This window comes from Flavobacterium sp. ST-158 (genome assembly GCF_058309975.1).
In genome coordinates this window covers 1,038,087-1,095,757 of the sequence record NZ_JBZEEN010000001.1, presented here as the reverse complement: position 1 = coordinate 1,095,757, position 57,671 = coordinate 1,038,087, and the positions used below count along the sequence as shown (strand labels likewise).

The following is a 57,671-nucleotide window of genomic DNA, read 5'->3' as shown; positions in this document are numbered from 1 at the left end:
TGGAAACATCTACATTAACACCATTACTTGCTGCAGCATCTTTTACTGTAATATATTTTAGATATGTATTTACAACATCGGATGGTTTTATATTTTCAAAATATATACTAGCATCCGTTGAATTTAAATCTATTGTTGAATTAATTAATGGACTATAAACATTCTTTAAACGTAAAGAACCTGATCCATTTAAAACGACTTTTGATTTTGCTAATGCAGCAAAACTTTTATTATCTGAAATTTCTAAAATGGTAGTTGAGGGAGCAACAATTTTTTCTGGTGCATAAGCCTTATCATCAAAAGTGATTGAATTAACAATCATATCAACTGCTCCGTTAACATAATTTTTCCCAACAACTATTTGTGCCATTATAGCTTCTTTAACTCCTAATCTTCCAATTGCAAATGATGCGGCATTTCCTGTTAGAGTAATGTAATACGTTCCATCACTGTCAGGTTTAAATAAAAACTCACCTAATCTTAGTTTATTTATATCCCCCGTTGTAAAGGATTTAGTTGCTATTGGAGAGCTTCCATCTTGATTAGCCGAAACCCCTACGGTCATAGTAGCACCTGAAGTTCCAGCTAATAATTCATAAATCCAGGAAAAATTATAATTTACATTTGCTTTAAGTGTAGCTGGAAAGGCATAGACAGAATTTTGATATGCTGTATTGTCCCAATCCAAATATAATAGACGTCCATTGAAAGTGGAACCATCAGATTCATAAGAATGTCCTGAAGTAACATCCATATAACGAACACCAGAAGTTGCGTTTAAAGTTGTCCAAGGCAGAGCATTATAAGTATTTGTCCAGCCATATGTTGAAGGAGTTGCTGAATTATCGTTTTCAAAACCATCCCAGGTATTCATTAAATTGGATGATTTTAATTTTAATTCTCCAATTCCAAAAAGAGCAGCATCACCAGTAATAGTTAAATAGTAAGTTCCTTGTACCTGAGAAACAAAAGATAAATCTCCTTTTCGCAATTTAGTAGCATTTCCGGTAACAAAAGTCTTAGAAGCTATAACACCAGAACCATCAGGAGACGATGCTATTGCAACATTCATTTTGGCTCCAGGAGCTGCATTTGAAACATATTCATATATCCAGGAAAACTCATATTGAAATCCCGATTCTAATTGTATTGGATAACTATAGGTTGACGAAGAATAAGCTCCGTTATCCCAACGGATATACATAATTCTTCCGTTATAGGCAGTTCCATCAGATTCAAAAGTATGTCCCGAAGTCACATCTAAATATCGTACTCCACTACCTGAATTTGATGTATTCCAAGGAATACTCGTTGAAGTATTGGACCAGCCATAATCATTTGGTTTTCCCGAATTGTTTCCAACAGTACCTGCCCATTTACCTAAAAAATTATCACTTCCGTATACCAGAGTATTATTCATAGCATTATTATTTAGAAAGACTAAACTCTTTGTCGCTAAATAATAACCATCCTGATACATACTTACAGCTCCATCTTTTACAGCATATCGATACGTTTGTTCCTGACTATTATCAACTGACATACTTAAATTTTCAAAAGCTGTCAATGAAGACGAATTATTGAAACTCGTTTTATCTAAAGAAGTCCTTGATCCAAGTCCTAAAGAATTTTGAAATTCAACATCCAATCCTCTACCCTGCGCTGCATTTATTATCGCTTTTAACTCTAACGTAAATTCATTTTGGGTAGTTAACGGGAATGTTAACACATCCAAATTTGAACCATTATTATAAGTCTTGGTACCACTCAATATCGAACTTAGACTGCCTTTGACAGGAAAATTTGGAGCCTGAGCATGAATTTTAAATGCTAAAACTAATAAGTTGAATAATAAAAATGTGTATTTTTTTTTCATACAAAATTTATTTAGATTAATATTTTTACCAAATTACAATTACCTACTTTTAGATATTTAGCAACAAAAATCAACAGTAACGCTCACTAATTGACAAGTATATTAATACAAATCTAGGCTATCGCATTAGGCTAAAAGGGGGGTATTCTAATATTTTAAAAGGGGATTATTAGTATGTAAATGAATTATTCGCCTTCTTATTACACTTTAAATTTATTGCGATTGTAAATATTTCATTTCTCAAAAAAAGATAATACATTAAAGGTTATAACAAACTATAAAAGTATAGTCATCTACAAAATTCTAAATAGTGACTCAATATATTCTTGTAAAAAACATAGAATTTACACCAATATTTATTGAGGGTAAATATTTACACTGATATAGTAAAGAAAGAGAATGAAGAGGCAGTATAGTATCGTAAAATACTATACTACCTCTATATTTTTTAGACTTTTATTATGTAAATTAAAAATTTGTAATTAATTATAACTTAGCCTGTAAAAGTTTAACGTTGTCTACAAAAAGAATTGGACTACTGCCTCCACCTGTATTAGCAGTTTTCTTATATCCCATTCTAATTTTCACAGTCTTAGGTGTTGTAACCTTAAATACTAAACTATGATTTTTCCATGTATCTGTAGTTGAAGGAAAACCATCATAAATACCCAAACCATCCATCTCATACCCCATCATACTAGATGCACTAGATGTAGTTTGCTTTACAAATGACTCCCAAGTAATTGTATATGTTCCAACAGGAAGAGTTAAAGTTTGTTCTACATAAGTATCAGCCGGTCCCCAATGCTTCTTAACCCCCAAAAGAGCCATACCTCCTGTTGCTGTTGCTTTGGGAGCTGTATCTAAACCAGCTGTAACACTTCCATAGAGTACAGTAGCCACCTTCTGAAAATCATTTGTGGTACCTGCAACAGGAACCTCAGTCCATCCTGGTACATCATAAATCATAGTACCTATATCGGCACCAGTAGGATTTGTCTCAAAATCAGCATTAACTAAATAGGTATTGGTCACATCAATCTGAGTAGAAAAAGATTTTTCAGGTGTAAAGAAAACATCTATGGCGCCTTCTTCTGGTTTATAAGCAGTCTTATAGTGAATATCAGTACCTGATTTAAAATCAGTTATAGTAAAAACACTCTGGGTTGACGGAATAATTAATTGCTTTTGCGTATCATTAGTAGCTGTATAAGTAAGAATAGAATATGATGCTTTTTCAGTATAATCATTTAAACTTTCAAGACTTCCATTAAGCGTTGTACCTGTGCTAATCCCTGTGCTAATATTTCTATTCATTATGTCTGCCAATAAAGTAGCTTCATAGCGTTCACCATATGCACTACCAACCATAAACACAGGAATTGATTTATTCCCTAATTTATCATAGGTACGAACTTCAAAATTATAAATATTCTCATCCAAACCATTAATAGTAACATCCAGAACATCTATACCTGATGTTCTGTTAACAAGCTCTACTATAGAATCTTTTCCCGTATTCCAAAAAATGCGTGCTTCAGTCACTTTTGGATCAGAAATAATTAATCCTTTTACATTTACTCTATTTTTCCCACCATAGATGTGCAAGGAATCTATTTTTCCTGTATAAGAGACTTCACCATCTTTAATAAAATCTTTATACCCATCGTCCATACTCGAACAAGACCACAAACCAGCTAATAAAATTACTAGCATTATGGTTTGTAAACCATATTTTTTTATTTTGTTCATAACAATTGTTTTTTCGAATTAAACATTAATTAGCACCATAAACCTGAATTTCACCAATAGCCATAGTTCCAATTCCTCCCCAGTTTTTAAGAGAAATAATTCTCAAATATCTAATAGGTGGCGCTGTTGGATCAAAATCCCAACTGAATCCAGCTACAGCAGTATTATAATCCTCTGCTGTCTGTTCACCGAAAGGAAGACCAGAAGGTTTAACTGCATTATAGTTCCCTAATTTAACCCAAGTTTCATCCAGACTACCGTCTGGATTTGGATTTGCTGAACCCCAAATTTCAAATTCTTTCAAATCTCCTGTATAATAATAAGTTCTACCATTGAAATATTCTGGATAATCCCAAATTACGATACGACTCATTCTTTTCAATGCTCCTGTATCAAAAGTTACCACATGTTGTCCTGGTACGGCACCATCTGTTAGAAATACTTTTGGCCAGTCCATAATATTTCCATCCCACATACCTGAAGGAATAGCTGTTGGATGTGTTTTTGTATCACCAGGTAAAGGAAAGTGCTTATAACCTGATTTAGGCAAGGCAAATTCTTCTAAAGGTGTTATACTTGTAAATATGGTATCAGTAGTATTTAACCATCTGTCTCTAACTGTAATTGCAAACTCCTGATCTACAGGCTGAAATCCTCTCACTGTTTTATTAATTACATCAGTTGACGTATAAATACTTTTGGGATTAACAACCCAATCTCCCTGTACATCTTTTTGCATCACCAAGATAGAAAGATTCTCACGCGTAACATTATTCCCTGTAACATAAATACCTCCGAAAGCAGCACCAGTTTGAATACTTCTATAAACATTCCAAATTGGGGCTTCCAATGGTTTAATTTTTACTACAACCGGTTTTGAGGCTGTTTCACTTCTATTTACAGCATATACTTTAACATCATGTTCCTCTGTATCTGCAAAACCTTCAACGGTAAGTGTATTATTATAATAAGAAGATTTTACTTCCATTTTTCGCCCGGTGGCAAGAGTATATTCTGCTTTCACATACAATAAATCTTGGTCTGAAGGTAATGAGTAAGTTAATTTAGCCTTACCCTGCAAATTTTCAACAGTAACATTCTCAACCTGTCCAGGAGGCGTTGAGTTATATTCTAAAGGCTCTAAATTATTTTGTTCGCAACCAATAACTAACAGCGTTATCATTATTGCAAAAATGCTTCTATGTACTATTTTCCAATTCATAACTATATATTTTTAAATTACCACCCTAAATTTTGAACCAAGTTTGGATTTTGAATCATTGCACTTTCAGGGATTGGCCAGAAATAATCTCTAGGTGCAACGAACTGTTGTTGAGAAACCGTTAATTCTTGATAATATGAAGTCTGATCAGTACCTTTTATATTCCAACCTGTAATAGGTGCATTTAAATTTTGAGTAGCTAATTTCCATCTTTTCAAATCCCAGAAACGATGCCCTTCAAATGCCAATTCAATTAATCGTTCTTGATGAATAATATCTCTAAGACCTGCTTGAGTAGTAGGTTTAGATGGATTTGAAGAAAAATTCGTCCAAGATTCAACTACTCCTGCTAACCCAGCTCTTGTTCTAACGCGATCTAAATATTGATAGACAATTGCAGAAGGTCCTTCAGATTCATTCAATGCCTCAGCGTACATCAAATACAAATCAGCCAAACGAATTTCTGGCCAAGCATACCCTTTATAAAACGAACCACCAGTTGTATACGTAATCTGATTCCAATCCACTAATTTCTTTATAAAATAACCTGTTACGTTCATATGAAAAGAATGTGTAGCTCCGGCTGGATCACCAAACTTAGCTTTTAATCCCCAAACTGTTCCATCATCTGATTTTGAAGGACTATCATATTTATACCATACTCCTCCATCAAAACCTAAATCAGCATAAAAACGTGGCTCTCTATCAAAATTAATTCTTGCGGTAACAAAATCCTCTTTTATATTAAATCTTTCTGCATTTGTTGCAACACGTAATTTTGTGTCATTTGAAAAATCTAATGTTTTATCTTCACTAATTGGTACACCATTTTTAGAATAAAACATTCTGGCAATTTTAAGTGGAGGAGAAAGAATTTTTCTGGCATCGTTATGATTATGTGCAGGGTCCAAAGGAGGCATCGCTAATCTCTGTATATCGGAAGTCTGACTATTAGAATTACCCCAAATGATTTCAGAATTCCATCTTTCACACACTGCCTGACGAATACTCATTTGGGTCATAGTACCCGCTGAAAGAGTAAATGGTGATTGAGGAAAAACATATAAACTTTTTCCATTCTCTTCGGCCGATTCAATTGCAGCTAAAGCAGCATCAGCAGCTAATTTCCATTTATTTGCATCATATGTTACATTAAATAATGGTGTCTCATCATTATTGACTAAAGTAGCGTAATCATTGTTCCCATTAAACAATGGACTGGCAGCCATCAGCAATAATTTGGCTTTAACACTTAAAGCAATTGTTTTTGTTATTCTTCCTGCTTCTGTTGTTGGTACAAGCGCATTATCTTCTGGCAGCTTTGCAGTAGCAGCATCTAATAAATCAGCTATATAAGAAACACATTCATCTATTGATTCTCTTTTTACATTAATTTGATCTTCAGGAGCATCAATAGGAATATTGGTTCTCATAAGAGGAATAGGCCCATACATTCTTAACAAATAAAAATGATAATACGCCTTCAAAAACTCTACTTCTCCAATCCATCGTTTTCTCTCAACAGCATTCAAATCAGGTATTTTAGACTCATCACTTACATTTTCTAAAAAAATATTACAATTACGTATCCCTGTAAACAATCGATAATTATCACCAGGACCTCCTCCTGAATAATTCCCATCCCATACATTAAAATAAGGATTTGCTCTTCTTTGACTTCCTCTAGCAATTTCAAAAACATCACTTGTAATAGACGTTTTATATGGAATCCAAATTTCATCCCCACCTAAAAATCCGGGATTATTATAAATACTTCCATCTTTAGGCAAGTAAGAATAACAGGTAAACAAATATTTCTCTGCTTCATTTCTTAGCTTAAAAGCATTATCAATTGTAGGTACATTATCAGGAATAACATCCAAGAAATCACTTGAACATGCACCTATAGTAAATAAAGTAATAAGTGATAATACTATTGGCGTAATAGATTTTCTTGATCTATTTTTTATGGTTTTATTTTCTTTCATGATTAATTTTTTTTATGCCTTTATCATATTCTCTCATTACAAATCAAGTAATATCCCAAAATTGTAGGTTACCTGAATAGGGTACCCTAAACCATTTCCCCCCATTTCAGGATCCCATAACTTAAATTTACTAAACACGACAGGGTTCGTTGTATTTGCGTATAATCTCAAACTGGAAATTTTAAATTTATCTAAAATTTCTTTTGACACATTATAACCTAACTCAATGCTTTTAAGTCTTAAGAAAGCCCCATTTCTCATCCACCAGGTAGAAGTTTGATTATTATTCTCAATAAAAGTATCACTCAATCTTGGCCAAAACGCATATAAGTTTCTATTATCTTCAGACCAGTGACTATCAGCAATAACCTTTAATAATCCGTTTTGAGCACCTCCATTAACAACATAAGGTGAGATATTTTGTGGATTGATAAAAAAAGACGAAAGAGCAGAACCTTGAAAGAAAACACTAAAATCAAATTTTTTATAACCTAATGTACCTCCAAAACCATAAATAATTTCAGGAGAAGTTGGATATCCGATAGGTACTCTGTCTAATGAGGAAATCACCCCGTCACCATTTACATCTCTATATTTGATATCTCCTCCTCCATAAACCCCAAATTGTTTTGGCGAATTAGCTGCTTCCTGATCATCAACAAATAGTCTTTCGGCAATATATCCATAATTTTGAGCAATCGAATTTCCTTTTCGGTACAAATAACTTAATTCTGGCGGATAATAATTTTCATCATACTTTAATATTTTACTGGTTGAATACGTTAGATTTCCTCTTAAATTTGTAAACCAATTTTCCCCAAAGTGTTTGTTATAATTGATAGACATATCTAAACCTTTACTTTCTGCAGCCCCAAAATTGGTCGCAGGTGTTACAGCAAGCCCTAAAGTAGAACCAATATTAGAACGATTTTGTAAAATATTAGAACGGGTTTGTTTGAATGCATCTATAACAATATTAATGGAATTAAATAATGTCAAATCCATTCCGATATTGATTTGTTTGGAACGTTCCCAACTAATTTTATCATTTGCATATCTTGAAATAGAAACACCATTACGGTAATAACCATTTAGATCCCCAAAACTGGCTCCATAAGTACCATCATTCAAATTAACATTTGATAAATAAAAGAATCTATCACCTGCATTTCCTATTTGATCATTACCAACCCATCCATAACTAGCTCTGAATTTTAAATTACTCACTACATCAAGTAAGGGTTCGAAAAATTTCTCTTCAGAAACTACATATCCCAATGCTATTGAAGGAAAGAAACCATATCTATTATTTTTAGCAAAACGTTCTGATCCATTATAACCAAAATTAAACTCGGCTAAATATTTCCTATCATAACCATAAGTAAAACGTCCGGAAAGACCAAAGTTTCTGGAAGGCAATGAAGCTTGAAGGCTTCCTGGATTACCTGATTCAACATTTTGCAGAATATTAATTAACATTCCCGAAACATCGTGTTTCTCATTAAAGGTTCTATTATAATTAATAGCCGTTTGAAGATAAATTTCTGACTTAAGAGTTTTATTCCCTTCACTATAATTTAGATATTCTGTTCCTGGAATTCCTATTGAACCTTCACCTCCCGGATTTAGTAAGTTTAAAAATATCTCATCGGTATCAGGATTAATTGTTGCATTATAGAAAAAAGGATTGTACTGTCTGGAAACATTATAGGAAGAATATCTTCTCACATAAGCCATCGCTCTTGCACTTAATCCCTGAGTAATCCCCTTAAGATCTTGTTTCAATTCCAACTGGGTTTGAATAGTGGACGCTTTAGTAACCATATATCCTCTTACCATTTCAGCATAAGGATTAGTCAATAAAGTAGTACTTCCATTTCCTGTAACCGCACCTCCAAATAACGGATGTTCAATATATGGAAGCAATTCTCTTGGGTATTTAGCTGGAAAAGCTACAGGATTAGACCAAACAGCTTTATTAAAAATATTGGCACCTCCGCCAACCCAATTTCCATTATTATCAATACCTCCTAATGGTCCAGTATAATCATCAAACTGACCATAGAATCTAATAATTCCTTCTGTAGTAGGCGTTAACTTAAGATTAACATTAGATCTAAAAGAATAATTACGAAGCTTAATATTAGAATTAAAATTATTCAAATTGTCTACTTTCAACACTCCATTATCAATATTATAGGTACTCGCTACAAAATATTGCACCTTATCAGATCCACCACTTAGATTTATATTAAACCCCTGATTGTATGTATAATCTTTTATTAATTGATCAATCCAATTATTATTTGGATATAAAATAGGATCAGCTCCTGCAGCCGTTCTGTCTATCTTAATCTGTGAATATGGCAAAATACCAATTGGATCACGAGTCAATACAGCCTCATTAGCTAAATTCATGTACGTAATATTGTCTGCAAACTTAAAATTTCGGGTATTACTGGAAATTTTATTCTCTTGACGAAACCTAACTTTTAATTTACCGGACTTACCTGATTTAGTAGTAATCAAAACTACCCCATTAGCACCACGAGCACCATAAATAGCTGCAGCTGAAGCATCTTTCAAAACAGAAAAAGTCTCTATATCATCTGGTTGCAAACGAGCCATATCTGTAGTAGTAGATTCAATCCCATCTATCAAAATCAATGGATTTACTTTTCCGGCACCAAAGGATCCTAAACCACGAATAAAGAAATCTGAATTATCTGATCCCGGCTCACCACTTCTTTGATAAGCTATCATACCAGAAACCCTTCCAGCCATCATTGTTGTAAGATTACTTGAAGGACCTTTAATCTCACCTACTGGAATAGTAGTTATGGCACTTACTAAGCTAGTTTTCTTTTGTGTACCATAACCTACCACAACTACCTCATCTAATCCCTCCGAACTAGGTTTCAACTGTACTTTAAATTCAGTTTTATTTCCTATTTGCAATTCAACAGTTTGATATCCAATGGAACTAACCACTAACCACTTTGAATCAGCATCTAGCTTCAAAGTGAATTTCCCGTCAAAATCAGTTATTGTTCCTAATTTTGTATCTCTGATAGAAACTGTAGCTCCTGGAAGCGGCATTCCATTTTCATCATTTACTTGCCCTGAAATACTTTTTTGCTGTTGTACATTTTCAAGCCCTGAAATACTTGTATAACTAATACTGTACGCATGTACTTGAGACAAAGAAACCAAGACACAAAATAGTGTGAGTTTCTTTTTCAAATCAAATCCAGATACATAATCAGGAGCTTTTTTCATCCTAATAAAGTTTGTCATGTTTGGTTGTAATTTTGGTTAATTAATAATTAGTTAGTTTGAAAACAATATGTTCATTAGATGTTTCAATTGTATTGATTAAAATCAAAACAAAAAATTAACATAATATTCACATTACAAATCTAAGTGAAGACATATAGTTTAAAGGGGGGAATTACAATATTAAAGAAGGGGCAAATCCGTATTTACAAGCAAAAACACATTAATTTTATTAGTTTTATAAAAAAAGCTACTTAAAAAAAAACACTAAATAATTAAATACCCAAAACATTAAAAAAAAACAAACACACAAAACCGTAACTCTTTTATAACTTTAGCAAAATCAACAATTATTTCAACTTAAACTAAGCCGTTTTTGAGACTAAAAACACAAGCTAATTTACATTTACAATACTGGCATCTTCAAAATCCTTAATCAAAATTTCAGACCTTATTCATTAACATTTTTTTATAAAAAACGGAACTCATATACAACTAAAAAGGGGCGTAAAATAAATTTACGCCCCTTTTTTTCCTATTTAATAAACAAACTAAAAACATTATTCAATTTTATCCTCGTCTGCAACAGCATCTTCCCAGTTTTCCCAAACTTTAACATTCGCATCATAACCATCGTATCCATAATTCTGACTTAACTGTCCCTTAATATTTGCTGTTATAGCGCTATTAGGAATAGGCCAGAAAGCATTACGTTTGTCCATTGTATATTTTTTTGTACCATTAGGTACCACAATCCCATTAGGATATTTGTTATAAAGTGTATAATGCACTATTCGTTGCCACCAGTAACTACCTCCTGTATTATCAGTCCCCGCTTGTTTATCCCAATTACTTAAACTATAAGTATTCCCCCATTCATCAAGTTTCCCACTTATAGCTAAACAGTGAGAAATTCGCTTTAACTCCACATTTCTCCATTCTTCCAGATAGAGTTCTCTCCCTCTTTCAGCACAAATATCACCAATAGTCACAGTACTATACATTTGAGAAGCACCAGCTCTTTGACGAATCACATTTACATCCTGAGTTGCCCCTACAACATTCCCTTGATAAAAACGTGCTTCAGCACGTAATAAATACGTTTCAGCCAAACGGTACAAATACATATGAGCTACACTTCCGGTAGTAGCACCCTGAAAATCAGTCGAACTTGGATTCGCTTCCTGTACAACATCATGCAGATAAATTTTATACAAAGGAAAATCAAAATAATCGCGAATGGTGTCTTTTGCTAACAAGGTTGTTCCTTCTTTTATTCTAAAATTTTGACCAAAATAAGTAGACGACTTATCATTATATTTTAAATTTTCCATATTTACCCAATTCCCCATGGTACTGTTATGTCTCAAATCCTGCTTATCTTCAACACCATTTACTACCCACATAGGAACTTGTGAATAATAAGAAGCACTAATGGTCGCAATACCGCGTCCAAATGCCTTATTATAATCATACAACGGATTGTAATTAGCATTATTAGAAGCAATACGCAAACCTGCCTGTTTACCGTCCGGAGTTCTTAGATTTCCTGAAGCCCAAAGCGGTCCAAAAATACGCATTGAAGCAAACCCTAAAAACGACTGCGCTCCGCTATTAGGCATAATCATAATAGCCTCTTTATTAGCCGCAATAACTTTATTTTGAGGTCTATGTAAATCCCAAATTACATTTCTGGTAATAGGCCATGTCTCAGGTTTACCTCCCGGATCAAAAGTTCCAAAAGAACTCTGCATCAATGAATAACCTGATTGATTAATTAAAATATCCGCTTGCGCCTCGGCTTCTGCAAATCTACCAGATGCTAAATAGCATTTGATTAACAACTGACGACATGCCCCCTTATTAACCAATCCATAATATGGTAATGCTGATTGTTCCGGAACCCATTCTACCGCCTTTTCCATGTCGGCTGTTATCATTTCAATGATAGCCTCCTTTTTAGTAGAATAATAATTTTGCTTTGGAACTGATAAAATTTTAGTAATTAAAGGAATATCTCCAAATTGATATACCAGATTTAAATAACGGTAAGCCCTATGAAAATAAGCTTGTCCTATATACTTATTCTTAACTGCTTCTGACAAGTTCTGAACTTTATCTATATATGTTAATACAGTATTAGCATATTTAATTCCATTATAACCTTCATCCCAATAATAACCTAAATAAATTCCATCATTGGTTCCTGTAGCAAAAGAACCAGTAGGAACAATAATATTCGCATAATCAGCAGCCGTTGTACTGGCATCCGTTTTTCCATATTTAGCCATATCAGAAAAAACATACTCTGTACCAATTGGAACACTATTATTAGCATAATTATAGTGAATATAATTCCCTCTCAAAGCTCTGTCTGCAATGGCTAAAGTAGCTTGTAAACCAGACTCTGTAGAAAAAGTGGTTCCTGGTTCATAAAAAGAAAGTGGATCCGGTTCCAAAAAATCTTTGGAACAAGAAGTTAACAAAGTTCCCAAAACAACCAAAGGAACTAGTTTCGTTATTTTATTTTTTATATATTGATTCATGACGATAAATTATTAAAGCGTTAAGTTAAAACCTAAATTAAACATTCGCGTAGCTAAACCTCCTGTTTCGGGATCTCCAAAATACTTCCAGTTCTTATCAGCTGACCAAGTAGCTACATTACGAATAGAACCATAAATTTTTACAGTTTTCATTTTTAAACGATTTGTAAACTCTTTAGGAAATGTATAGGCTATAGAAATTTGATCTAAACGAATAAAACTTCGGTTATACAATTTGTTAGTTCCAGCCCCAGCTGGCCCTCTGGCATCCAAACGCGCCCAATCATTAGTTGGATTATCAATTGTCCAATAAGGATTTACAAACGGATTATAATTATTGGTATATAAACTTCCTGAATTATAATTATTCATATAATTCCCATCCAATGATTTGTGTCCCATGTAAGAATACATATTAATAGCTACATCCCAATTTTTATAAATCTTGAATTCATTTCTTAATGACCAGTTAATAGGAGGAGCAGTCTGACCTAAGAAAACTTTATCTTTATCATTATAAGTAGGTTTGCCATTCACATCATCAGCTGTATAATTATTAGCTACTTTCGGGTCACCCGGACGTTGCCCATAAACTGCAGCTTCTGCAGCTTCATCTTTTTGCCAAATTCCTATAACCTGATAATCCCAAATTTCAGAAATAGATTTACCTATAAACCACCCGTTGCTTTTATCATCTGATTCTTTTTGTCCAATAACATTCCCTCCTTCATCCAATATAGCTTCCATATTTCCGTACAATTTTTTTATTTTATTTTTATTGTATGAAAACGCAGCTGATGTACGCCATTCAAAATTTGGTTGATTAATATTAGTTGAACTAATGCTCAACTCCAAACCTTTATTCTCAACTTCTCCAAGATTGGTAGCTATAGATCCAAAACCTGAAAAACCAGGTAAACGTTGACTCATAATCATATCATGAGTCGCTGACTTATATATGTCAATAGCTCCTGTTATTCTATCATTTAAGAATCCAAAATCTAATCCAATATTATTCGATGTTGTTTTCTCCCATTGTAAATTAGGATTTGCTAATCTATCTATTGCTAAATATTTAACATCAACTATATTCCCTGAAGAATCAACATATCCCATTGTTGCTCCTGTTCCTGAGCCTAAATTAGCCAAAGAAATATAAGGATCAGCTAATGATCTGTTTCCATTTTTACCCCATGACAAACGTAATTTACCACTACTCATTGCACCCCATTTGAACCAATTTTCTTTAGTAAAATTCCAAGCTACGGCCACAGAAGGAAAAGTAGCATAGGGATTAGAAGCCCCAAAAGCTGAATATCCATCACGACGAACTGTACCGGTAATCATATAACGATTATCAAAAGAATAAAACAATCTTGCCATTAAAGCATCTGCTGTTTGATGGGTATCAGAAGTTGAAAACGAACTATTAGCAAGAGTTGCATTAGATGTATTATGGAATCCCAATGCATCTGAAGGTTGAATATTTCGAGCATTTATTTCATCAAACCAGGAACGACGTTCCTCAACCTCCTGCACAAAAGTAGCTATAACATGATGTTTTTTATTAAATGTATAATCCCAAGTAATGTTATTATTCATGTTCCAATCAAAATTTTTACCATTATCCCTATCTACTCCAATATTAGCTGGATTCAAACCAACATTTCCGGCTGATTGAAAAAAACGATTATGATAAAACTGATAACGTGGCGAAATGTTGAAGGAATAGGTTATCCCCAATGGCAAACTTACTTTAGCATTAAAAATGGTATTGAAAATAGTATAACCACGTTCTAATTCCTGAAATTGACGATCATAATAATAATTATAACCTCCAATTGTGGAACCCATTGGCTGTCTTTCATAATTACCGTTTTCATCTTTAAAAACTGAATAAGGACTATTACGCATCATATTTGCGTCCCAATAATTCGTACCGGTACCTACGCTAATGTCACCATCAGTACGATCCTGAAAATTGACATTTCCACCAAATTCAAGCCAATCAGTAACTTTACCATTAAGTTTCATATTAGCACGAACTGCCGAATAATCATTCCCTTTTATAGCCCCTTCTGCATCTAAATATCCTAAAGACATATAGTAATTTACCTTATCACTTGCCCCAGAAATATTTACATTATAATCACGATTAATACCGGTTCTAAACGTACTATCATACCAATCATGAGTTTTTCCTGCAACAAAATTATTCAATAACAGCCCATTTTGAATACCTAAACGAAGTCCCCAAACTTCAGCTAAACTTTTACCCTGAGTTTGAGATGTTGGCTGATAAGCTAACCATTGTTCCTGAGTAATTCCATATTTACTCAAATCATTCGGATTAGAAAAATACCCCACTTGACCTGCCTGAGCAGCAACATAAGCTTCATATTGACCTGTTGCAGAATTAACACCATAAGTTTTAGCAGTCTCCCAATCTTCACGGTATTTATTATAGCCTTCTGGTGAATACACATCCCGATAAGCACTTTTAGTGTTTGCCGTAACATTAGAAGTAACACTAATAAGAGTCTTACCTGATTTTCCTTTTTTAGTTGTAATAATGATAACTCCTGCCGCAGCCTTAGATCCATAAACAGCCGTAGCTGAAGCATCTTTTAAAATATCGATTTGACCAATATCCTGAGGATTAATTTCAGAAAGTTCTCCATAAAACTGCATCCCATCCAAAATAATCAAGGGGGAATTATGTCCTCCACCTGTATACACCGATGTTTGACCACGAACCTGTAAAGATCCTCCTCCTTTCGCATCAGAAGAATATCCTACTTGTAGTCCAGGAACTCCTCTCAGGACATCTTGAACTGTTTGCGGATTTTGATTGGCCAAATTATCCGGTTTCACCTGAACTACCGAGCCTGTTAAATCAGTTTTCTTCATTTTTCCGTAACCCACTACCACAACCTCTTCTAATGAAGCGGCATCATTTTGTAATTTAACATTAATTGTACTTTTATCTTTTACAGCTACTTCCATTGTCTGATAACCTATAAAAGAAATGGACAAAACAGAATTTGATTCTACCTGCAAAGTAAACCTACCATCAAAATCGGTCACTGTACTTATCTTAGTTCCTTTTACCAATACTGTAGCTCCGGGAAGAGGCATCCCGTTTTCGTCATTAACCTGACCGCTAATACTTTTTTGTTGTTGTACATTTTCAAGCCCTGAAATACTTATATAACTAATACTGTACGCATGTACTTGAGACAAAGAAACCAAGGCACAAAATAGTGTGAGTTTCTTTTTCAAATCAAATCCAGATACATAATCAGGAGCTTTTTTCATCCTCATAAAGTTTGTCATGTTTGGTTGTAATTTTAATTAATTAATAATTTGTTAGTTAGCAAATAAAATGTTTAGCAGATGCTCTTTATTTTGGAAAAAACAAAGCAACAAAAAATTAACATAATATTCACATTACAAATCTAGCCAAAGCATGATATTCCATAGGGGAGATTATGGTATTTATAAAGGGGTAAAATCGCATTTACAGTAAATAAAAGCTTGTATTTTTACATCCTATTAAAAAAAATAAGAATAATTATATATAATATACAATTAATTAAGAATTGAAAAACATCAACAAAAATCCTGAACATTCTCTATATCTTAAACATAAGTTAAAAAAAAGCTAGTGCTTTTTTTTAAAAAACACTAGCTTTTTATAACTTTATAAAATCTATTATTCAAATCATTTCACAAAACGATACATCTCTGAAGCAGCTAATAAAAATGCTCCTACTCCAAAATCAGCTGTGAAATTTTTATCAAAAAATCACTTTTTCATCAATTAAGTTACTAATTAATTACACTAAATATTCTTATTTTTTTATTAATTCAATCCCTTTAAGAATATATTGATCCTCAGTGAAATTTGAAGTGGTTTCTTTAACATAGTGATCTATTTTCAATCCTTTTCTTTGAACTCCTGTTCCATCTGGATAAAATCCACCCAGAACAGTGAATCGAAACTCTGTCCCATCAGGTAGTTTAAAAATGGCAATATTCATTACAGAACCAGCTGTGTTTTCACCTACAGTTATACAAGTAGGAGATGCTTGAATAGCCATTCCAATATACTCAGCCTTACTTTGAGTGGTATGATCTACTAATAAAACAATCTTTTTATTATAGTATTTTGAGTTTTTACCACCACTTTTAAAAGGATCTATGATAATACTAATTGAAGGCTTACCAAAGCTTGCCAATGAAGGTCTATTTCCTAATGGCGATAGAACCTTAATAAATTCTTCCCTATCTGGATAAGTGTATTTTGTAATATCATCTCCTGAAATATTTTTAGGATAATTTCTTAAATCTATTATAATTCCATTTGTGTTAGAAAATGCTTCAAAAGCTTTTTTAATATCCTCTTTAGAAATTGTTTTTAAATTTATATAACCAATATTATCATCAATAAGTTGCCATTCTTTTTTATAAAAAAATAAAGGAAGCGAAGAATGATCCTTGTCGTCAAAAGTCTTATAGAGATGAATATATTTTGTAGTAACAGAATCTTTTCTTTTTATTTTCACCTTAATACTATCTTTGGTATTTCGCATTAGCCATCTGTTGGCCCACTTTTTTAAATAAGAATCATTTGATGAAGAAAACTTTGCCCCTATCTTTTGCTTCTGAAATGATTTAATGTCCATATCATTAACTTCCACTATCAAATCCCCTAATTTCAAATTATCTTTTTTTCCTAATTTATTTAATATGCCAGTAATTACTAAAGTGTCATTGACAATCTTGATTTCAAATGGCGGCTTAAATTTTAATAGAGAATCTGAAACCGGTTTGGCAAAATAATAGGAATGAGAATCATTTAGAGATACAATTAATTTAGTTTTTGCCAGCTCGTACTCAAGATTTGTCTTGGCGTTTGAAAAATCATCCACAAAATATTCTAACTGACTAAACCAGTTTTTGTCCATCAAATATTTATTTACATAATAATATTGGATGACGTTCCAAAAACTGAATAACTCTAATAGCCTATGGCTTTTTATTTTATAGTCAAATGCTTTAAATCCTTTCTCATTTTCGAAAGTCAGGATTCCACTTTTTGAAGTGTAATAGCTACCTATACTTGTATTGTTTTCTAATTTTTTTAACTTGGTATAAAGTTCTTTATTGCCCGAATACTGTTCTATCCACTTATAATCAAAATTTTTGGCGAATACATTATCCATATTAGTATCGGTCTTTATTTTACTTTCTTTGACTGATACAACAAAATTTAATAAAAAAGAATCAAGATTTGTTTGTGTCTGTACTCCTTCTAGCTTGTCAATATTTTCAACGAAAATGTCGTCCCAATTGTAATTTCCTTTACTTACTTCAGAATGATGGTACTTTATAAGTCCCCATACCAAACCAAATTGTTTGTATTTTTCGACGTTACTAAGCACCGTTTTCTCCTGAGATATCATTTGAAGAATACCACAAAAACAAATTATAATTACTAAGATGAATTTTCTATTCATAAAAATATTTTTTAAAAAATTTAAAACAATCTAAACTCAATAGAGTTGATTATTAAAAACAGTAGATAAAATGACAATTTTCAAATCATAAACTTTATTTCACAAAACGATACATCTCTGAAGCAGCTAATAAAAATGCTCCTACTCCAAAATCAGCTGTGGAATTTTTATCGACTACTTGTCCTGGAATGGCTTTTTCACCAATAGGTTGAACATAAGCTACAGTACCATCTGCTTGAAGTGCAAAATGAGTCAAGTAATTCCATGATTTCTCCACTACTGGCAAATAAGCTGCTTTATCTAAAATACCATTATTAATTCCCCATAAAAATCCATAGGTAAAAAATGCTGTTCCACTGGTTTCCGGTCCTGGAGCATGTTCCGGATCTAAAATACTTCTAGTCCAATAACCCTCTTTCTGTTGGGCGCTAGCCAAGGCTGTTGCCATGTCTTTAAATCTATTGATGTATTCTTTTTTATGTTTAGCACTATCAGGTAAGTCTTGAATAATTTTAGCATAACCTGCAAAAATCCATCCGTCTCCTCTGGCCCAAAAATCTTTTTTGCCATTCACACTTTTATGTTTTGGATAAATATACTTTGCATCTCTAAAATATAGCTTCGCCTCATCATCATACATAATAGAATTTGCATAACTTAAATATTCATGCAATTTTTCCAAATACAATTCATTTCCCGTAACTTTATACAACTTAGTCATTACGGGCATAACCATATACAAACCATCAACCCACCACCAATAATCATTAGCAGCAGTACTCATTTCATATTCCATAACTTCTCTAGCGCGGGCAATCTTATAAGCATCTTTTCCCCCCATAAAATTGTATAAATCAATATAGGTTTGAAAACATATTTGCCAATCGCCAAACAATACATGTTTGTCATTTTCCCCATAATTGTATTTCCACTCCGATTTATTAGTTGATTTGGCTCCCATCCACTGATTTTTTTCGGCCCAAGCCAAAGAATAATCCAAGTACTTTTTGTTTTTAGTAACCTTATACGCTTCCATATTCCCCGTATGATAAGCCGCAACATTCCAAAAAGCATTACCCAATTCAGGATGTGTATCTTGCCAACGACTGTTTACTTTATCAATAATAGCAAGAACTTCTTTTTTAGATTCTTTTATAGCATTTTCTTTCTTAACAGCGCTGCTTTTACAACTAACAAACATCAAAGAAAGAGATATGATTAGGATAAAAATTGAGTTTTTAAAATTCATAATTATAATAGTTAATTTGGTTTTTTAATTATTTTGAAGCATGATCAATTGGAATAACCTGTCCTGACCATATTTTCTTTTGGGTCCAAGGCTCATATTTGTCACTCCAGAATGCATCTGTAGCTGGTAAACCAAGTACTAAAAAGGCTTCTGAACACAAGTACAAACTTCCGGTTGAAATATAACCTTCACCAATGTTAGGTTGATGACCATACAATCCAATCTGAAGCCAGCCATTTTTATCAAAAGTTCCCGGCGCTTTCAATTGATTCTGAATCATGGTATATAGAGCCGAACGCACTTGAGCAGGAGCGACTTCCTTAGGTAATTCTTTCCAAAGTGCAATTTGAGACAGCAATTGAAAAGCACCAAAACGATAGGCTAATGAACGTCCAATAGGAGGATAAGTACCATCAGGAGATATTAATCGTTCTTGAATAGCCGCATAACGCCTGGCTCTATCCAATTCAGTTTTAAAATCGGCTTTAAAATTAGCCTCTTTTTCGTTGAGTGTTTTTAAAATATCCAATTGCATAGGATGAATCACAAAACTATTGTAATAATCCCAATGAAAATCGGGACCATCACCATACATTCCATCACCTAAATACCATTTTTTATGTTCATCTAAGGCATACATTAATCGTTTTTGGTCTTCATCTTTATCAAACTTAAGTATTGCAGCTTCTATCATACTGGCAAAAAGAAGCCAATTACTATGATACGGCTCTATTTTTCTAGACGACTTAAAAGCTTTTATCACATTTTCTTTAGTGGTAACGTCCAGTGGTTCCCACAATTGTTTTGGCGCCCTAAGTAAGGCTTGCGCCAAAAAAGCAGCATCTACCAATGGCTGCCGGTCTACTACAAAATTCATGAAGTCCGGAGAAGCAGGATCAGTTGCATTGTGAATGGATTTTTGCGCTAAATCAATATACTTAGCTCTTAATTTTCCTTCAGCTGTTGTATCAGGACCTAATTCTAACCAAGGTGCCATTCCTGATAACAATCGACCAAATGCTTCTAAATAAGTCACATGTTTTCTATCATCCCAGGCGCCAGGTGATCTTTCTACAGGCATGTTCTTTTTTAATTCATTTTTACTCAGCGCTTCTAAAACAGGATCACCAATAGTAATTAATGAGGACACAAAGAATTCACGAACTTTTTCTGGCGAATCTTTCTCTATTTTTTTGTGCTGCGCTTGCACCATATTAACTCCTAAAAGCAACAACAGCAATAGAACTGTTTTTCTGGTATTAAAATTCATAGTTTTTTAATTTTTAAAGTTTGAAAAACACAATTAAGTGGATTTCCAAAAACTCTCGTTCAAAATATATTTATTGTCTTTTACGTTTTGATATTTCTTTTTAAAATCAGAAGGATTCATTTCATAGAATTGCTGAAACTGTTTTCTAAAATACTTAATATCACCAAAACCGGCCATCGAAGCAGCCTGACTAATTTGCAAATCGGTTGTTATTAACAAAGTTGCCACTTTTCGCAAACGCACATTTCTGGTAAATTCAGAAACCGATTTACCCGTGATTTTTTTAATTTTTTTATAAACTAAGGAATGACTCATTCCTAATTCAATTGCCAAATCTTTGACATTAAAACTTTCGACATCCAGATTAGCGTCAATTATTTCTACTATTTTATCAATTAGTTTTTTATCCTCATCAGACAATTTAGGACTTGCTACATTTTTAGTAACGGAATTCAGCAAGTAATTCTGGACACTATCGCGTCGGGTAAGAATTCCATTAATTCGCGCTAACAAATAGTCGTTATCAAATGGTTTGGTTATGTAATCATCGGCGCCAACTTCAGCACCTTTAAGCTTTACATCTTCCGAAGTACCTCCTGTTAACAATATTACAGGAATATGTTTTAACTCATCATCTGATTTGATTTGCTTACAAAAAGCAACTCCATTCATATCACCCATTACCACATCCGAAATAATTAAATCGGGTTGTAGTTTTCTAATTATTGTCAATGCATTTTCAGCACTTTCAGCAGTAGTAACTTTATATTTTGATGCTAATATACGCTTCAAATAATTTCTTATTTGAGGATTATCATCTACAACCAAAATACTTTTAGCGTCTTTAACTAAATCCGCATCAATATTGTTTTCTTCTATGGCTTCTAATACATTTTCCTGTATTACTTTATCTTCTAAAGCTTCTTCTAAAAACAAGGTTCTATCACTTAAATCTTCTCTTATTTCTATATCACCAAAGTGTTCTTTTCCTAAAGGCAATTTAATTTCAAAAGTTGCGCCACCGTTTTCATTATCATAACAATATACTTCGCCATGATGTTGATTGACAAATTGTTTTACCAAATACAAACCAATTCCAAATCCTTTTCGGTTGTTTTTAATATTCTTATTAGATTGATAAAACAAATTGAATATTTTTTCTTTATCGGCATTTGAAACACCTTCACCATTATCAACCACATTAATAATTACTTCATTACCTATACAACGCAGGTTGACAGCTACAGTTCCATTTTCTTTTTCGGTAAATTTTAAAGCATTTGAAATCAAATTAAACAAAGCCATTTCAATCTTTTCACGATCAACATAGACCAATAATTTTTCTTCGGAAATACTAAAAGTGTAATCTATCTTTTTGGTTTTAGCATGATGAACAAAACAGCTAAAAACCTCTTTAGCTAATTCAACAATATCAATGTGTGCAATTTTTAATTTACCTGTTTCTGTCTCTGTCTTTCTAAAAAGTAGTAATTGGTCTACTAAGCTTAACAATCTTCTGGAATTACTATATACCATTTCTATAGCACTTGGTTCTATTTGTTGCTTATCACCATAAATAATATCCTTGAGAGGATTAATAATCATCGTTAAAGGCGATCTAAACTCATGAGAAATATTAGTAAAAAAAGTTAATTTTTTCTCATTCAGCTCTTTTTCCTGTTTGGCTAAATCTTGCGAAAGCTGTACTTCATATTTAAGTTGTGCTTGTTTACGTTGGTATTTATCAACAATAAAAATTCCAAAAGCAATGGCTAAAACATAAATAAAATAAGCAAATCCACTTCGATACCAAGGAGGTAAAATAGTAATAGGCAACGAAATAGTTTTTGAATTCCAGACACCTTCTGCATTAGTCGATTTAATTTTTAAAACATAATTCCCTTCTGTCAATCTAGAATAATTAGCCGTTCTTATATGATCAACATAATGCCATTGCGAATCCCAACCTTCTAAAAAATAAGCATAGGATATTTTTTCAGGCAAACTATACTCTAAAGCAGCAAATTCAATATTTAACATTGATTCGTCATAGGGTAATTTTAATTTCTCAATACCAAAACTAGTTAAACCCGATTCACTGTACACCTTATTATTAACTTTAATACTACTAATAATCAGTTTAGGAAAAGCATGAACAGCATTGTTTATTTTAGTATCAATAATATTAAAACCCTTAATCCCACCAAATACTATTTCTCCTGTAGAAAGTTTGAGTCCGGCATTGTAATTAAATTGATTACTCTGAAGCCCATCTGCATCATAATAAGTGGTAATTTTTTCACTAGTTTGATTGTACACAAAAATACCATTGTAAGTACTGCACCAATAAAGCCCTTGATTATCTCTAACAATATTCAAAACTGAATTATTTGGAAGTCCGTTTGTCTGAGTCAAAAAACGCATTTGTAGCGTTTGAGGATTAAAAACCATCAAGCCGGCTCCTTCTGTCCCTATTAGCATTTTAGAACCCGAAATAGCAACAATGGAACGTACCGGATATTTAACTTCAATGCTTTGACTTTGTAATGTCTTTGGGTTAAGTTTAATTAACTTAGTAAAAGTTCCTAACCAAATATTGCCCTGAGCATCTTCGGCCATAGAAATAATCCCACTAATTTTAGCATCCACAAAGTCAAATTGATCAAGCACTTCATTATAACGATACAAGCCCTCTTCGTCAGGAGACGCAGCCCATAAAACCCCTTCTTTACTCTTAAAAAGCACCCAGATATTTTTTTGAACAATATTATAAGTAAGATTAAAAAGTCCATACCTCTTAAAACTATTTGTTTGTTGATTAAAAACACAAACTCCGCCTCCATAAGACCCAAACCAAGTTCCGTGACTGTCCTTTATAATTGATGTAACAAAATTATTTGACAAGGAATTAGGATTAGTAGCATTATAGGAATAATTAGTAAACTGATTATTTTTTCTGTCCCACAAACTGGCTCCTCCTCCATCGGTACCAATCCAAAGATGATTAGCATCTTGCTCACATAAGGAAAGAATAAAATCACTTGGTAAGGTGTTACTAATTTTTTCATTTCTAGAAATGGTGGTAAAAGGGCTTTTCCTATTTTCCACTTTATTAACACCTCCTCTTAAGGTTCCAATCCAAACTCTATTATCACTATCTAAGCATAAAGAGGAAATAGCATTGCTATTGAGTTTTTCTTCCCCTAGATAATTACTTAATAAAGAAAATGAATCTGAAGTAAAATTATACTTCACAACTCCATTCCCATTTGTAGCAATCCAAATTTCTTTTGTATCCGGCTTATAAATTAAATCAGCAATAGGATATTGAATTTGCTGATTATTATAAACACGATACGATTTATCTACAATATTGTATTTTAACAAGCCTAATTCGGTAGCTACCCAAACATTTGAAAATCCGTCATAAAAGACAGTCGTTCCAGTCAAAATATCTGATAAAACTACCGATAGTTTATTGGTTTTGGTATCCATACTCACAATTCCAACCCCCTGAACAAAACCCCATAATCTGCCCGATTTGTCAAAATCGATTCCCTGCATATGATAATCCCATTGCAATTTTCCGTTTACATAAAGAGGTATCTCAGTAATATCACCTCCTTTATTGGAACCATATAGCAATCCCGTACCTGCCGTAGCAATATAAATTCCTTTTTTTCCCTCTTTTAAATCATTGATTGCATAAGCAATCAACTCTTTTTTAGACGTTATAGGATTTACATAATTCCTGGTACTAAACTGATTTGTCAAATAACTATAAACGCTTATTCCTGATTTTGTACCAATCCAAATTTCATTTTGAGTTCCACAAATAGCTACAACTCTATTATTAATTAATGAATTTGCATCATTAGGCTGATTTCTATAATTGGAAAAATTATATCCATCGTACCTACTAATTCCATCATAAGTACCGAACCACATTAAACCTCGCTTATCTTTATAAACTGAAGTAACAGCATTATTTGCTAATCCGTTTTCAATTCCTATATAACCTATTGTATATTTTTCTTGATTAGAATTTGGCACAAGCAATCCTTTTACAACTTGTGGATTAGTCGTAAAACAGATTAGAAACATAAAAAACAAAAAAGATATATTTCTCAAAATACAATGTATTTTTGGTTAGCTAAAAACTACTTCAATCAAATATAATTCATTTATCAAATACCATTAAAAATCAAAAAACAATTAAAAAAAGAACTGAAATCTTTAAAATTAGAAAAACCTATGAATAAACATCATAGGTTTTCTCCTAATAACACAAAAAAACCACTAAATTAATTAACCAATGAGATTAAATAAGAATAACTGTATCTTTTATCCAACAAACGATAAGCCTCATGCGGCAAAGCACCCCAGCTATCATCTCCACCAAGTCCTCTTTGTTTGTAATCCAAATGCAAATACACTGCTTCTTTAGAATCTAAATCCAAATCGGAAGGATGACGTTGATCTTTATGTTTTCCTGGATCTAAATCTTCTGTTGAAACATTCAACGCACTAAAACCAAGACTTTGCTTTCCTTCAATTTTCAAACCTTGCCCTTTATCATTTTTTAGAGTCAACCAGCGAACATCTGTTTTATAACCCGATTCTTGTGGACGAATGTATGTTCGGGTAAATTGATTGATTACTTTATCTGAATATTCACCGATGAAAGATGCTGATTTTCTATCAGAATAATTTTCCCATGGTCCTCTTCCGTAATAATTCAAATTATCATAAGATCCATTCAATTTCAATCGCATTCCAAAACGAGGTAATTCAGGCAAATCTTTACCTTCCATATCAATGGCAGCAGTTACTTGAATCGCTCCATTATTTTGAATCAAATAATTTACAGTATAAGGAACTTTTACTTCTGCTAATTGATAAATCACTTTAATTAACAAACCTTGAGAAGATTTTTTATCCAAATCGACACTGATTACTGTTGGATTTTGAGAAGCCTCTTTCCAAACCTCTGATTTATTTTGCATTCCATTTCCAAAATCATTATCGGTTGGTGCACGCCAAAAATAAGGCGTTGGGAAATTTGTAATCATAGTATCAGCAGCGTTTTTCAATGCATATTTTACAATTTCGCCTTTTTTCAAATCAAATACTCCTGCTACACTTTCCGTTTCAAAAGAAAGCAACTCATTTTTTACTTTGTATTTTAATTTTTTAGCCGTTTTATCAAGCGTATTATTATCAAAATAACTTCCTTTTCCAATTGCAAATTGTGCTCTCGCAAATTCATGCCCTTTAGCAACCAAAGGCTCGGCGTATTTTGAAACGGCGTAAACATTCAAGAAATATTCTGAATTAGCCTCTATAGTTCCTAAGTCTAAAACAATAGATTTACTTTCTTCCGGATTTACTTCAACATTAAATTCGCCTGATTTAGCAATCTTTCCATTTTTTACTAACTCCCATTTGAAATTATATTTAGAAAGATTGGTAAAATTATAATTATTAGTCACTACTAAATCCTTATCATTTTTTAACTGAAACTGAATGTTTTGATAACTCTTTTTCACTTCAAATAAACCTGGATGCGGAATTCTATTAGCCGAAACTAATCCATTAGCACAGAAATTCTCATCATTTTGTAAATTTTTCCCACCTAAATCACCTCCATAAGCCCAAAAAATAATTCCTTTTTCATTTTTAGTTTTCAAACCTTGGTCTACCCAATCCCAGATAAACCCACCCTGCATGTGTTTACTACTGTTGATAATATCCCAATATTCTTGAAAATTCCCGTTACTATTCCCCATTGCATGTGAATATTCACACATAATATAAGGACGCTTTTTATCGGCACTAGCATAGGCTTTCATACTTTTAATTCCGGGATACATTGGACACACAATATCTGTATCAGGATTTTCTCCCGCCTGTTCAAACTGAACCATACGGCTGGTATCATTTTTCTTCAACCAATTGTAAGCTTCATAAAAAACAGGACCATTTCCACACTCATTACCCATAGACCAAATAATAATCGAAGGATGATTTTTATCTACAGCAAACATTCTTTTAATTCTATCCAAATGTGCTGCTGCCCATTCCGACAAATAAGCGGGATGTTTTGATTTATCAAATGAGCCTTGCCATTCAGCTCCCATAGCATGCGTTTCTATATTAGCTTCGTCTACCACATAAAATCCGTACTCATCGCATAATTCATAAAAATGCGTATCATGAGGATAATGACTCATTCTAATTGCATTAATATTATTTTCCTTCATTAACTGAAGGTCTTTCAACATCAATTCAGTATCAGGAGTATGACCTTTTGTATCACTGTGTTCATGAATATTAACCCCTTTTACCAAAATGGCTTTTCCATTAACCAATAACTGCGCATCTTTAATTTCTACTTTTCTGAAACCTGTTTTTTTAGAAATTATTTCCAAAGTATTCCCTTTAGCATCAACTAATGTAATAGTATAGCGATATAAATTTGGCGTTTCGGCACTCCATTGTTTTACGTTTTCAATTGTTGTGCTAAAACTTACTTTTTGAGTTTTTACATCTACCTTTCTGTTCTCAGAAAAAACATTTTTTCCTTTATTATCAAACAATTCTACTTTTACTGAAGGATTCTTGATTTTAGTGTTTTGGAAACTCTTCAAACTAACTTCTAGATTGAAAATTCCGTTTTTATATTGATTATCTAAATCACTTTTTACAAAATAATCCCAAACAGTAGTTTTAGGCATAGCTTGTAAATACACATCGCGCTCAATACCACTTAATCTCCAGAAATCCTGATCTTCTAAATAACTTCCATCATGCCAGCGAAACACTTGAACCGCTAATAAGTTTTCGCCTTTTTTCAAGAAAGAAGTAATATTAAATTCAGCCGGCGTTTTAGAAGCCTTAGTCATCCCTACTTCTTTTCCGTTCAAGAAAACTCTTGCATAACCCGAAATAGAAGCAAAATGAAGGATAATTTCCTTATCATTCCATGAATCAGAAACAGAAAAAGTACGTCTATAACTTCCTACTGGATTATAATCGCCACCTATAAAGGGAGGGTTTTTTGGAAACGGATAAGTTATATTAGTATAAATAGGGATATCAAAACCTTGAATTTCCCAGTTTGAAGGTACCTTAATAGTTTTCCAATTAGAGTCATCTAAAGCAGTAGAATAAAAATCTACAGGACGTTGCAGTGGATTTTTAACTATGTTAAATTTCCAATTCCCATTCAGGCTTTGATACAATGCTGATTTTTGAGGTTCATTATCTTTCAATTCTGATTCATTACTAAACAAAAGAAAAGAACTTCTTCCCGCTTCTTTTCCTCTATCTAAAATTTGTGGGGCTTCCCATTCGTTAGTTTGTGCAAAACTATTTTGCAAACTCAAAAACAAAGCAAATGCTACTACAATATTTCTCATTTAATCTTCTTTAATAAACTCGTATTTTAAAATTGGACAACTTTTAGAAATTATTTTCTAAAAAACTTTATAGGTATCATTGGGAAATACATAGAATTCAAAACAAAACAAAAAGTCAAATAAGAAATAAAAATCTAGTTTACAAATTTAGACAACAACACAAAAGACAAGAGGGGTATTACAATACATTAGCGGGGGTATTTTGACATAAACGCTTATAAAACCAATATTTTTAAGGGTTTTTTATTATTCAATAGCAACATGAATAAAAAATAACGGTAAAAAAACTAAATCATAGTTTCTATAAAAAAGAAAATAATAAGCATAAAAAAAGCCCCTTCGAAAGAAGGGGCTTTAGTACCCAGGACCGGGATCGAACCGGTACTCCTAAGAACTGGTGTTTGAGACCAGCGCGTCTACCAATTCCGCCACCTGGGCTTTTAAACTAAAGAAAGACAAAATATCTTTTCTTTAACAACGGTGCAAATGTAAAAAATTTTATTAAAGTTTCTAATAAATTTTCTGAAAATTTTACTTTCACAGTCAAATTAATTTTCTAAATTTGCAGCTCGTTAAAACAGCATATACTAACTAACTCCATCCGAGGCATTTAAACACATTCTGTCTTTAAAAAAAGACAAAAACAAGATTGTAATTGAGCGCAGCGGAATAAAAACAACAAATTAAATGTCACAAAAAGAACCAGAAGCTAAAATTTTTGCTTGTTCACAAAGTGTCTATCTAGCTGAAAAAATTTCCGAAGCATACGGAATTCCATTAGGTAAAGTATCTATGTCACATTATAGTGATGGAGAATTTCAACCGTCTTACGAAGAGTCAATCAGAGGATTACGTGTTTTTATTGTTTGCTCTACTTTCCCTAATACGGATAATTTAATGGAGTTATTATTGATGATTGATGCTGCTAAACGCGCTTCAGCAAGACATATAACTGCTGTTATGCCTTATTTTGGTTGGGCAAGACAAGACAGAAAAGACAAACCCAGAGTCCCAATTGGAGCTAAGTTAATAGCTAAAATGCTGGAAACAGCAGGAGCAACAAGAATTATGACTATGGATTTACACGCTGACCAAATCCAAGGATTCTTTGAAAAACCAGTAGATCACCTTTTTGCTTCTACTATATTTTTACCATACGTAGAAAGCCTTAAGTTAGATAACCTAACAATTGCTTCTCCAGACATGGGAGGCTCGAAAAGAGCTTATGCTTATTCTAAATTCTTAGAATCTGATGTGGTAATTTGTTACAAACAAAGAAAACAAGCTAACGTTATTGACACCATGGAATTAATTGGTGATGTAAAGGGACGCAATGTTATCCTGGTTGACGACATGATTGATACCGGAGGTACATTAGCAAAAGCAGCTGACCTAATGATAGAAAGAGGAGCCTTAAGCGTTAGAGCAATCTGTACACATCCTATTTTATCTGGTAAAGCATACGAAAGAATAGAAGAATCTAAATTGAGCGAATTAATCGTAACAGATTCTATTCCATTAAAGAAAGCTTCAAACAAAATCAGAGTAGTAAGTTGTGCGCCTCTTTTTGCTGAAGTAATGCACATGGTACAAAACAACAATTCCATCAGCGGAAAGTTTATCATGTAAAAAACACCTGATTAGCGTCAAATAGTAGCTAATAACTAGTCACTAATCACTAAATAAGAGTTTAATTAATAACTATATAAATATTTAAAATGAAATCGATTACAATTAAAGGATCAGAAAGAGAAAGCGTGGGCAAAGTAGCTACTAAAGCCTTACGTAATGCTGGAGCGGTTCCTTGCGTGTTATACGGAGGAGATCAACCAGTTCATTTTTCAGCAGAAGAAAAAGCATTCAAAAACTTGGTTTACACTCCAAACGCTCACACAGTTGTGATCGAATTGGGTAATGGAAAATCATTCAACGCTATCTTACAAGATATCCAAGTTCACCCAGTTTCTGACAGAATCTTACACATTGACTTCTTCCAGTTATACGATAACAAAGAAATCACTATTGAAGTTCCTGTAAAAATCACTGGTAACTCTAAAGGAGTTATGGCTGGTGGAGATTTACGTATCAACAACCGTAAATTAAAAGTTAAAGCTTTACCTAAAAATCTTCCTGATTTTGTTGAAGCAGATATCACTCCATTAGACATGGGTAACAAGTTATATGTAACTAAAGTACCTACACCTGATTTCAAAATCATGCACCCAGACAACACTGTTATTTGTCAAGTGAAGATGTCTCGTGCTGCTATGAAAGCGGCTCAAGAAGCTGCAAAAGCTGCAAAAGCACCAGCAAAAGGAAAGAAAAAATAATCTTTTTTCAATCATATTTAAAAGCATCAATCGAAAGGTTGATGCTTTTTTTTGGAGCAAACTATTCCGTAACACAACAACAGCCGTCCCGCTGTCCTTCCAATCTTTTATTTTTTAAAGAAAAAAATAAAAGGATTTTCCCTCCCATCGGGGCTAAAAAAGAATATTATGCATTAAAAACAATTCGTCCTCACACTTTATTCTTTTCTCTTTTTACTCTATTTTTGCAGCATGTTACAATGGATAAAGAGTCTGTTTCCCACAGCAGCAAAAGAAGATTACAGCAACAACATGAAACCGGAGGTTCACGAACACCCAAAAAACAATATAGAAAGCGTGAGTAAAAAATATTTAATTGTAGGATTAGGCAATATTGGCACCGAATATGTAAACACACGACACAATATCGGCTTTAAAGTATTAGATTTTTTAGCCAAAAAAGAAAGCCTTGACTTTCAAACCGTAAAATTAGGATCTCTGGCTGAATACAAATTCAAAGGAAGAACTTTTTTACTTTTAAAACCCAACACCTACATGAATTTAAGTGGAAAAGCGGTTCAATATTGGATGGAAAAAGAAAAAATTCCATTAGAGAATATATTAGTAATTACGGATGACTTAAATATTGCTTTCGGAACTATTCGCATTAGAAAAAAAGGCAGCGATGGCGGACACAATGGTTTGAAAAACATTCAGGCCGTATTAAACACAACCGAATACGCTCGTTTCCGTTTTGGAATCAGCGACGAATTCAAAAAAGGAAAACAAGTAGATTACGTTTTAGGAGAATGGAGTACTGCCGAAAACGAAACACTTCCTGAACGATTGGAAACAGCTGCCGAAATCATCAAATCTTTTGGAACTGCAGGCTTAGAAAACACCATGTCAGCTTTCAACGGAAAATAAAAAAAGGAGCAAATTGCTCCTTTTTTCATACCTATTTTATTATCATTTTAAATGTTTTTTCGGCACTACCATCTATCAGATGTACAAAATAAATACCTGCACGAGGTCTATTTAATAATTGAATATCCTCATTAAACCCTCCATTATTAGGGTACTTTTTATCAAAAATTCTAGTTCCAGCAACATCATAAACCAAAATTTCAATCTCAGCATTTGAAGAAGTACTTATATATTGTACTTTAAAATTGCCATCATTGGGATTAGAACTCACTATCAAATCCTTAGAAATATCGTCATAAGGCACTAAAGTATATTTTTGCGTACAAATAGCAATTGATGCCGAATTTATTGTTCCTGTATCCGTTGTATAAATATCCCTGTAACGCAACGTCCATGTTCCTTGAGGATTCTCACCATTAAAATCACTCAACACCCCTAAAGGCACCACAGTTTGCAAAGCGCTATTCCCGCAAGACAAATCTGCTCCTGCATCATCAAAAACCAAGTCTAAAGTACCATTAGTAGTACTACATCCATTATAAAAAAGCTTTACAACTGTTCCTTTTGGACTTACAAGCTCCATTTGTACATCAGAAAAATACTGATGTGTAACATTAATACTAAAATTAACATCCGAAATAAATTCAGTTGTAGCAGGCACAACTATCGATTTAGTAGCAAAATTTCCTTGCTCAGGAATTGCAAAAGGAGTATTTGGTACTGAATACGTTTGACAACTAGATTCAGTTGTATAACCTATTGCAAATGTTTTGCTATTAACAGCATAAAAAATATTATCGGTTGGCTCTATTAAAACTCTACAAAATTGGGATGAAACATTGGGCACAGTTATCGTTTCGGAACCATCATTTGCAACAGCTGAAGCTAAGATAATTGGAAAAGTTGCACCGTTATCCGTAGAAAGCTTGATGTTTACTTTGGAAGAACCCGGCAAACCATTCGTCTCATTTACATTCCAAGTTATAGTTTGTTTAGTACTTTGAAACCAACTTAAATTAGCAATATTCTGAGAAGTAATTTCAAATGGATCAGCAGCAGCACTTACATTGACAATCATTTCATCCGACAGCGTTTGAGCCAATCCTTCGGCAGCATTATCTCTAGCCGTAAGAACAAAATGAAGTGTGCGAGCTACATCTGAAACCGATTCCCATCTGCTTCGCAACCTTCCAGCTAAAACATTTTTAAAATCTGGCATATATCTAGTTGTAGAAGTCACAGGAGGAAAAGACCTAAAAAGTGGTCCATTCGTTTTAGTACTCAACGCTACACTAGAATCATCACTTGCCGAAGTAGCTGAATCATTTTCTTCCCAAACGTAAGTAACACCTGCAGCTGTATTCTCGTTTCCTTTTAAAACAAAAGCAGTCCCTTTTGGAATCGTATAATCAGCTCCTGCAGAAACCGTTGGTGAAGCAGCATTTATAGTTGTGGTTACCGGACAACTTTTTGTTGCCAAATTAGCTTGAATTTGACCTATACTAATAAATGAAAAATAATCATCCGAATATTGCTGCACATCATAATCCGTTGTAATTCCTGCATACCCCATTATCGTGGATCCACTTCCAGGCTCCACACTTACACCAGTCCCTTCTATATCATAAGAAAAAGTATGATTAGCACCTAATTGATGTCCCATTTCATGAGCTACAAAATCAATATCAAAACTATCCCCTTTAGGAACATTATTTGATGGTGAAGTATAAGCACTTCCCTTCCCGGTATCACAAACACAACCAATACAACCTGCATTTCCACCACCACCAGAAGCTCCAAACAAATGCCCAATATCATAATTAGCACTTCCTATAACAGAAGTTAAATTATTTTGCAATTCAGTCCCCCAACTACCTGGAACATCATTTGTTCCAACTCCTGCAGCAGCATCAGAATACGGATCCGTTGCAGCATTAGTATATATTATCTGATCATTATTAGCTATAAGTAGTAATTTAACCGCTAAATCCCGATTAAAAATACTATTCACTCTAGTTAAGGTTGCATTCATAGCAGCCAGAGCTATTGCAATAGTAGGAGTAGCAGATCCACTATGATATTTAGCATATTCACCCGTACAAGACAAAGCAAGCCTTAACGTTCTAAATTTTTTATCACTGGAAACAATTTTAGCTGTTTGAGCATTTTTTTTACTCAAATTAGATTCACTAACAGTATTACAACTAAAAGGCATACTTTCTTTTAATTTATTTTTAGAATCCAAAACAACATAAATATTGCTATTTTCAGTATCTTTTTCAATAAATTCCATTTGATTTCCTTTTCTGGTAATCATCGTTTGAATACCCAATGGAGACATACTAAAATTTATAACAGCAGCAGCATCCGTAATTCCAATACCCGAGTACGAACGAATATCTGGATATTTAGCCTGAAGTTCGGCCTCAAAATTAGAATCTTCATGTATAGAAAATTTTTCTAAAATACCATCCGTATTTGGAATTGTAATATCAATCGTAGTCTTTAAAGCCGACTTATCCTGAACTGCCTTAAGCTTCGTTTTTAGAAATTCTTCATCTAATTGAAACAAAACAGCATTAGCTGCCTCTGTCTTTCCTAAAAGTCTAGCCGAAGTTTGAATCCCAGATGCATTGATTCTTTTCCAAGGCTCGGAGTCTTGAGCATGAACAACCGAAAACCACAATAAAAGAAATACGAATAGACTATTTATTTTCATGACTAGCTTATATTAATGTTTCAAAAATAAAGCATTTATATCAAAATATATCCAACAAAACTGTTTAATTAACTCCATAAAACATTCCAAATAATTAAATAATAATTGTCATTTTGTTAGAATCAGCTAAAATCCATCAAAAAATAGAATGAGCATACCTTTAAATTTAAATTAGATAGTATAAATTTGCACTACTATAAAATAATTGCTTTGAAGATTTTTCATTCTATAAAAGATTTTAGTTCTCCCAAAAAAACAATCCTTACTCTAGGCACCTTTGATGGGGTACATATTGGACATAAAAAAATACTTGAAAAAGTAATCCAAAACACTCTTGATGAAAAATATGAAAGTCTGGTACTGACTTTTTTTCCGCATCCAAGAATGATTTTACAGGAACGTTCGGAAATAAAATTACTCAATACAATTCCGGAAAAAATCAATCTATTAAAACAAATAGGAATTGAAAATCTTGTTATCCATCCTTTTGACGAAAGTTTCTCAAGATTAACAGCCGAACAATTTGTAAAAACAGTACTGGTTGAACAATTTAAAATTCACAAAATAATCATTGGCTACGATCACCGATTTGGAAGAAACAGAACTGCCGATATTAATAATTTGATTGAATTTGGAGAAAAATACAACTTTGAAGTCGAACAAATATCTGCTCAGGAAATCAATGATATTTCTGTAAGTTCTACAAAAATTAGAAATGCCATTCTTGATGGAAACATGTATTTGGCTAATAAATATTTAGGTTATCATTATTTTCTAAGCGGAACCGTTATAAAAGGCAAACAATTAGGAAGAACAATTGGTTTTCCTACTGCTAACCTCGACATCGAGGAAGACTACAAACTCATCCCTCTTAAAGGTGTTTATGTTGTTTACAGCCAAATTGACAACCAAAAAGTTTATGGAATGATGAACATTGGTCACAATCCAACTGTTGGCGGTGACAAACTTTCGGTTGAAGTTCATTATCTAAATTTTGATGGCGATTTGTATGACCAAAAAATAACGGTTTCGATACTAAAACGCATTCGTGGAGAAGAAAAATTTGATTCTATTACATTGTTGAAAGCACAAATTGAAAAAGACAAAACTCAAAGCCTTTCTTATATTGATTCTCTTTAGAATATAACAAAAAACCTCAGCGTTTTTTAAAATAACTCCTATATTTTACGTAAATTTGATAGACAATTCTCTGTTTATCAAACCATTATTTTTTAACCTTAAAAAATTAAGCGTATGAAACTGTCAAAAGAATTATTCAATGGAGTTATTATTTTTATAGGTATAGCTCTTTATTTTTTGTTAATGGAAGCCCTACATCTTTCTAATGTTTTTTTCTTAAGATTATTCAACATCGTTTTCATTTATTATGGTGTCAATAGAACCTTAAAAACTAATTTCATAGAAGGCAAAACTAATTTGGCCGATAATGCCATTTCAGCATTAGTAACTTCATTAACTGGTGTAATTTTGAGTATTATGGGCTTGGTAGCTTATATTTATTCTAAAGGAGGAGATAACTACATTAAAACACTATCTGAATCTTTATTGTTTGTAGGAAGCCCTTCTGTGATGACTTATAACATTTCTTTGCTTTTTGAAGGAATCGTTTCTGCTGTTATTGTAACTTTCTCACTTATGCTCTTTTGGAAAAAGAAATATCCAACCGATTAATCAATTGGAACCAAACTTACTCACAAAATTGAATTATTATTTAAGAATTAATTATTAATTTCAATACAACCAAAATGAAACCACCTAAAGAAATTACCAATGGATTTATCATATTCATTGCAATTGGCATTTACTTTTTATTAATGGAAGCATTAGATCTGGCTGCTTTATTTTATTTGCGTTTTCTCAATGTGCTTTTTGTTTTTTACGGAGTAAACAAAACTATCCAAATGAACCTTAAGGAAGGTAAAAAAAAGTTTGTTACAAATGCTGTTTCTGCTTTATTCACATCGGTAGTTGGTGTTGTTTTAAGCATTATAGCATTAGTTATTTACAGCTATTTACAAGGAGGAGATGCATTTGTACAATCCTTATCTGAAACCTTTCTATTTGGAGGAAATCCTTCTATAGATGCCTATTCCATTTCATTGTTGTTTGAAGGACTTGCTTCCTCAGTAATTGTCACCCTCTTACTTATGTTATATTGGAACAATCAATTTTCAACTGATTAAGCTATTCTTCTTCTATTCAATCCATTCCTTTTTAAGACTATTGTATTGCCATTTTGAACAATTTGACTACTTTTGAGCCATCAAAAAACACGATACAATGAGTATTACAAAACACGATTGGACAAAAGAAGAAATTATAGCTATATATAACAAACCTATGATGGATTTGCTTTTTGAAGCAGCTTCTATTCATAGAGAGCATCATGACCCAAATGTGGTTCAAGTCTCTACTTTATTATCTATAAAAACAGGTGGATGTCCAGAAGATTGTGGATACTGTCCACAAGCAGCACGCTATCATACTGGTGTTGAAGGAAATGATTTAATGTCGGTTAACCAAGTAAAAGCACAAGCCTTACGCGCTAAAGAATCCGGTTCTTCACGTGTGTGTATGGGAGCAGCTTGGAGAAATGTAAAAGACGGACCAGAATTTGACCAAGTACTGGAAATGGTTCGTACTATTAACAAACTAGACATGGAAGTTTGTTGTACACTTGGTATGATTACTGAAAACCAAGCACAACGTTTAGCCGAAGCTGGACTTTATGCCTACAACCACAACCTTGATACATCTGAAGAATATTATAAAGAAGTTATCTCTACCAGAGGCTTTGAAGATCGTTTAGAAACTATCGAAAATGTTCGTAAAACCAATGTTACTGTTTGTAGTGGCGGAATTATTGGAATGGGAGAAAGTATCGAAGACCGCGCTGGAATGCTTGTTGCTCTTTCTACGTTAAACCCACAACCAGAATCAGTTCCTATTAACGCGCTTGTAGCTGTTGAAGGAACTCCAATGGAAGAAGAAAAACCAGTTGAAATCTGGGAAATGATTCGTATGGTAGCTACTACACGTATTGTAATGCCAGAAACTCAGGTACGCCTTTCAGCAGGAAGAACCAATATGAGTCGCGAAGGTCAAGCAATGTGTTTCTTTGCTGGTGCCAATTCTATTTTTGCTGGAGACAAACTTTTAACAACTCCAAATCCAGACGTAAACGAAGACATGAAAATGTTTGAAATGTTAGGTTTAAATCCGCAAAAACCATTTACAAAGGTTTCTCAACCAAAAACGGTTGAAGCTGCCGATTCTCAATTTGCTCCATTGGGCGAAAAACCAAAATGGTCACGTCCTGGACACACCATTGAACGTAATGTGGAAGCTTCAATTAAAGGAAAATAAAAACACAAATTATAGCATAAAAAAATCCATTAGATACATTTCTAATGGATTTTTTTATTAGCAAAATATTATTAATAAATTATCTTTTTTACTGCTTTTTTACCGTTTTCTAACTGAACTTTTACCAATAAAGGCACATGACTAACAGCCAAATCACTAATGGTTGTGGTTACAGCATTAACAGTATGTTTAGTCTTAATTAAATCACCTGAAAAATTATAAATTAAAACACTATCAATTATACTGTTGGCTGTATTAATAGTTATTACTTTGTTATTTGTAGAAACTAATACCGTTTCTACTGACACATCCGATGCATCATCAACATCCTCAACAACAACAGATTTATCATGGTAATGCAAAACAAAACGATCATTGAAAATTCCTTTTTCGGTAGTAAATAAATATGGTTCTTTTAAATCGTGATAAACCTGCAAAACTTTATCTTCTAAGAAGACTTTTTGCGAAGCTAAACTACCATCAGCATGATCAATGCTAATTTTAAAATCACCCGCTATAGTTGATTTATACCCCAAAGCTACAGTATCATTTTGCTGAAAAGGCAAAGCACGGCCTTGAATTGTTAAATTTAAATCCTGATTGACACTATAAAAATCTATATATTGATTGCCATCATAACTTATACCATCAAAACGCCCTTCGTAATCATTAGTTGCACCAGTAATATAACCAATTAAAGTTTGTTTAAAAGCCCCTTGTGCATTTGTCAAATTTAACCACAATCTATTCTTCTCGATTTTCACAGTTGATTTATCCGATTTTCCTAATTTAAAAAACTGCGAATTATCTCTTACCTCACCATAATCACCAGCATCATCCATTACTTCTCCATCCAAAAGTCGCATACTATTATTGAAAACTATAGTTCCTCCTTCGTCACTTGTTGGCGCAAAAAAACCTTGAGCCGCAGCAATATTTCCAGTAGGAATATCAAAATTATTATTGTCATTTGGATCATTCTCATCCTCATCTTCAACAGCAGCAGCATGAGTTGCTACACCTCCTGTAAGATTATAAGTTGCATAATCATTAGTAGTATAATTATAAATAGCATCTCCGTCAACATTGATACTAGGAGGCGAATTATGCGCCCAGAAATACAATGTTCCTTCTAATTTGCTATCATTTTCATTTAAAAATGCATCTGCACTTAAAGCCGATGGATAAGGATTCCCCAAAAGACAAACTGATGCTCCCGGTAATTCCTTAGAAACTTCTCCATTATTAGGTTCTCCTTCAAACTGAGGACTATAATCAATCGCAGCTGTGGTAGTACTAAAAGTTTGTGGCGCTCTAATTATATAGCCTTCTCCAGGTATCATTTCTTTATTTCCATTGTAATGAATTACCCATCCCAAACTGGGATCATAACTATAATATTTATCTCCTAAAGTATTTGGAGATAAATTTTTTAAAGTTTGCCCCACTACTGGTGAAGACCAATACGTATAATCATATCGTTTCACATAATTGGTGTACCGTTTATATATAATATCTCCTGAGTTTACACTTTCATCGTTTATTTGAACCAAACTGGCATTATTTTCAAAAGTCAATGAACCATTTGAATCAACTTCCAATTCGTTTCTTATTTTTAAATATCGTCCCGTTTTAAAAATCACATGAGCCCCTGAATTTACTTGACAGGAACAGGCTTCAACATTATCATTCTCATCATAACTTGTTTCAAAAACAACTTTGTTTTCAATAGTAGGAACCACATCCCATGCACCATTCCAGGTTCTCGTAGGAGGTGGATCATTAATAACAACCGTAAAAGGAACAGAAACTGTTTGAGAACTACAATCTCCATTAGAAACAACAAAATTCTGTGTTCCTGGAGCTAATCCTGAAATGGTAGCTGTAGAGCCTGTCCCGGTATATCCCCCGGGACTAATAGTCCAAGAACCGCTAGGCAAATCACTCAGTTCCACACTTCCTGTTGGCTCCGCACATGTAGGATGTGTTATTGTTCCTTGAACAGGAACAGTAGGGCGGTCAAAAACAATTGAAGCATTCACTGCTGTAGAACAATCAACAGAGCTAAGGTGGGTTATAGTAACTGTAGTTACACCTACAGTACGTAAATCCTGAACTTCAATAGCTCCTGTTCCAGCTGTTTCAACAACCATCGTAGCTGGAGGTGGAGGCACAACCCCTCCATCAATGGTATAAGTTACCGCATAAGTCCCTATTGGTAATCCTTCAGGGGTAGAATGCAATGTAATAGTAGAGCTTTGTTCGCAATCGGTATCAGCAGTAAGGTTCGAAATACTATAGGTAGGACAAGTATAAGTTACTTTTATTAATCCATCTCCACCATTTCCACCATTACTAGCTTTTTGATTACCCGGAGCTAATATATCTAAAAGACCATTTACAATACCTACTCCAACAGCTCCACCTCCACCCCCTCCTGGCATACTACCAGCAGCACCAGGTCTATCTGGAGACAATAATGCCTGGGTTAAAGTTTGAGAATGACCAGAACCTCCGGCTCCACCTGTTTCAGATCCAGTTCCACCAGAACCTCCAGCTTGAGATGCTAAACTACCATTTCCATTTCCACCTGTACCACTTGGACCTGAATCAGCTCCCCCACCACCACCGCCACTAATATTAGTTTCTACTTGAAGAGGTATAACACTAGCCGCTACAACAAAAGCACTAGCACCATTTCCTCCATTAAAATCACCGCCTAAACCGCCTAAACCACCAGAACCTGCTCTAACCAATAGAGTCCCTCCTTGCCCACCTTGTCCTCCATTAGCACTAACAGTTGAAAAAATAGAGGTCCCTCCTACTGAACCGTCAATATTAGTATCTCCCCCTCCAGCTCCGCCTTGGCCAACAGTATAATCAATTTTAGCATTATTTTTGTCTGGTGCTATATAAAGATTATCATTTTTCTTATAAGCTCCGCCACCGCCGCCACCGCCTGCTGCTCCAAGACTAAGAAGTTCTAATAATTTATTAGAACCACCACCTCCACCGCCGGCACCCCAGGCCTGAACGGACAAACTGGTGACACCGGCAGGAATTTCAAGCGTACCGGAACTTGTTAAAGTGTTTGTAGTTTGACTATAAGAAGAATTTGAAAATAAAAAACAAATTACCAATAAAAAACAGCTGGTTTTTAGCGATTTTACCGATACAAGACAAGTAAAGTAATTTTTATTCATAGCCCTACATTAAAAAATTATATCGTCCGCCCGATACCAAATGTATCAGGTAAACACAATTTTTTAGGGGGTCTAAAAATCTTACGTAAAATTATTAAAAAAAACGTTTAAACGAACGTTTTTACCGACAAAAAACATAATTTAACAATAAACTAAACCTAAATCAGTAAAACAGCTAACTCCCAAGACTTTAAAAACTAAAAAAAATCCCGATTACTCAAAAAGCAATCGGGATTGTTTATAAATCAATTTTTAAACTAATAAACTATTTTTCTACTTAGTTCAGTTCCATCAGAAAGCAAAATAGTAACGACCAATACTTGATGACTTGAAGTCAATTGAGGAACAACATAAACATTAGCCTCTATTTTATCTTTTAGATATATTAATTTTCCTGAAGCATCATAGATATTAATCTTATCTAATAATGCTGTTTGAGCATTTATAGTAATTGCACCATTTAAAACAGAAACCAAAACCTCATTATCAACAAATACTTCCGGTGTTTCTGGCTCAATCACTTCTTCTACTGCATTTTTATCTACATAACGTAACACAAAACGATTATTGAACACTCCTTTTTCAGTACTAAAAGTATAAGGTTCTTTTTTAAGATCGTGTAAAACTTGTAAATCTTTATCTTCTAAAAAGATATTCTGAGTAGCTAAGGCTCCATCTGTATGGTCAATACTAATTTGAAATTCTCCTTTAATAGTTGATTTATATCCTAAAGTAACACTGTCTTTTTTTACAAAAGGTAATGCTCGCGCTTGTATCGTTAAATTTACATCATTATTGATACTATAAAAATCAATATATGCATTACCATCATAAGATTCTCCATCAAAACCATTATCATAATTATTGGTTGCTCCTGTAATGTAACCAATCAAAGTCTGCTTAAAAGCACCCTGAGTATTGGTTAAATTCAACCAAACACGATTTTTCTCTCTTGTTGTAGTAGCAGTAGTACTTTCTTTAGCAGTAGTACTCAATTTAAAAAACTGCGAATTATTAGTTCCAGAAACCCCTCCTTCAACTCGCATACTGTTATTAAACAATAACGTTCCTCCTCCTGTAGATGGTGCAAAGAAGGCTTGTCCAGCAGCAATTTTACCTGTTGGAACAGCTCCTTCTGTAGCAGCAGCTTCAGCAGTAGAAACACGAGTCCCTACTCCACCTGTTCTATTATAAGTTGCATAATCATTAGTAGTATAATTATAAATAGCATCTCCGGCTACCGCATTACTTGGCGGCGAATTATGCGTCCAGAAGTAAAGTGTTCCCTCTAATACTGTTGAATTTGCATCCAAAAACGCATCTGCATCAATAGCCGATGGATAAGGATTCCCTAAAAGATAAGCTTTATCTCCTGTTATTGACATATTAATTACACCATTATTAGGTACCCCAATAAACGTAGGGTTAGTATCAATTGAAGCTACAGTAGTACTAAATGTTTGTGGCGCTCTGATAATATAACCATTACCTGCAACCATATTAGCTGCTCCATTGTACTCAATTTTCCAACCCGTATTTGGGTTATAACTATAATATTTATCTCCTAAAGTATTAGGCGACAAAGCCTTTAAAGTTTGCGGTGCAACCGGCGAAGACCAATAGGTAAAATCATAGCGTTTTACCGGAGCAGTATGACGTTTATAATTAATATTTCCTGTATTTTCAGCATCATCATTAATTTGAACCAAACTCGCATCATTTTCAAAAGTTAAAGAAGCTGTATTTGCAACATCAACTCCATTTTCAATTTTTAAAGTACGACCTGATTTTATGGTAACAGCTACTGAACCTGTAACCTGACAAGAACAACCTACTAAATCAACATCATTAGCATTTGTATAATCTGAAGCAAAAACTAATCTTTGATTAATAGTTGGTGTTCCATTACTCCAAGATCCAGATGACCATGTATTATTTTCTGGAGTCGCAATAATAACACTTACTGTAGCTGAAGTACAACTTCCATTATCAACTGCAAAATAGTAATTACCAGGTAAAAGATCTGTTATTATATTAGTTCCTCCAGCTGTAATAGCATAACTAGCATTATGATCTCCTGTTTGAATAATTGTCCCAGAATCTGGCAAACCACTTAATGGCACACTTCCTGTTGGTACTTTACAAGTTGGATTTGTCGGTGTACCCGCCGTAGGAATAGCAATAGAAGCCACATTTATTGTCGCTACTGTAGAATTTACAGTAGAACACGAACCATTTTGAACCACAGCTCTATATGATGTTGTAGCATTCAAATTAGTAGCCATCAATGTTAAACCAGTATTACTAATTATTGTCCCAGCTGTTGCAAAATTATCTAACGAAGATTCCCATCTTATAACATTACCCGTTTGGCCAGACAAAGTTAAAACAGTACTATTAGTACCTGAACAAACTGTTGTGCTGCCTGTTACTGACCCTCCAACAGATCCAATAACAAATGAAACCACATTAGAACTTGCAGTTGTACCACAACTATTGTAAGCTCTAATTCTGTAATAATAAGTTATCCCTGAAGAAAGTCCACTTGCATAAAAACTGCTTGTTTGATAACCTACATTATATCCATTATAACCCGAAACAAAACTTGAAAAACTATTATTTGTAGAAATATCTAAATAATATCCTGTAGCATTAGCAACCTGATTCCAATCTAGTTGTAAACCATTTGAACAATTAGAATTTGAAGTTCCTATTACTACTGGCGCGGAAGACGGCACTGGAGAAGTTGTGTAATTCATTGTACCAGAACTAACACTTGTACTACAACCTGACGCTCTCACTCTGTAATAATAAGTTGTAGCAGGATTGAGCCCTGTTATTACATAACTCAAAACATTACCAACACTCAAATTATTATAACCAGAAACTATGTTAGTAAAACCTGAATCTGTTGCTACATCTAATATATAATTAGTAGCATTAGATGAATATCCCCATTGTGCCGTAAAACCATTACAAGTTGGACTATATGGACTAGCTGTACCAGGAACAGAAACTGTTGAAGTAGTTATACTCATTGTGCCTGAACTCGCACTTGTACTACAACCTGACGCTCTCACTCTGTAATAATAAGTTGTAGCAGGATTGAGCCCTGTTATTACATAACTCAAAACATTACCAACACTCAAATTATTATAACCAGAAACTATATTAGTAAAACCTGAATCTGTTGCTACATCTAATATATAATTAGTAGCATTAGATGAGTACCCCCATTGTGCCGTAAAACCATTACAAGTTGGACTATATGGGCTAGCTGTACCAGGAACAGAAACTGTTGAAGTAGTTATACTCATTGTGCCTGAACTTGCACTAGTCCCACACCCAGAATAAGATCTTACTCTGTAATAATAAGTAGCGGCTGGATTAAGCCCAGATACTGTATAACTTGTAACATTATTTACATCTAAATTATTATACCCAGAAACAATACTCGTGAAACCACTGTCTGTTGCAACATCTAAATAATATTTTGTTGCATTAGCAGTCCATGCCCAAGCAGCTGTAAACCCACTGCAAGTTGCGCCATAAGGACTTGATGTTCCAGGTGTCGAAGGAGTAGCTGAAACCGAAACAGTCACATCTAATCTTGAAGAACTCTCACATCCAGATACCGTTTGAGACGCATAATAATGAGTTCCATTAGTCAAAACTGTAGTTGATGCTAAAGCAGAACCACCGCTTGAAGCAGCGTACCATTTTACATCTGACCCTATAACAGACAAGTTTGCAATAGTAGCTCCTGAACAAAATGACTGTGAAGCTGTCCCTGTAGGAGCCGCTGTATTGGTAACCGTTGCGATTACAGTTTTTCTTGGCAATGTATTTCCGCTATAGCTAAGCTCAACATAATAAGTAGATGTAGTACTTAAAGTTGGAGTATAAGTATCTGTGCCTGAAGTACTAGTTCTAAAAGCTGTCCCGCCTGTCGAAGTAGTATACCATTTAATAGTCGAACCCGAAGTTGGAAAAGCAGTTGCTGTAAAAGAAAATGTATTAGTTCCACAAGAAGAATCAGATTCAGGGGTCACATTTAAAACATAATAACCGCCATTATTCATTATGTCTGAAAAAGTAGTTCCCCCACCTGAGCAATAAGCAATTACTGTTGAACCTATATAAATTTCCTGATTATGACTACAATCCCCTTTAAGACCATCATCGCTCACTGAAATAGGTGTATTAGCAGGTAATTTGAAGTTAACTTTTTGATCAAAATAAATATTAGCAACAGGACTCAAGCCTGCTGTCACAGTAAGTGTCCCTACGTTGATATTATAATTAATACCCCCAGAAGCATTAGTCCCATCTAAATATAAAGTACCACTAACAGTAAGTGAACTCATAGTTTGAGTTGTAATACCGCTATTACCTATAGTAATTGTGTGACCAGCCTGAATTAAAACGGCACCAGTACCAGTATACTGTCCTGGATATCCTTGCGGTGAAGTTCCTGATGGAGTTACCCAAGAAGTCCCATTGTAATATTGCCAACTTGAAAGAGTTGTCCAGTTTCCAGTTCCTGCAGAGCGATAATCTCCCGTTGTTTGAGAAAATGCAGTAATTGCAAAAAATAAAACTACAAAAAGGGTTAAAAAAAATCTATTTAAAGTAAAATTCAGTTTCATATTTTTCTGATTTGGGGCGGGCAAGCCTTTAATTCTTAAATCCTTAATTATGAAACAAGATTAAACCTATTTTATTTCCTGTAAAACTAAAAACGTTGATGTACCTGTTTTTTCGTTGAAGTGCATTTTCTACCCACAACTCCTTTATACATAGAGCATTCAAAGAAAAAACACCTTTAAAAAACGTTACTTTTAAAGGTGTTTTTAATCTTAAAAAACTGCCGTTCATCGGTGATTTTGAAACAAAAAAATCCCGATTACTTTTGCAATTGGGAAGATAAATTTAAAAAACAGATTGCCTTAGTAAACAATCTTTGTTACAAAGCTTTTTTTATTTGCCAAAACCACATTTACAAACAAGACCTGATGCGCCAACGCCAAATGTTGGATGATAAAATTATTGGCCGCTATATCAGCTTTTTGATAGAGTAGTTTTTTTGAAACATCATACAAACTAACTTTAGAAATAAATACTTTCGAAGAACTCAATTTTATTTTATGATCAAATACCGAAACTAAAACAGCTTTGTCGGTTAATGTTTTTATTATCTTTTCACCAAACTCATTTTTAGGGACATAATACAACACAAACCGATCCTCAAAAGTCCCTTTTTCAGTAGTAAATGTATAAGGTTCTTTTTTCAAATCGTGCTGTAAACACAGGACTTTATCTTCAAGAAAAACTTGCTGATTATCTAGCATCCCATCTGTATGATCGATGCTAATTTGAAAATCTCCCTTTATAGCCGACTTGTAACCTAAAATCACGCTATCCTGCTCTACAAAAGGCAAAGACCTTCCTTGTATAACTAAATTCATTCCTTTATTTATGCTGTAAAAATCAACAAACTGATTTCCATCAAAAGTTTTTCCATCAAACCCATTATCAAAATCATTTGTTGCCCCTACAAGATACCCTATCAAAGTCTGTTTAAAAGCCCCCTGCATATTGGTTAAATTTAACCAAATCCGATTTTTCTCTGCCGCAGCTGTTGAATTTCCCTTTGAGCTAGGATTCTTTTTAAAAAACTGTGAATTATTCATCTCAGAAAGTCCACCAGAAACTCGCATAGTGTTATTAAAAATCAAAGAACCTCCAGTAGCACTTGCCGGTGCAAAAAAGCCCTGACCAGCTGCAATTTTACCCAATGGAGCAGATTCTCCGGAAACTGCAGAAATACTAGTACTCACTCCGCCTGTCCTATTATAAGTTGCATAATCATCTGAAGTATAATTATAAATCTCATCACCCGAAATAGTATTTTTTGGAGGCGTATTATGTGTCCAAAAATACAATGTCCCTTCTAACACAGCTGTATTAGTATCTAAAAAAGCATTTGCATCAATCGCCGATGGATAAGGATTTCCCAATAAACAAGCCTGATTAGCAGGCAATATCAATGTAACTGTTCCATTATTAGGAATTCCTTCAAAAGCGCAATCATAATCAATTTCAGCATCAGTAATACTAAAAGTTTGTGGCGCCCTAATACTATATCCTTTTCCGGCTTCCATAGTTGTCAGCCCTTGATATGAAATTTTCCAACCATTATCATAACTATAATATTTATCATAAAGTGTATTGGGTGACAAATCATTCATTATTTGTCCTGCAACCGGCGAAGACCAATAGGTAAAATCATAGCGTCTTACTGGAGCGGTATAGCGTTTGTATTTAATATTTCCCGAATTAGCTTCCGTATCATTAATCTGTAATAATGAGGCATTATTTTCGAATACTAAAGCGCCACTCAAAACACTAACGGAATGATCAACTTTTAAAGTATGCTCGCTATTGATGTGCACCTCTGCATTATTTATTAGCCGACAGGAACAAGCTTCAATATCAGCTACCGAATTAAAATCTGATGCAAAAACAGCAGCTCTACTACTATCCGGATCACCATTTAACCAATTAGCCCCATCCCACTCAGAGGCAGGTCCTGCATCAATAAGCTCGCAAATAACAGTAGGAGAAACACATCCTGCACTATTTTTTATAATTACATTATAAAAACCCGCTTCTAAACCTGATTTTTTATTTTCGGACTGAAAAATCAAACCATTATCAAAACTATAGGAATCAGTAATACTTTGAACTTTTACACTAATAGTTCCAGTACTTACAATACAACCAGGCTGTATAATTGTTGTTTCCGGACTAGTTAATAAGGGTAAAAAAGTAATTTTACGATTTCTGCTGGTACTGGTTACATTGCAATCAGCACCCGAAGATGTAAAAGTAATGTAAACACGGTATTCACCACTTTCAGCCGGTGTTCCTCCTGTAATATTTAATGTTGCCGTTGTGGCTCCTGAATAAACTCCTCCATCACTAATTTCATTCCAAACCCCAGATTCAACGGATTTTTTCCATCGATAAGAAACTACATTAGCAGGATAAGAAGTTGTAACGCTGTATGAATAATTAGTACCAAAACACTGAGTAACATTGGTCGCTCCGCTAACATTGGTTATTTCATTTACAGTAAGCGTAGCTATATTAGAAGTCACACTAGAACTCACATCAGAAACCACAACCTGAAACTGAGTCCCATTTGGAAACTTAGCACTGCCCACATTTGAAACTTTAATTTCATTCGTTGAAGTTCCTTCTATGGTATTGAGTTCATCCGTAATAGTTACAAAATCAGCATCTGTGGGTTTTTTACGCTGCCAGCTATACGTTAATCCCGAACCGGAAGCAATTACTTTAAAACGAACCGAATTTCCTTCGCATTCTAACTGACTCAAAGGTTGAGTTGTAATAATGGGGTCTAAATCTAATTTTGTATTACTAATGCATTTAGCATTTCCATTTGGAGTAAATAACAAAAATATAACGAGTTGAAGTAAAAATAGCCTCATAAAATTCGATGTATAAAATGAAACAATTCTGTGTTTTCTAAAAAAATCATTTAAAAATACAAATGCAAAATTATTCTCACAATACCCAGATTTAGTGATTTTAACACATTCTAAAACAAAACATTACAATAAAAACCAAAGAACAGAATTATTTGTTCACTATTTATAAAAAACAAGCTAAAAAAGTTAATGCATTAGAAAAAAACAATTTTAAAATGGTATTTTTGATTTTGAAATGAAAGACATTTATACTATAAAACAAGTAATCCAAAAACTAGAGCATTATTGTGCCTACCAAGACCGTTGCCACGAAGAAGTAGTACAAAAATTGCGAAACATGAAAATGGATTCGGAAGAAATTGACCAGATTATAACCCATCTTATCAGTGAAAATTTTCTAAACGAAGAACGCTTTGCCTGTAGTTTTGCCAGAGGAAAACACCGCATCAAACATTGGGGAAAAATCAGAATTACCAATGAATTAAAATTCAGGAATATCAATCAAACCTTAATCAATATCGCTTTAAAAGAAATTAGCCCAGAAGAATATTTTGAAACTTTTGAAACTTTAGCAAACAGAAATTGGGAATCCATTCGCGAAACCAATTCGCTAAAAAAAAGAAAGAAGTTTTGTGATTATATGCTCCGACGAGGATTTGAGAGCAACCTAGTTTATGAAAAAGTTCGAGATTTGGAAAACAGCAATCATTGATCAGTATTCAGTAGTCCTAAAAATTTTAAAAGAAACTTTTTTTAACCATAAGGCTTGAGAATATTTACGTTAAGAAACACCACAAATAATCCTTGAGTCTGTAAAAAAACTGTGGACTTAGTGCCTTCTTTGTGAGCTTAGCGGTTAAACACTCAACAATACGCTCACTGCATTTCCACCAAAACCTACTGCATTTACCAATACTTTTTTAATGGGTTTAATTTGTTGTTGCGCTTTCGCAAATGGGACTCCAATGAATTGATTGTGTTGCATCATTAGAATAGCCAACTCCACACTCAACATTCCCGAAGCACCGAAAGTATGTCCGATTTTCCACTTGTTTGTAGTTAACAAAGGGAGATTTTCTCCAAAGATTTTCTGAATGGCTTTATACTCGGTCAAATCACCTGCTTTTGTTCCCGGAGCATGCATCACAATGGCATCAACATCTTCTAAATTAGTATTAACCAAAGCCATTTTCATTGACTTTTGGAAACAAGTGGCTTCTGCCGAAATGGAAATATTATGTTCTAAAATCTCCGTAGCATAACCTATTCCTTCAATAAAGGCCAAAGCACTTTCCTTTTTCCCTATTTCGAGACAACAAACTGCAGCACCTTCACCCAAAATCATCGAATTCAATTTTTTTTCTAAATTTAATGCTTGATTTGGGTATTCATCTTCACTATGAGAATAGATTTTCAAAGCTCGCATTTGAGCAATCGTAAAATCAGTTAAAGGCGCCTCACTTCCACCTATCAGAAATTTATCGACCATACCAGCACGCAACCAGGCAACCCCATTTAAAAGCGCATGTAAGGCCGTCGAACAGGTAATAGAATGGGAGATTTCAGGTCCTGTACATTGCAAATCGTGTCCTACCCAGGAAGAAATATTTCCTAATGTTGTTGTTGGCGAAGCCAATGTTTGGCATTTTCCGTTATCTAAATATTCTTTGTAATGTTTTTCAAACAATTCCGTCGCACCACGTGAAGAACCAATATTAATTCCAAAAAGGGAATCCGAATTCCATCCTGCATCAGCAACTGCTTGTCGGGAAGCCACCATAGCATACAAAACCGATTTATCCAAGGATTTGTATTTGATATCAGATTCTTGCAATTCAGCTACCATTTGTTCCGAAAAAGCATCCAAAGGAGCTACCCAAGTTTCCTGATTATCCAAATGCCTTTTTGAAAAAAAAGGCGCATCAGAAAGATAATTTTTCCAAATGGTTTTGGAGTCATTTCCTAATGGAGAAATGGATGCTAGGGCTGTTATAGAGATTGTTTGTGACAAAATATTTAATTTTCTGCAAATGTCGTAAAGTTTTTAAAAACATCAGCTACTTAAACCATATCAATAGCTTTTTCCACCACTTCATACACTTTTTGCAAGTGAGTATCACTGATAAGATAAGGTGGTAAAATGTAGACAATATTCCCTACAGGACGCAGAATAATTCCGTTTTCGATAAAGAAATTATACAATTTAGTTCGCATAGTTCCATAATAGGATTCCTCTCCTTCTTTCTTTATTTCCAGTGCAAAAATAGTCCCTAAAACTCGAGTAGTAGTCACTTTTGGATGCTTTTCAATATGCTTCTGAAAAGTCAAATGATTGGTATTTACTCGAACCAAATTCGCTTGCATTTCTGGAGTTTGCAACAATTCAAAACTAGCTAATGCCGCCGCACAACCTGTAGGATTCGCTGTAAAAGTATGTCCGTGAAATAAAGCTTTGTTGATATCATCATCATAAAAAGCATCAAATATTTCCTGAGTAAAAGAGGTAATCGCCATCGGAATCGTTCCGCCAGTCAAGGCTTTAGACAAGCACATCATATCCGGTTTTTGCTGTGCATAATCCATGGCAAAGGTTTTTCCGGTTTTTCCAAAACCCGTCATCACTTCATCGGCAATGGTTAAAACATTATTTTCCTTGCAGATTTTAATTAACTCATCCAAGGCTTCCGCTTCATACATCACCATTCCTGCTGCTCCCTGTACCAAAGGTTCGAAAATAAATGCCGCACAATTATAATCCTGAATCACTTTTCGCAAAGCATCAAAACTCGTTTGTTCTTCTCCTGTAATCGGAACCGGAATTCGCACCACATCAATAAACATTCCCTGAAAAGCCTGGGTATAAAACGAAATACCACTTGCTGCCATTGCCGCAAAAGTATCGCCATGAAAAGCATCTTCCAATGCAATTATAGTCGTTCTTTTTTCGCCTTTATTATAAAAGAACTGCAAAGCCACTTTTATGGCTACTTCTACCGAAGTAGAACCATTATCCGAAAAGAATATTTTTTGCTGATTTTTTGGCAATAGTTTCATCAGTTGCTCGGCAACCTGAATAGCGGGTTCATGGGTAAAACCGCCAAAAAGCACATGCTCTAAAGTGGTTAATTGCTTATAAATTCTATCGGCTATAAATCGATTCGAATGTCCATAAGGATTCACCCACCAGGAAGCAATTGCATCAATGTATTCTTTTCCATTTTCGTCCCAAAGCAAAGCGCCTTCACCTTTGGTTATAGCAATCGGAGTTTGAGCTGTTTTATGTTGGGTATAAGGATGCCAAAGGTATTGGCTGTCTTTTTCAGTTAAAGTCATTTGTTTTTTTAGATAAAAGAGTAAAGATACAAGAAGAAAGATTAATACTTGATTTCAAACAAAAGTTCTCTTTCTTCTTTTTTCTTGCTTCTTTCCTCTTATAAATTAATTAATTTTTCACGAAACAAATCGGCATATTCACGAATTACATTTTGATCAAAATACGGTTCTTGACTGATTCTTCCAATGCATGGAATTCCTGTTTTTTTCAAAATAATGGATTCAGTGGCTAGATTCTCTTCTCCATTGAAAACAATTCCAGCAATAGCAATTTTTCTGTTTTGCAAAGCCTCAATGGTTAGCAAAGTATGATTAATACTTCCTAAATAATGGCGGGAAACCACGATTACCTTGTAATCCAGCTGAATCAAATCGACAATTGTTTCATTATCATTCAATGGCACAAAAATTCCGCCCGCACCTTCTATTACTAGATGATTCTCAGTTGAAGGTTCTATAATATTAGATTTATCAATTGTAATTCCATCTATTTCTGCCGCCAAATGAGGACTCGCTGGCGTATTTAAAGCATAGCTGTTTGGATGAATTACCGTCCTAGTATTTGATAAATAGGCTTTTATTTTATGACTATCAGAGGTTTCTAAATCTCCTGCTTGAATGGGTTTCCAATAATCGGCTTCTAGTGCTTCGGTTATAATGGCTGAGGCGATGGTTTTACCTACGTCGGTACCGATTCCTGTTATAAATAATTTCATAGTTTATTGTTTTGCCGCAAAGGCACAAAGTCATTTAATTAAATTCAAATTTACATTTTTCACATTTGTATTTATGTTTTGAATAAAAAGGCAATAAACCTAAAAACATGGAGAAGACAAATGCAAAGAGCGATTTAAAATCTTTTATAGAAGTAACCAAGTCAATTTGTTCAGCCCCACAATTTGGACATTTCATCAACTGACTTGCATCATCTAATGAATACTCAGAAATTTGAGAAATGATTTCCATTGCTTTTAAATAATTATCTCTATTTACAAAAAGCTTAACTCCGCCAATTGCATTGCTATACAAAGGATTTGCATCCACAATATGATTATCGCGCATAAATACAACTATTCCCTCGGCTTCTAATTTGCCCTTTATAATTAGTGCTTCAGAAGTATATTGATACCTTCCAATTAACTCAAAATGTTCTCCCATATTTTTAAAAAATAAAAGTACTCAACAAAGATAACACTTCCGTAATTTCCGCTTTAGTATTATACGAATGCAAACAAAAACGCAAACGTTCCTGACCTTCAGGAACTGTTGGTGAAAGTATTGGTTTTACATCAAATCCTCTTTCCTGAAGTTGTCTCGCAATCGCTTTTACTTTTTCATTTCCCGGAATTATTGCGCATTGAATAGCCGATTTACTATGCACAAAAAGCGGTTTTAATCCCAATAAATTCTTTTGCTGATTAAAATGAATGATGTTTTCTCTCAACAAATAAATGTTGCTTTTTTCGGTTTCCAAATGCTTATAACCGACCAAAATTGTAGCTACTGAATGTGGAGAAAGCCCCGTGGTATAAATAAAACTTCGGGCAAAATTGACCAAATACTGTTTTAATTCCTCGCTACCCAAAACAGCAGCACCATGACAGCCTAAACCTTTTCCAAAAGTCATAATTCGCGCGAAAACTTTGTCTCGTGCTTCAAATTCCTGAACCAAACCACTACCCTTTTCCCCAAAAACCCCCAAAGCATGTGCTTCGTCAACTACAAGATAACAGCCGTGCTTTTCAGAAACAACAATCAGCTCTTCCATATTAGGGCAATCGCCATCCATTGAAAAAACAGTTTCTGTAACAATGTAAATGGTTGCCGGTTGCTGGTTGCTGGTTGTTGGTTTGAATTTTAAAATTAATCTTTCTAAATCTTCAAAATCGTTATGTTTAAACTTATAGGATTTTGCATTTGAAAGTTGGATTCCGTCTCTGATGGAAGCATGACACAATTCGTCATAAAGTATCAAATCGCCTTTTTGCGGCACGGAACTAAAAAAACCAACATTGGCATCATAACCCGAATTAAAAATCAATGCCGACGCTCCCTGATAAAACTGAGCAATATAATTTTCTGCTTCTTGATATAAGACATGATTTCCTGATATTAATCGGGAACCAGTCGCTCCATTTTGAATAAAATTATTTTCCATCAAATATTGATGACTTGCCTTAAAAATCGACTCTGATTTAGAAAAACCAATATAATCATTGGAAGTAAAATCAACCAAATTATTGTACTCTGGCAATTGACGCAAAGCGTTATTTTGGGTTCTTACCTCTAGTTTTGCTATGAGATTTTTGGGTAAACTTTTCATAAATCAAAAATAAAAAAAAACGCCAAGCAAAAGCTTGACGTTTTTATATTAATGCAAATTGTCTTAGTCGGCTAAAACAATTACTTTATTGTCTTTCATTTCAATAGTCCCTGACTCAATAGCTAATGTATAAGTATGGTCATTTACTTTAGAGAACTTACTTGCTACCTCTTTAGAAAACTTGAAACTTGGCGCATCAATTTTCACAAGACCTTTTCCTAAAATAGAAACGATTGGTGCGTGATTGTTCAATATTTGGAAGCTTCCATTAACTCCAGGTAAAGTTACCGAAGTAACTTCTGCTGAAAATAATTTTGCTTCTGGTGATACTATTTCTAAAATCATGTCTTTTTTTAGTTAATAGTTGATGGTTGATGGTTGATGGTTGCTTTCTAACAACTGACAACTGACAACTAACAACCAAATTATTACGCTTCAGCTAACATTTTTTCTCCAGCTTCGATAGCTTCTTCAATAGTTCCTTTAAGGTTGAATGCTGATTCTGGTAAGTGATCTAATTCACCATCAATAATCATATTAAATCCTTTGATAGTATCTTTAATATCAACTAATACACCTGGAATACCTGTAAATTGCTCAGCAACGTGGAACGGTTGAGACAAGAAACGTTGTACACGACGTGCTCTAGATACCGCTAATTTATCTTCTTCAGATAACTCTTCCATACCTAAGATCGCGATGATATCTTGTAATTGTTTGTATTTTTGAAGAATCTCTTTTACTCTTTGTGCACAGTCATAGTGCTCGTTTCCTAAGATATGTGGAGTCAAGATACGAGAAGTAGAATCCAATGGATCTACCGCTGGATAAATACCTAACTCAGCAATTTTACGAGACAATACTGTTGTAGCATCTAAGTGAGCAAACGTTGTAGCTGGCGCAGGGTCAGTTAAGTCATCCGCAGGTACGTAAACCGCTTGTACAGATGTAATAGATCCTTTGTTTGTAGATGTAATACGCTCTTGCATAGCACCCATTTCAGTTGCTAATGTTGGTTGGTAACCTACCGCAGATGGCATACGCCCTAATAACGCTGACACCTCAGAACCTGCTTGTGTAAAACGGAAGATATTATCAACGAAGAATAATACGTCTTTACCTTGGTCAGAACCAGCTCCATCACGGAAATACTCAGCGATAGATAATCCAGAAAGTGCAACACGAGCACGTGCTCCTGGCGGCTCATTCATTTGTCCGAAAACGAAAGTAGCTTTAGACTCTCTCATTCCTGGTAAATCTACTTTAGACAAATCCCATCCTCCATTTTCCATAGAGTGCATGAATTCCTCACCGTATTTTATAATTCCTGACTCTAACATCTCACGAAGCAAGTCATTTCCTTCACGTGTTCTTTCACCTACTCCTGCGAATACAGAAAGTCCACCGTGACCTTTTGCGATATTGTTAATCAACTCCTGAATCAATACTGTTTTACCAACTCCGGCACCACCAAACAATCCAATTTTACCTCCTTTTGCATAAGGCTCAATCAAATCGATTACTTTGATACCTGTGAATAAAACTTCAGAAGATGTAGATAAATCTTCAAATTTTGGCGCTTGACGGTGAATTGACATTCCGTTCTCACCTGTTTTAGGCAATTCTGGTAAACCATCAATAGCATCTCCAACAACGTTAAATAAACGTCCGTAAACATCTGCTCCAATCGGCATTTGAATAGGACTTCCTGTTCCTACTACTTCATAACCTCTGCTCAAACCATCTGTTGAATCCATAGAAATGGTACGAACTGTATTTTCTCCAATGTGAGATTGCACTTCAAGGATTAATTTAGTACCATCTTTTTTAGTGATTTCTAATGAATCATAAATTTTTGGAAGTTCAACATCCTTACCGTTGAAAACAACGTCAACTACTGGGCCAATGATTTGGGCAACTTTTCCTATTACTTTAGACATTACTTATGTATTTATTAAACAGCTATTTAGGTTTACAAAACTTACCTTGTCAAAATTCAATGATTTAGGTGTTTTTTCAGAGCGCAAAGATAATTTTTTAAAATAAAAAATCAACAATTTTATTTAAAAAACATAAAAAAATAAAACATGAGGCAAAAACAGCATGAAAACCACCTTAAAAAAAGACAAATTCGCTAAAAAACAACAATTCATTTCTCTTCAAAACAACTATTTTTTTTACGATAATTTTTAAAACTATCACTATGGATTAATTGTCCAAGATGCAAAATACTGCTGCCCAATTAATCCTGCTCCTAAAACTTGCATGTATTCTTTTCCTCCAATATTAGAAGCTCCTATTTTTAATGTAGATTTAAGAGAAGGAATGCTATAATTAATTTGAGCATCGACCACAGTAGCTGATTTTACCATACCATCCACCATAGAAGATTCCCATTTATAATCGGTATTCCATCTTCCGCTAATATTAAATCCGAAATTTTTAAACAACTTCTCATTCCCTATTGAGGCTTTCACGCGATGCTTAGGTGTATTAAATCCTGCTTCAAAACTAGGATCCTTAGCTTGATCAAAACTAAATTCAGCGTAGTTATAATTGACACTCACCTCAAAATCTTGGTACACTTTTCTAGAAAGTCCCAATCCAAAACCAAAAGACTTGATTTCTACATCTGTATTCGTATACAATTGATATGCTCTATAATTATCATTTTGAAGTGCATGCAAAGTTTGAGCTCCTAAATCAGTTGGTCCAGCTAATGGATTTGGAGCATCCTGAGTGGTTCCATAATAAGGCGCCACTACATTCAAATTCCCTATAAAATCATTATAAATATTATAATACCCATTAACATCAATAGACATATTGCTCACATATGAACGATAACCCAATTCGAATGCTTTTACACGCTCAGGCTTTACATAATTCACATTTGTTTTTCGTAACAAAGCTGCAGCAGCAACCACATTTGTTGGAGCTAAAGCCGCAAATGCCTGAACTGAAGTAGCTGTATACGAATTGCCGTAAGCTTTTACACCATCCATAATTACTGTTGAACCTCCAGCCAAAAACTGCCCAGTAGCTGTATTAACTGGCAAGGTTTCCGAATATCTCGTTAAATTATCAGGTGCCGAACCTATTAAAACAGCATTACCAACATTAAATCCTATATATTGATCTTGAGTAGTAGGATTTCTAAATCCCGTTTGAAAAGATGCTCTAAAATTATGTCTTTTACTTTCTCCCCCTGCATACACGAAAGAAAGTCTTGGCGAATAACTTCCTTTAAAGTTTTGTGACTTATCATAACGAATAGACCCCGTAAACTTCAATCTTTCATCTACGAACTTTTTCATCAATTGAGTATAGGCTCCATATTCATTATAATGTATTGCCCCATTAGCATCTGTATAAATCCTACCATGGGAATTTAACTGATACTCTCTAAAAGAACCTCCTACTTGAATTTCTGCAAATTTGATCTGATCTTTAAAATTATAATTTGCATCCGAATGATATATCTTAGAATTATCAACTAGCCTAGATCCCGAAAGCACATCTGGCTCAGCAATAACACTATTAAAAGCCGATTTAAAAGCCGTTGTCCCTGGCATCAACCTACCCACATCTGCTTGTGATCTTGCATAAGCATGAGCTCCAGCCGAATTATTATACAAAGGGCTCGCAGGATTCCCATAAGACCCAGCATAATTAGCAGCATAAGTTGCAAACCATACGTCGTCTGATTTCCAAGCTCTATTTACATTTATTCCTGTAAAAAGCATATCATATGAATTACCCCCATCTTCAGAAGTAGTATAACCGCGTAGATAAAAGTTTTTCCCTTTAAACTCTAATTTATGTTGTTGC

At 34.0% G+C, this 57,671-nt stretch carries 32 protein-coding genes and 1 tRNA gene (2 of these 33 cut by a window edge); 8 read left to right on the top strand and 25 right to left on the bottom strand.

Features of this window, described 5'->3' with window-relative positions; translation table 11 throughout:
• From AC4FRF_RS04520 to AC4FRF_RS04460, 13 genes are all read right to left on the bottom strand, one after another.
• Positions 1-1,876, bottom strand: partial view of a LamG-like jellyroll fold domain-containing protein gene (locus tag AC4FRF_RS04520; protein WP_491158271.1) — the 5' end (the start) only. It extends 3,590 nt beyond the left edge of the window; 1,876 of the gene's 5,466 nt are visible here — the first part of the coding sequence; its start codon is at positions 1,874-1,876; the stop codon falls past the left edge of the window.
• 486 nt (positions 1,877-2,362) lie between these two features.
• Positions 2,363-3,628, bottom strand: a complete 1,266-nt coding sequence (locus tag AC4FRF_RS04515) for a DUF4998 domain-containing protein (protein WP_491158270.1) — start codon at positions 3,626-3,628, stop codon at positions 2,363-2,365.
• A gap of 25 nt (positions 3,629-3,653) precedes the next feature.
• Positions 3,654-4,850, bottom strand: a complete 1,197-nt coding sequence (locus tag AC4FRF_RS04510; protein WP_491158269.1) for a DUF5000 domain-containing lipoprotein — start codon at positions 4,848-4,850, stop codon at positions 3,654-3,656.
• 17 nt (positions 4,851-4,867) lie between these two features.
• Positions 4,868-6,838: a RagB/SusD family nutrient uptake outer membrane protein gene (locus AC4FRF_RS04505; protein ID WP_491158268.1), complete on the bottom strand. Its 1,971-nt coding sequence runs from the start codon at positions 6,836-6,838 to the stop codon at positions 4,868-4,870.
• 36 nt (positions 6,839-6,874) lie between these two features.
• On the bottom strand, positions 6,875-10,117 hold the full coding sequence (locus AC4FRF_RS04500; protein WP_491158267.1) for a SusC/RagA family TonB-linked outer membrane protein: 3,243 nt from the start codon (positions 10,115-10,117) through the stop codon (positions 6,875-6,877).
• 557 nt (positions 10,118-10,674) lie between these two features.
• On the bottom strand, positions 10,675-12,660 hold the full coding sequence (locus AC4FRF_RS04495) for a RagB/SusD family nutrient uptake outer membrane protein (protein WP_491158266.1): 1,986 nt from the start codon (positions 12,658-12,660) through the stop codon (positions 10,675-10,677).
• A 12-nt stretch (positions 12,661-12,672) separates the two neighbouring features.
• A complete protein-coding gene (locus AC4FRF_RS04490; protein WP_491158265.1) occupies positions 12,673-15,978 on the bottom strand; it encodes a SusC/RagA family TonB-linked outer membrane protein in 3,306 nt (1,101 codons plus the stop codon).
• A 536-nt stretch (positions 15,979-16,514) separates the two neighbouring features.
• A complete protein-coding gene (locus AC4FRF_RS04485) occupies positions 16,515-18,182 on the bottom strand; it encodes a S41 family peptidase (protein ID WP_491158264.1) in 1,668 nt (555 codons plus the stop codon).
• A 94-nt stretch (positions 18,183-18,276) separates the two neighbouring features.
• A complete protein-coding gene (locus AC4FRF_RS04480) occupies positions 18,277-19,431 on the bottom strand; it encodes a glycoside hydrolase family 88/105 protein (protein ID WP_491158263.1) in 1,155 nt (384 codons plus the stop codon).
• Positions 19,432-19,459: 28 nt separating this feature from the next.
• Positions 19,460-20,701: a DUF2264 domain-containing protein gene (locus tag AC4FRF_RS04475; protein ID WP_491158262.1), complete on the bottom strand. Its 1,242-nt coding sequence runs from the start codon at positions 20,699-20,701 to the stop codon at positions 19,460-19,462.
• Positions 20,702-20,734: 33 nt separating this feature from the next.
• Positions 20,735-24,832, bottom strand: coding sequence for a hybrid sensor histidine kinase/response regulator transcription factor (locus AC4FRF_RS04470; RefSeq protein ID WP_491158261.1), 4,098 nt, complete (start codon positions 24,830-24,832; stop codon positions 20,735-20,737).
• A 173-nt stretch (positions 24,833-25,005) separates the two neighbouring features.
• Positions 25,006-28,122 (bottom strand): beta-galactosidase, LacZ type, encoded by a 3,117-nt coding sequence (lacZ, locus tag AC4FRF_RS04465; RefSeq protein WP_491158260.1) that lies wholly within the window; start codon positions 28,120-28,122, stop codon positions 25,006-25,008.
• Between the two features lie 358 nt (positions 28,123-28,480).
• A tRNA-Leu gene (locus tag AC4FRF_RS04460) sits at positions 28,481-28,560 on the bottom strand.
• Positions 28,561-28,809: 249 nt separating this feature from the next.
• Here AC4FRF_RS04460 and AC4FRF_RS04455 point away from each other — a divergent pair.
• The 3 genes from AC4FRF_RS04455 to pth all read left to right on the top strand — a co-directional run bounded on the left by AC4FRF_RS04455 (position 28,810) and on the right by pth (position 31,358).
• Positions 28,810-29,751 (top strand): ribose-phosphate pyrophosphokinase, encoded by a 942-nt coding sequence (locus AC4FRF_RS04455; protein WP_408080710.1) that lies wholly within the window; start codon positions 28,810-28,812, stop codon positions 29,749-29,751.
• A gap of 89 nt (positions 29,752-29,840) precedes the next feature.
• Entirely contained in the window at positions 29,841-30,452 is a 612-nt protein-coding gene (locus AC4FRF_RS04450; RefSeq protein ID WP_491158259.1) for a 50S ribosomal protein L25/general stress protein Ctc, read from the top strand.
• Between the two features lie 231 nt (positions 30,453-30,683).
• Positions 30,684-31,358, top strand: coding sequence for an aminoacyl-tRNA hydrolase (gene pth, locus AC4FRF_RS04445; RefSeq protein WP_491158258.1), 675 nt, complete (start codon positions 30,684-30,686; stop codon positions 31,356-31,358).
• 31 nt (positions 31,359-31,389) lie between these two features.
• Here the strand turns inward: pth and AC4FRF_RS04440 are convergent, their stop codons facing one another.
• Positions 31,390-34,077, bottom strand: coding sequence for a reprolysin-like metallopeptidase (locus tag AC4FRF_RS04440; RefSeq protein ID WP_491158257.1), 2,688 nt, complete (start codon positions 34,075-34,077; stop codon positions 31,390-31,392).
• Positions 34,078-34,287: 210 nt separating this feature from the next.
• On the opposite strand from AC4FRF_RS04440, the gene AC4FRF_RS04435 reads away from it, so the two are divergent.
• The 4 genes from AC4FRF_RS04435 (at position 34,288) to bioB (ending at position 37,464) form a co-directional block, all read left to right on the top strand.
• Entirely contained in the window at positions 34,288-35,217 is a 930-nt protein-coding gene (locus AC4FRF_RS04435) for a bifunctional riboflavin kinase/FAD synthetase (RefSeq protein ID WP_491158256.1), read from the top strand.
• 114 nt (positions 35,218-35,331) lie between these two features.
• Complete coding sequence (locus tag AC4FRF_RS04430; protein WP_491158255.1) at positions 35,332-35,769, top strand: hypothetical protein; 438 nt, start codon at positions 35,332-35,334, stop codon at positions 35,767-35,769.
• 74 nt (positions 35,770-35,843) lie between these two features.
• Positions 35,844-36,281: a hypothetical protein gene (locus AC4FRF_RS04425; RefSeq protein ID WP_491158254.1), complete on the top strand. Its 438-nt coding sequence runs from the start codon at positions 35,844-35,846 to the stop codon at positions 36,279-36,281.
• Positions 36,282-36,378: 97 nt separating this feature from the next.
• Positions 36,379-37,464: a biotin synthase BioB gene (gene bioB, locus AC4FRF_RS04420; RefSeq protein ID WP_071184166.1), complete on the top strand. Its 1,086-nt coding sequence runs from the start codon at positions 36,379-36,381 to the stop codon at positions 37,462-37,464.
• Positions 37,465-37,535: 71 nt separating this feature from the next.
• Here the strand turns inward: bioB and AC4FRF_RS04415 are convergent, their stop codons facing one another.
• The 3 genes from AC4FRF_RS04415 to AC4FRF_RS04405 form a co-directional block, all read right to left on the bottom strand.
• Positions 37,536-40,667, bottom strand: coding sequence for a DUF8693 domain-containing protein (locus tag AC4FRF_RS04415; RefSeq protein WP_491158253.1), 3,132 nt, complete (start codon positions 40,665-40,667; stop codon positions 37,536-37,538).
• Between the two features lie 257 nt (positions 40,668-40,924).
• On the bottom strand, positions 40,925-45,316 hold the full coding sequence (locus AC4FRF_RS04410; protein WP_491158252.1) for a DUF8693 domain-containing protein: 4,392 nt from the start codon (positions 45,314-45,316) through the stop codon (positions 40,925-40,927).
• A 300-nt stretch (positions 45,317-45,616) separates the two neighbouring features.
• Entirely contained in the window at positions 45,617-48,184 is a 2,568-nt protein-coding gene (locus AC4FRF_RS04405; protein ID WP_491158251.1) for a DUF8693 domain-containing protein, read from the bottom strand.
• Between the two features lie 235 nt (positions 48,185-48,419).
• Here AC4FRF_RS04405 and AC4FRF_RS04400 point away from each other — a divergent pair, with 235 nt between their 5' ends.
• Entirely contained in the window at positions 48,420-48,896 is a 477-nt protein-coding gene (locus AC4FRF_RS04400; RefSeq protein WP_491158250.1) for a regulatory protein RecX, read from the top strand.
• A gap of 144 nt (positions 48,897-49,040) precedes the next feature.
• On the opposite strand, the gene AC4FRF_RS04395 is transcribed toward AC4FRF_RS04400, so the two are convergent.
• The 8 genes from AC4FRF_RS04395 to AC4FRF_RS04360 all read right to left on the bottom strand — a co-directional run.
• Positions 49,041-50,195, bottom strand: a complete 1,155-nt coding sequence (locus AC4FRF_RS04395) for a beta-ketoacyl synthase N-terminal-like domain-containing protein (RefSeq protein ID WP_491158249.1) — start codon at positions 50,193-50,195, stop codon at positions 49,041-49,043.
• A gap of 50 nt (positions 50,196-50,245) precedes the next feature.
• Positions 50,246-51,517 carry an adenosylmethionine--8-amino-7-oxononanoate transaminase gene (gene bioA / locus AC4FRF_RS04390; RefSeq protein WP_491158248.1) on the bottom strand — a complete coding sequence of 424 codons (1,272 nt, stop codon included), beginning with the start codon at positions 51,515-51,517 and terminating at the stop codon, positions 50,246-50,248.
• Between the two features lie 98 nt (positions 51,518-51,615).
• Entirely contained in the window at positions 51,616-52,233 is a 618-nt protein-coding gene (gene bioD, locus AC4FRF_RS04385) for a dethiobiotin synthase (RefSeq protein WP_491158247.1), read from the bottom strand.
• Between the two features lie 34 nt (positions 52,234-52,267).
• Positions 52,268-52,675 (bottom strand): putative signal transducing protein, encoded by a 408-nt coding sequence (locus AC4FRF_RS04380; RefSeq protein WP_491158246.1) that lies wholly within the window; start codon positions 52,673-52,675, stop codon positions 52,268-52,270.
• 4 nt (positions 52,676-52,679) lie between these two features.
• Complete coding sequence (locus AC4FRF_RS04375) at positions 52,680-53,840, bottom strand: aminotransferase class I/II-fold pyridoxal phosphate-dependent enzyme (protein WP_491158245.1); 1,161 nt, start codon at positions 53,838-53,840, stop codon at positions 52,680-52,682.
• 63 nt (positions 53,841-53,903) lie between these two features.
• Positions 53,904-54,185, bottom strand: coding sequence for a F0F1 ATP synthase subunit delta/epsilon (locus AC4FRF_RS04370; RefSeq protein ID WP_408080678.1), 282 nt, complete (start codon positions 54,183-54,185; stop codon positions 53,904-53,906).
• Between the two features lie 83 nt (positions 54,186-54,268).
• Entirely contained in the window at positions 54,269-55,780 is a 1,512-nt protein-coding gene (gene atpD / locus AC4FRF_RS04365) for a F0F1 ATP synthase subunit beta (protein ID WP_491158244.1), read from the bottom strand.
• Between the two features lie 261 nt (positions 55,781-56,041).
• Positions 56,042-57,671 carry the 3' portion of a TonB-dependent receptor domain-containing protein gene (locus AC4FRF_RS04360; protein WP_491158243.1) on the bottom strand. Its footprint extends 1,235 nt past the window's final position, so only the last 1,630 of its 2,865 coding nucleotides appear in the window; its start codon lies off the right edge, out of view — the gene reads right to left on this strand; it ends in the stop codon at positions 56,042-56,044.

Bases quoted from the DNA above. Each gene is read 5' to 3' on its own strand.
- AC4FRF_RS04515 (WP_491158270.1), bottom strand. From the start codon at position 3,628: ATGAACAAAATAAAAAAATATGGTTTACAAACCATAATGCTAGTAATT.
- AC4FRF_RS04510 (WP_491158269.1), bottom strand. From the start codon at position 4,850: ATGAATTGGAAAATAGTACATAGAAGCATTTTTGCAATAATGATAACG.
- AC4FRF_RS04505 (WP_491158268.1), bottom strand. From the start codon at position 6,838: ATGAAAGAAAATAAAACCATAAAAAATAGATCAAGAAAATCTATTACG.
- AC4FRF_RS04500 (WP_491158267.1), bottom strand. From the start codon at position 10,117: ATGAAAAAAGCTCCTGATTATGTATCTGGATTTGATTTGAAAAAGAAA.
- AC4FRF_RS04495 (WP_491158266.1), bottom strand. From the start codon at position 12,660: ATGAATCAATATATAAAAAATAAAATAACGAAACTAGTTCCTTTGGTT.
- AC4FRF_RS04490 (WP_491158265.1), bottom strand. From the start codon at position 15,978: ATGAAAAAAGCTCCTGATTATGTATCTGGATTTGATTTGAAAAAGAAA.
- AC4FRF_RS04485 (WP_491158264.1), bottom strand. From the start codon at position 18,182: ATGAATAGAAAATTCATCTTAGTAATTATAATTTGTTTTTGTGGTATT.
- AC4FRF_RS04480 (WP_491158263.1), bottom strand. From the start codon at position 19,431: ATGAATTTTAAAAACTCAATTTTTATCCTAATCATATCTCTTTCTTTG.
- AC4FRF_RS04475 (WP_491158262.1), bottom strand. From the start codon at position 20,701: ATGAATTTTAATACCAGAAAAACAGTTCTATTGCTGTTGTTGCTTTTA.
- lacZ (WP_491158260.1), bottom strand. From the start codon at position 28,122: ATGAGAAATATTGTAGTAGCATTTGCTTTGTTTTTGAGTTTGCAAAAT.
- AC4FRF_RS04455 (WP_408080710.1), top strand. From the start codon at position 28,810: ATGTCACAAAAAGAACCAGAAGCTAAAATTTTTGCTTGTTCACAAAGT.
- AC4FRF_RS04450 (WP_491158259.1), top strand. From the start codon at position 29,841: ATGAAATCGATTACAATTAAAGGATCAGAAAGAGAAAGCGTGGGCAAA.
- pth (WP_491158258.1), top strand. From the start codon at position 30,684: ATGTTACAATGGATAAAGAGTCTGTTTCCCACAGCAGCAAAAGAAGAT.
- AC4FRF_RS04440 (WP_491158257.1), bottom strand. From the start codon at position 34,077: ATGAAAATAAATAGTCTATTCGTATTTCTTTTATTGTGGTTTTCGGTT.
- AC4FRF_RS04430 (WP_491158255.1), top strand. From the start codon at position 35,332: ATGAAACTGTCAAAAGAATTATTCAATGGAGTTATTATTTTTATAGGT.
- AC4FRF_RS04425 (WP_491158254.1), top strand. From the start codon at position 35,844: ATGAAACCACCTAAAGAAATTACCAATGGATTTATCATATTCATTGCA.
- bioB (WP_071184166.1), top strand. From the start codon at position 36,379: ATGAGTATTACAAAACACGATTGGACAAAAGAAGAAATTATAGCTATA.
- AC4FRF_RS04415 (WP_491158253.1), bottom strand. From the start codon at position 40,667: ATGAATAAAAATTACTTTACTTGTCTTGTATCGGTAAAATCGCTAAAA.
- AC4FRF_RS04410 (WP_491158252.1), bottom strand. From the start codon at position 45,316: ATGAAACTGAATTTTACTTTAAATAGATTTTTTTTAACCCTTTTTGTA.
- AC4FRF_RS04405 (WP_491158251.1), bottom strand. From the start codon at position 48,184: ATGAGGCTATTTTTACTTCAACTCGTTATATTTTTGTTATTTACTCCA.
- AC4FRF_RS04400 (WP_491158250.1), top strand. From the start codon at position 48,420: ATGAAAGACATTTATACTATAAAACAAGTAATCCAAAAACTAGAGCAT.
- bioA (WP_491158248.1), bottom strand. From the start codon at position 51,517: ATGACTTTAACTGAAAAAGACAGCCAATACCTTTGGCATCCTTATACC.
- bioD (WP_491158247.1), bottom strand. From the start codon at position 52,233: ATGAAATTATTTATAACAGGAATCGGTACCGACGTAGGTAAAACCATC.
- AC4FRF_RS04380 (WP_491158246.1), bottom strand. From the start codon at position 52,675: ATGGGAGAACATTTTGAGTTAATTGGAAGGTATCAATATACTTCTGAA.
- AC4FRF_RS04375 (WP_491158245.1), bottom strand. From the start codon at position 53,840: ATGAAAAGTTTACCCAAAAATCTCATAGCAAAACTAGAGGTAAGAACC.
- AC4FRF_RS04370 (WP_408080678.1), bottom strand. From the start codon at position 54,185: ATGATTTTAGAAATAGTATCACCAGAAGCAAAATTATTTTCAGCAGAA.
- atpD (WP_491158244.1), bottom strand. From the start codon at position 55,780: ATGTCTAAAGTAATAGGAAAAGTTGCCCAAATCATTGGCCCAGTAGTT.